Consider the following 42,906-nt stretch of genomic DNA (forward strand, 5'->3'; position numbering starts at 1 on the left):
GTCCCGGCCTGTGGGGTTGGCGTCCTGACCTGTGGGGCAGGTCAGATCCAGGTGGGCATGGCCCGCTCGGCGTAGCGGGCGCCGAAGCCGCCGCTGGGAAGGATAAGTCAAGGCCGCCGCCCGTACCCTCGGTGCCCAATCCGCCGACCTCGACACCGAACAGCACGCCCGCACCGCCCTCGCCGGGCCTGATCGCCACCGGCATAACCGACGGGGTTTGCTGACTCTACTGACGAGTAGTTAGATTCTCTGCCGCGAGATCCCGCCGTACTCGCTTGATCGTGACCGGCGGGCTCCTCTACAGCGCGGGCGCGGTCGTCTACGCCCTCCAGCGCCCCGACCCCTCACCCCGCTGGTTCGGTTACCACGAGGTCTTCCACGCCTTGACCGTGGCAGCGTTCACCGCTCACTGACCGCCATCTCCCTCGCCGCCTACTGACCAGGAGGAGGTTTTCTTCCAGGACAGGACCGACCCTGGTCCGGGCACGGTTGTCGGGGCTGTCTCGGCCATGGCGGCAGCCCTCCTTCCGAGGCGGGTACCGGTCTTCACCATCGCATTGCCGCATGGGGCGGCGAGGGGGCCGACAGGGGCGGGACGGGGACCGACCGGCCCATGCGCCGAAGGAGCTGTCGGAGGCAGTCTGGTGATGTCCCCCACAGGACGAGAGACAGGCACCATAGAGAGACGAGGCGCCCCGACCACCAGGTGCGATACAGGAACGTACGATAGTTGCGTGAATGTATCAAGTCTGGATTACAGTGGTCTAGACGTCGCCCGACTGTCTTGACCGCCACCGCAGGAGTTCATGTGCCCCCACGTCAGTTCGACGGCAGTCGCGTACGCGCTGTCCGACGGGGCAGGGATCTCAGCCAGAAGCAGCTGGGCGAGCTGGTGGGCGTCAGCGGCCCGGCCGTTGCGCGGTGGGAGAATGGCCAGGAGTTCCCCAAGGGCGAGAAGCTCCCCGCGATTGCCGCAGCGCTCGACCAGCCACTCGATGTCCTTTTCCCCCACGACGGCCCACCGGATTTGCAGCTCCTACGCTGCGACGCCGGCCTCAGCAAGGCTCAGGCCGCCGAGATCATCAACGCGAGCCGCGTGCCACTGAGCAACGCCGAATCCGGCCGACGCAGGCTCAGCGATGCCTACGTGCCGCCACTCGCAAAGGCCTACGGGGTAACCGAAGACGAGCTGCGGGCAGCGCAGGACCGCTCGTTCGGGCTTCGCGGTACGTCCTCGGATGACGAGCAGACGTCTGCGCCCCGTACGATCGGGGAAAAGATCAACTACCTCCTGCAGCACGGGTATGTCGGCCAAGAGCCTCCGACTGACGAGGAAATCGCACGGGCCGTCAACGAGCATGCGGGCGCGGCTACCGTCACAGCCGACGATATCGTCGCGCTCCGTACGGGTGTCACAACCGACGCTTCCGACGTAGTGCGTGCCGGGCTAGCCCATGCCCTCCAGGTCGACGCCGCTCTCTTCCAGGACGACGCCGAGGTCAACCCTGCGGCCCGCGATTTCCTGGAAGCGATCCAATTTCTCGGCTCGATTCACCGAGGGCAGATCCTCGGCTTGGCCGCCCGCGGTAATCAAACGGGCCTGTCTGCGGAAATGATGGCCAAGATCAACGAGCTTGTTGGAGAGCTGAAGCACAAGCTGCCAGACGTGGGCGGGTAGTAACGCCGCCTGCCAGCAGGTTCGATGGGCTCGTGAGCAGCAGGTCAGCGTCGGCGCCAACAGGCGGTTCCCGAAGGCCGGGCTCCGCCGCCTATTCGCTCTGCGGGCTCGGCGCCTGGTGTCGAGGGCCGGCTGCGCGCAGACCAGGCAGGGTTCCGGAGCTATTCCAATAGCCGGGCTGGTGCCAACAGCAAAAACGGGACTACGAGGTCGCCCCCGATATGGGTGCAACGTCGTAATCCCGTTGTTGTTCGTGAAAGCGGGTATGCCAACGCCCGTGACGGGCGCGTGCTCGTTCTCGCCTGTTCGGCGTGCACTGCTGCCGCATGCGCTCGTCGGGGCGGTCGGAGACCGAAGTCCCAGGCGAGATTGCTGCCCACGGGCGCGAGCTGACGACACTGGCGGATCTGTCTGCCGGCGGCAGCGCCCGAGTGCAACTGGTCGGCTGCACTCGGGGCGACTCGCTACGGAGCTGCGGTAAGGTCCACGCCGAGCAGGTCCGAGAGGTCGGCCACCGTCTGCTTGGGGTCCTTGTTGTGTACCCCTGCGAAGCCCAGCTGCTCTGCCGCCTGGACGTACCCTTCCGTGTCGTCGACAAAGACGCACTGCTCGGCGGGCAGGTCCATGAGCTTGAGCGCGGCTTCGAAGAGCTCTGCGTCAGGCTTACGCATCTGGTAGTGCTCGGAGATCACTACGGCGTCGTACAGCTTCTCGAGCTCATAGCCGTTGTACAGGTCCCAAGGAGCCAGCCCCACGGAGTTGGACAGGATGCCCACCTTGATCCCGGCTCGCCTCGCCGCAGCGGCCGCGTTGATCAGCAGCGGCTCAGGACGCAGGCCACCGAAGATCCGGCCCATCAGGTTGTCAGAAGAGACGCCCAGCTTCTTGCCCGCGATCTCGTTCCACTCGGTCTGGCTCACCGCTCCGCGCTCGAGATCGCTGGTGATCCGCACGCCCTCTTCGTCCTGGTACAGCGCGGAGATGCACGCACCCTGGGGAAGCCCTTCACGCTGCTCGAAGGCGAGCACCACCGGCAGCAGTGGAGTGGTGAGCACGCCTCCGAAATCGAGGATGAGGCCGGTGCGGTTGGACATGCGGGAACTCCATTGCTGAGACTTTGGACGCCTTCCAGACCGGACAGCGTCGCGGACCCGGCTACGTGTGGCGACGGCAGCATCTGTGCGTCGCAGGCCAGGGTGCACTTACGGGGCGGAGCAAGACCTATCAGTCCGCGGAACCCACGGTACCAGCCGTGTTCACACAGCCGTTCGTGCTTAATGTCACTAACCGGCCCGCCATTCAAGATCGCTATGCCGCATAGAGCCGTGACCCGGGCAAGGCGCTCTGAACCGAGAACTCGGCCTTCATGTCAATCAAGAGTTATTGGGTAGGTCCGATTTCTGCCTCTGCGGACTGCTCGAGAAGCGTTCGAGCCTGAGTCGTGGTTATGTGCGAGTAGACCGTACTCACTCGCGTTAGCCAGGCCGCTTCGCTATCGGTATCAACGAACGGCTTCGCTTTTAGGGGGCCGACGGCGTACCGACTGGCTTGTGTGGTATCAGCAGCTTGGAGCGCGGCCTTGATCCAGTACGCTTCCGCAGCCGGCTCGGGGTCGGCGTGTGAGGCAGTCATGTCCTCTGCGGTGAACAACAATTCTTTCGGGGCGTAATATCGCAGCTTTTCGCAGGCGTCGGCAATATCCTGGGTCCAGCGGTCCAGGCGAACGTCGCTGGGGACGCGCATGTGGATGAGTTCTGCTATACGCGATCCAGGCGGGTACAGGCTCGTCCCCGGAAAGGCTTCCACCAGGTCAAACCAGAGCGGATAGATTTTGTATAGGGTGCACCACGTCTTCCAGCGGGCAGCGGCCGCGCGGGTAGTGGGAATGCTCGCGCCTACCGCGACAATCAGGAACAGCAGGTTCATCCATACTGCTGTGGCGTCTACAAGAAGCTCCACCGTGGAGGAACTTAGGGGGAACATCACCGCTCCCCAGAGGATGGCGACACGGGCCACTGTGTGGACCAGGCCCATCCACATCGAGACCCCCATCAAGCCCAGCCCAACGCGCATGCTGGTGTTCTCAGCCTGTCGCGCTGCTCTTGTCCATTGGTAGCCGCAAACCGCAGTCGTGATGAATGGGAAGAAGTAGAAAACGGTCATGTAGACCGCAGCGCCCCATTCCCCAGCATGATCAATTAGAAAACTGTGACTCGGTGTGGTGCGGTCCAGCACGGTGAAGAATAGGATCGTGAGCAGGGTCACGCCTATTGCGCCTGCTTTATAGGATGCGCGGGCGATCCAGCGCGAGACCGCGACGTGCCGGGGTGCGACGGTCTCCGAGCTCTTCCCGTAGCTGGTTGCGACGTAAGTCAAGGCTGCGATGATGGCGGCAGTGCTGGCGAAGTGTCGGAGCAGGGCACTCAGGTCGACCACGGGGATTCGATCCACCGCACGCATCGCTGCTGGCGTGTAGAGCCATAGCGCTACGGCGAATCCGGCGTAGCCACCCCAGAGGGCCCGGCGATGAGCATCGGCGTACCGAACTGCCGGGAATCGCCATACGGCGATGACGGTCATCGCTACCGCAGTCAGGTATTTGAAGAAATCGAACACGTAACCAGTACATATCTACGGGCTGGCTGGATACTCACCAACCCGGAAGGCCGGCTGACCACAGCCGCGATTGACGGTAGGCGGACTGCGTGGTGGCTAAATCACAAAGCCGGAAACTCCGTCTTGGTGAACGCCGGTCACTCGCGGTTAGACTCGGCGCCGCGGTGGAGCAACGGGATGAGAAAGTGAGGATTCAAGGAGGCTGACCATGTCATCTCCCCCGATCGGCTGACGGCGTGCCAACCGCTTTATCAGCGATGCCGAAAGTTCGGCCCGTTTTTCCTCGGGGCTATCGAAATTCACGCGCCCTTGGACCAGAGTCGTTGGGAAACGCCGAAGAACTTCCTCGCGGATGTGTTCAGGTACGTATCGCTCAATCTCGGCAGCCGTCAGGTTAGTTCCGTGGTCCAGCCACTCATGCGCGAGCTCATGGAGGATGATGTGCTCGGTCTGGCAGCGACTTGAACGGCGGCGGTAGAGAATGATCGTGAACTCCGGTGCTTTGACCCGAAGGCCACATGCGGTGCCCAGGCCCCCATCAGGATCATCCATTGGCACCAGGCGAATCTGGCGACTCAGCGCATGTTCCATATTCCGCACCAGCGCCTCGACGCTGAACGGAACGGGGATAGGGAGATCGGCGAGCAGCCTCTCGCATTCCTTCACGAGAGCGCGCCGTGAAGGGTCCCGACGCCAACGCATAGTCACTCCAATGAAGGACCACTGGGGTGTCCACTGCCGGTCTCCCCGATCCCGATATCTGCTTGTGGGACGCTAGTGGCCGGAGGCTCGCACTTGAGGTGTGCGGTGGCCGGGCGGCGCATCTAGTCGACGGGCTGATCTTACTAGGAGGAAAGCGCGGGCCGCACAGACCTGGCGTGTTATGAAGGTCACCAAAGCGCAGTAGATGCATCATCGCGGTGTCAAGATCGAAAATTCGGACCGGGCTTGATCCAATTTGACAGACATCGGAGATCGTGGGCTCTGGCCTCGCAAGAATGATCTCCATCATGGAGAGCCCACATCCCTTGTTTACGCTGGCGTTCAGGCCGATATATCCGAGCTATGCAGGGGTGGTGACCGCGCGGCTGGTCCGATCGCCAAGGCGTCGACGTCACTGAGACTGCGGTGCGGGACTGACTGCAGTAGGTGGAAATCGACGCAGGCGAGCGGCGGTTCGCTGGACGCCTACTCATGGGGGCGATTGGCCGGGTTCGTTGGTGGTTTGGGCAGCGCGGTGAGGAACCGCATCCAGCGGACCACCGTCTTCCACGTCGACCATGCCGACGACTGGGTGCCCAGCCCGCCAGCCGGGCCCACCCGCCAGGCCATCGCCTGCGCGATCGGCACCTGCCAGCCAGGTAAGGGGAGGTCGGCGCAGTCGAAGGTCTCGTGGCGGTTGTCGTCGGTGTGGACACGGACGACAAGTCCGTGCAGGCCCGGGCTCTCTGGCTCGGCGGCCGGGTCGTACGGCACCTGGGGGAGGGCGGAGCGGCGTCCCTTGCGGGTGCTGCCTCGACCACTGCTCTTCACCGGCGCCCCCTCGGCACCGCGACGCCCGCGGGCGGCCGTTCTTCACCCAGCACGCTGAGGGGGGCGCGGGGTGTTCCCAGTCGTCGGGCACCAGCGCCATGCGGGTTCCATCTCCAGCTCCTCCAGGGCGTGGAGGTAAATGACCGTGGTCAGCAGGCTCGCGTGTCCCAACCGGCGGCGTACCCAGTCGACGGGGTCGCCGAAGACGCGGACGTAGTGGCGGCGCTGCTCGACGTTCATCTCGCCGAGGGCCGCAAGGTGGCCGCGCTGAAGCTGTTCCAAGGTCAGTACTGCGAAGGTGTGGCGCAACAGATCGGCGTGAGCGGCCAGGTTCCAGCTGCGGGCACGCACCGGTGTGTGGCGGGCGCGCAGGCGGGCCGGTGCCCAGCCGCCGGCCATCGCCAGACCGGCGGGCAGCAGAGTGAGGGAGAAGACGCTCAGGCCGATCCACTGCCAGAACATCGTCGTCGGGTTCCTGTCGGGTGCGGGGACGGGTGGGGGTGGGGTGGTGTTACCGGCGGCCGGCCGCGGTCATGGCGATACCACGCCGGGGCCGGGCAGGAAGTACATCGCCACCCCGGCCAGGGTCAGGGGCGCGCCGATGGCGGCCAGCACTGTCCCGATCTGTCGTTCCGACACGGACTGCTCCTTGCTCGGGTGAATCGAGGCGGCCGGGGTGTCGCGGCCGGTGACGAAGGCGGCGAGTGCCCCGGCGAGCAGGGCCCATGCCGCCGCCCAGCCGAAGCGGGCACCGCCGATCAAGACCGTGGCCGCAGCGACCGTCGCACCGGACGCTATGGCCCGCGGGTTCGTGGCGAACGCCCACTGTCGCCGGGCGCTGCCCGGGTGCCGGAGCTCGGTGATGGCGGTGCGGATGACCAGGGCGGCGATGACGATCACGGGCGCCAGCAGTGAGGCATCGCCGTCGGCCATCAGATGTGCTGCCCGTCCGTACGAGCGGCGGTGCCTTCGGGATCGGCCGTGTCGTTCTGGTAGATGTCGGGGATGCCGTCGTTGTCGGCGTCGATGTTCTCCGCCTTGTACAGGCGCCGGTAGACGGTGTTGCGCCTGCGCAGCAGGACGGCGGCGAGGATCGCGGCGAACAGGGAGGCGACGAAGACGGCGGCCTTGACGTGCTCACCGGTCTGGCCGCCGGGGAAGGCGAGTTCCCCGATCAGCAGGGCGACGGTGAAGCCGATCCCGGCCAGCACTGACAGGCCCAGGACATCGGCCCAGGCGAGGTCGGGGTTGAGCTGGGCGCGGGTGAAGCGGACGGCCAGGTAGGTACCGGCGAAGATCCCCACCGTCTTGCCCGCGACCAGGCCGATCACCACGCCGAGAGGTTCGGGGCTGGTGAACACCGCGCCCAAGGCCGGGCCGGAGATGCTCACCCCGGCGCCGAACAGCGCGAACATCGGAACCGCGATGCCGGCGGACACGGGGTGGACCAAGTGGGAGACTCGCGACGCCGGTGAGGCCTCCTCGCCCTGGTCGCGGGTGGTGCGCAGGATCAGGCCCATCGCGACGCCGGCGACGGTGGCGTGGACGCCGCCGTTGTACATCAGCGCCCAGATCGCCGCCGCGAGCGGCACGTACCACCACCAGCCGCGTACCCGCAGCCGCTGGAGCAGGTAGAAGAGGACCAGGCCCGCGAAGGCTCCGGCAAGTGCCCACAGGTTCAGGTCGGAGGTGAAGAACACCGCGATGATCAGGATCGCGCCCAGGTCGTCGACGACGGCGAGGGTCAGGAGAAGGCGCGCAGCGCGGCTGGCAGGTGTGTGGACAGCACCGCGAGGACGGCGAGGGCGAAGGCGATGTCGGTGGCCATGGGGACCGCCCAGCCCGCGCTGCTGCTGCCGCCGCCCGCCGCGGTGGTGGCCAGGTAGAGGGCGGCGGGTACGGCCATCCCGCACAACGCGGCGATGACAGGCAGCGCGGCGGTGGCCGGGGTGCGCAGTTCACCGATGACCAGCTCACGCTTCAGCTCGATCCCGGCCACGAGGAAGAACACGGCGAGCAGCCCGTCGGCCGTCCAATGTCCTACCGACAGGTCCAGGCCGAGGGCCGGTATCCCGAAGTGGAAGTCGCGTACGGAGGCGTAGGCCGCGCTCCACGGGCTGTTGGACCAGATCAGCGCGACGACGGCTGCGCCGAGGAGGACCAGGCCGCCGACGGTCTCGGTACGCAGGGCGCGGGTGACTGCCTGCCGTTCGGGCAGGGACAACAAACCGAGGAAGGGGGAGCGGGTGCCGGCCATGGCAGTGGGCCTCCGGGTGTGTCAGCGACGAGAGGGCACACTGCCCCCAGGACGCCGACCAGACTTCCCGGCACACCGCGCGCCAGTTCTTGACGCGTTCTTTACACCGTATCCACCAGGCGGGCCGCTGTCTGCCCCGCACCCCTGCGCACCACCACATCGGTGTCAGGTCGCGATCATCCTTGACGAGAGGCGCGCCGGCGGCACTGCCCTCTACACCATGCCGGGTGAGCGGCCGGAGCTGGTCGCCGCCGGAGCCCTGATCCTGACGGCCGTCGCCGCCTGGTGAGATCTGCATGTGCTTGTCGTCCACGGCCGCGGTGCTGGCCCTTCTCATCGTGGCGGCCGCGTGCAGGGCAAGGAGCGCGGGCGGGAGTTGCGCGAGGACCGCCAGCGTGGCGACCTGCCCGGTGGTGGCATCCAGTTGGACCACGGCCAAGACCGGCAGGGCCATCGAGCTGACCGCCCGTCTCGCCACGCTCGCGGCCTGTCCGGCCAGGTACCGTCGGAAGTCGCGGTGGTGCCACAGCGAGGCCGGTGGCGCCGGCATCTGCGTCACGACGCCTCTTCCACATCGGCGGGCGCGGTCTCCACGTGCGGGCCGGCGGTGGTGCCGGGGTGGTAGCCGCTGGCCTGCAGGGTGAACATCGCGGCGTAGTCGCCGCCCAGAGCCATGAGCTCGGTGTGAGATCCGGACTCGACGATGCGGCCGCGGTCGAAGACCAGGATCCGGTCGCAGTCGACGACGCTGGCGAGCCGGTGGGAGATCAGCACCGTGATCTGGTCCTTGCGTAGCCGGCCGCGCAGCACGGCCTCGTACACGGCGTGCTCGGACGGCGGGTCCATGCTCGCCGTCGGCTCGTCCAGAAGCACCAGCACCGCCTCCTGGTACAAGCCCCGGGCCACGGCCACCTTCGCCCACTCTCCACCGGAGAGCTGCCGTCCCTTCTTGAACCGCTTCGACAGCACCGCCTGCCACTGGCCGGGCAGCGCGGCGATAACCTTGTCGGCCCCAGCGGCCCGAGCGGCGGCGATGGCCCGCTCCGGGTCGACCTCGGTGAGCGTGCCCGCTCCAGCGGTGATGTTCGCCAGGGCGCTGAACGGGAACCGGACCGGGTCCTGCAGCACACAGGCGACCTTCTCGTGCACGGACTGGGCGTCCATCTCGCGCACGTCGACGCCGTCCCAGCTCACGCAGCCCTGCTGCGCCTCGTACAGGCCCGCCAGGAGCTTGGCGCACGTCGACTTCCCCGACCCGTTGAGGCCGACGAACGCGACCGTTTCTCCGGCACGGAGTGTGAAGGAGACGCCGTTCAGGGCAGGTGTGTCCTTGCCTGGGTAGCTGAAGTGGACGCCGTGGACCATGATTTCCTGCACCTGGTCCGGCGCACGGACAGCGGAGCTTCGGGGCAGGAGGCGGCGGCTTCGTTCCTGGACGGCGAGGAGGTCGTCGACCCACAGGGCGTGCTCGTAGACGAGGTGGCCGACCTCGACGAGCTGGGTAAGGGAGGACCGGCCCGCCTGGATGGCCAGGACGGCGCCGGCCCCGGCGGCCAAGGGCAGCCAGTCGGCGATCAGCATGGCGGCCAGTGCTGCGTACGTAATGCCGGTCCCGATCCCGCCGACTGCACGGCCTACGAGGTTGAGCACGGCGGAGCTCACGCCGAGGCGGGTGTCCTCCTCGGCGATCTTGGTCGTCAGGCGGCGGTGCTCGTCGAGCAGCGCGCCCTGGGCCGTGTCGGAGCGGAGCTCTGCGGCGGCGTCCACGTCGAGCAGCAGCCAGGAGAAGACCCGGACGCGGCGCTGCAGCGTGTTCCACCGCTTGAAGGACCGGAACCGGGCCCGGGCGCTGTGTACGGCGGCCGCTCCCACAGGCAGGACGGACAGCAGCAGAAGGGGGAGAAGGGCGGGGTGGAGGACGCCGAGTACGCCGGCGGTACCGATGAGCCCGAGGGCTGCGGAGGCGAGGGAGACGACCTGTCCGACGATCATCCGTGCGTAGAAGAGCCCGCGGTCGTTGGCGCGGTGGACCTCGTCGTGCCAGTCGGGGTCCTCGACCGCTTCGAGGCACACGTGCGCGGTGAGGTGCAGGAATTCGCATTCGAGGGCGGTGCGGATCTTGGGTGTAACGCGTGCCTGGGCTACCGCGACGGCCGCTTCCAGCAGGGCCCGGGCGACGAGGAAGCCCGCCACGAGGAGGATCTGGGGGATGGCGGCACGCACGCGGTCGGGTGTGGGGCCCTCCGAGAACAGGTGCTGGAGGACTTTGACCGAGGCGATCAGCCCGAAGGCCGCCATGGCCGCCGAGGCCAACTGGCAGACGACGGCAGCGAGGGTCGACCGGCGGTCCGCCTTCCAGGCAAGTCGGCCGATGAGAGCGGTGATCTTGGGCAGCCGGGCGAGCACCTGACGCACGGTGGCGCTCGCAGCGGCGCCGTCATGAACGGACCAGTACGCCTCTTCCAGCCCGTCGGTGATGTCACCGTCCTCCGCCCCGGCAGGGACCGTTGTCGGAGGCAGTGGTAAGGGGGCGGAGCGTGGGCCGGGCACTGCGTGGGCTGCGCCATCGGTGGGCTCGCTCATGCCGCCCACCTCGCATCCAGTCGTGTCGAGAGGCGTACGCCGACGCGAGACCGCTGCGCACCGCAGAGGCGGAAGGGGCGGGACGGCTGAGGCCACTGTTCGAATCCGACAGGGCAATGGGCGGGGGCGGGCGCGGCGTTCACAATGTCCTCCATCTGGGTGGCAGGTTGGCACTGGTGCTCTAAGAACGCCCGGACTCCGGGGCCGTAGCGGCCCCGGAAGGGCGAATATCTCGAACGGGAATACGAGATTGGCGTGCGGGGCAGCTCCCGCCTGCCTGGTCGCTTTTGAACTCACACGTTCGAGTGGATGCTGACGCGCGGCACCCGATCAGGGGCTTGCGCGGTCCGCCCGCAGAACTCGGCCAGGGGCGGAGTGGGGTGCGTGGTGGCTGAGCAGGTCCAGGCCCTGCTGGAAGACGGTGGGGGTCTCCGAGAGGTTGACCCGCAGGAGTTGGCCGCCCGGATACAGCGAGTCCCAGGCTGCCGAGGTACCGCCGTGGACGACGGTCGGGTTGAGCCGCAGTCCCGCTCGTCCGCACCGCACTACCCAAGGGAGGAAGCCTTCCTGTGGGGTGCGGAGTTCGACGAACGCGGAGTAGCCCGCAGCCGGCTCCAGGCCGGTGATGCGCCGCAACGGCGATCTCGGGCATTCGAGCGCGTGAGCGTTGTGCCGGAAGCGTTCGCTCATGACGGTCAGGTGGTCGCGGACGCGGCGGTAGGTCTCCTCGTCGGGGAGCGCGGGCAGACCTGCTCGGTGGACGCTGTCCTGAGCGATCTGAACGATCTTGGCCGTCTGTTCGGCGGGGGCATCCACCACGGTGAGGAGGGAGGCGTATAAGAGCATGACGACTTCGCCGACGGGGTCACCGCTCATGGCCATCCGCTCGAACCGGTCGCGGGCCAGGTGCTGCAAGAGTGCTCTGTTCCTGGTGACGATGACTGCCGCGCGCAGGCCGGGCAGGGAGAGGTCCTTCGAAGCGGTGAGGATCAGAGCGGCCTTGCTCAGGTCGATGTCGTGGACGCGGTCGCGGAGTATCGCTGCTGGCTGCGGCCCATCGGCCCCGATCTGGAAGGGGACGTCGAGGAGGGTGAAGTCCGGCTCGGCTCGATCGGGCAGGGTGTGGCGGGCGCCGGTGACGCCGTTGGGGAGGACTTCTACGAGGCAGGTGCGGGGGGCCGGGGCCGTGCCGGTGGGATGGATCGTGCCGTCGTGCCGGTAGTAGCCGGTCACAGGGGCTCCCCAGCGCACAGCGCACTGGTCGAAGGCGTAGTAGTTCGGCAGCGGCAGGACGAGGCCGTGATCGGCCTCGGCGAGGTGCGCGATGCTGAGGCTGATGGCCTCGGTGCCGCCACGGGTGAAGAAGACGTCCGATGAGTCCAGCCTCGTGTTCAGGTGGCTGCCGAGGAGTTCGGCCATCGCCGTCCGAGCGCCTGCCGGCCGCCGGGCGGCGTACGCGGAGAGGGTTCCGTCGCGGATGAAGCGGTCCAACAGGGTGGAGAGGTAGCGGGCGAGGGCCGGGGAGGGCGGGAAGCGGTTGCAGCCCTCCCCGAGCTCGATAGCCCTCTCGGCGTCCGGGTCGGCGCCGTCGCGAAGGGAGCCGAAGGCGGTGAGGCAGTCGGCCTGCGCGGGGGCCTGGATGGTGTCGTGCACGGTGGCTCCGGTGCGCCATGGGCCGGGGCGCTGCCGGGCTTCCGCGGTGCGGACGTCGGCGAGATTACCGGATTGGAAGCGCTCCGGGGGTGGTTGTGCGCAGCGGGGGGACCTCGTGCAGAGCCGGACGCCGCCCGTTCCGGACAGGCTCGGGGGTCAGGAGAATGCGGGCGGCGGCGTCGAGGTCGGGTGTGTCGGTGTGCTGGTTGCGGCGTACCCAGATGGCGTCGATGCCAGCGCGTCGGGCCCCGTCGGCGTCGGCCTGGGGGTTGTCGCCGATCATGACGAGCCGGTGTGCCGGGCCTGCGGCCGCTTGGACGAGACGGAATGCCTGGGGGTGGGGCTTCTCGTATCCACTGGCGGCGGAGTTGATGACCGCCCGGAACCGGGTGTCGACGCCGAGGGCTGACAGGAGGGCGGGGAGTTCGGGGACGTGGTTGGAGAGGAGTACGTGCTTCCAGCCATGCGCGGTGAGCTGGTCGAGGACGCGCAGAGTCTGCGGGTAGAGGCTCCACGCCGCGGGGTCGGTGTAGGCGGCGCGAGTCGCCGCCGCGGCGGTCTGCGGGCGGGGTATGCCGAGGCGGGTGAGGGCTTCGGCGACGACGGTGGTGATGTGGTCCCACCAGGCGTCGGGGTCGCTCAGGTGCGGATGGGGGTCCTCGGCCGTGTGCCAGGGGAAGCCGGTGGCGAGAGCTTCGAACATCTCGGGGAAGGCCCAGCGGTGGCCGGGCTGCTGGACGTCCAGGACCTCCAGGAGGCACTCGGCCCAGGTTCCGTACCGGCGGTGGCCGAGCGTTCCGTCAAAGTCCCATATCGCGATCTTGCCCCCAGTCACCACAGGTCCAGCGCGTCCAGGACGTGCGCGGCCTTGGGCAGCGGCGCGGCGGGATCCGCGGTGAGGAGGTTGTCGGGGAGTCCGGTCTTCGTGTCGAGTTTGATCATTTCGCGCCAGCGCAGGGCCCTCGGCCACTGTTCTGTCCAGGTCGGGCGCAGCTCGTCGGCCGGGATGTTCTCAAGCCGGCGTCCGTCGGTCAGGAGACGGGCGGCGGTCTTGACGCCGATGCCGCGGATGCCGGGGATGTTGTCGGCGGGGTCGCCCATCAGCGCGCGGAAGTCCGGCCACTGCTCGGCGCGGACTCCGTAGCGGGGGAGGATGTGCTCATCGGCGGTGTAGCGGCGCTCCATGGCGAGACCGGTGTTCAACAGGCGCACGCTGGGGTCGGCCAGGAGCTGGATGTAGTCCTTGTCGGTGGTCATGATGTCGACCGCGCGGCCGTCGGTGCGGGCGGCGGTCGCCAGGGTGGCGATGACGTCGTCCGCCTCGCAGCCGTCCTGCTCAATCCACCGGATGCCGCTGTGGTCGAGGGCGTCCTTGACCAGGGAGAGGGACTCGATCAGGCCGGGCTCCGGGGCGGACCGCTGGGCCTTGTAGTCGATGTCCTGTCCGGCGCGGGCCTGGGAGCCGTCCTCGGAGTCGAAGACCACGAAGATCTCGAAACCGTCGGCGTGCTGGGCCTGGGCTTTGCGCAGGAGCGCGGCGAAGCCGAAGATGCCGGTGCGGTCGATGGTCTTGTCGCTGCTGGTGATGCGGGAGGCGAAACCGAACCATGCGCGGTGGAGGAGGTAGTGGCCGTCGACGAGCAGCAGGGGTGCGGTCATGGCGTGGCCTCCAGGGGGTGATGCGTGCTGGTGGGTGCCTTTGACCGCGGCGTACGGGCATCCGTTGCCGGATGACCAAGGAGTGTAGCCACCGGGGTGGCGCGTGGCTGCCAGAACGTGGCCAGCAGCGTCGCGAGGTGTTCAGCCGAGTTGCGTTCCGCGAGGACCTTGCGGTGAGCTGCGGTACGCAGTCGGGCGCGTTCGTCGCTGGTCAGGGCGAGCGCCCGGCGCAGGCCGGCGGTCAGGGCGCCGGGGGCGGGGTCGTAGAGCAGGCCGTTGTGGCCGTCGGTGATCTGTTCGGGGAAGCCGTCGATGTTCGGGGCCAGGACGACGGCTCCGGCGTGCTGGGCCCACAGGGCGGTTTCGAAGACGACGTTGGCCAGGGTCTCGCCGCGGCTGGGTACGGCCATGGCGTAGGTGTCGGGCCAGGCGGCCAGCGCGCGGGGGATGTCGCGGTCGTAGCGGCCGATGATGGTGGCGCTGAGCCCGAGCTCGGCGCTGCGGTCGCGATAGGAGTCCAGGAGGGTGGCGCGTTCGTCGTCGGTCGGGACGGCGACCATCGCGAGGTGGACGTCGTCGCGCAGAGGGGCGAGTTGCTCGATGAGGCGGTCGAGGCCCTTGGTGTGGTCGGTGCGGCCGATCGCGGCGACGACCGGGCAGCCCGCAGGGATGCCGAGCCCGCGCACGATGCGTTCAGCTTCCGTTCTAGTCGGCGGGGTGAGGTCGGTGGCGGTGAGGTGGAGCCCGGACGGCCAGGCCCGGAGCTTGGCCGGATCGAGTCTGTACTGGTCCTGGAGGTGGCGGGTGAGGAAGTCGCCGATGTCCGCGACCCAGGCGCGGGAGTGGAGGTTGGCGGCGGCGATGGCCTCGTCCTCCCAGGCGATGCGGCCAGGGTCGGGGCGGGGGCGTTCGGTGATGCGGGCGGTGGAGAACAGGGCCAGCAGCACCTCCACTCCCGGGTGGGCGCCGGTGTGGTGGGCAAGACCTGCGAAGGGGGTGTCGACGGCGATGGCCAGCACCTTCTCGTGCCGGCCGGCCAGGTGTCCGGCGGCGCGGGCGGCTTCGCCGGACAGGCGTCGCCAGGTGTCCGGGTGCCAGGAGGGGCGGCGGGTGTCGTGGGACAGCGTGATCACCTCGCCGCCGAGCCCTTCGATGACGCGGCGGGCGTAGAGGAGGTCAGCCTCGTTGTAGCCCCAGGTGGCCGGGCCCGGCTCGGGGACAGCGAGGTAGGGCGTGAAGGCGCCCGCGTGCGCGCTCAGGCGGTGGTGGTGACGGGCGAGGGTGGCTAGGAAGGTCTTGGTCTGGCGGCCGATGCCGTTGGTGTTGTTTGCGATGCCGTTCACGGCGCAGTACAGCAGCGCCTTGGTCATAGGCACGGAGCGTCTCCTTGCGTGTCAGCCGGCGGCGTAGAGGTCTTCCGGGTTCGGGCGCCAGACCTTCGACTTAGCCGGTGCCGGCTTCATCCCGTGTGCGGTGAGCAGGCCGGTCAGGTGCCGGTAGGCGGTTTCCGCCTCGGGCGCGGTGGCGGCGAACAGGGTGTAGTTGTCCGTCATCCGCACGGCGGTCCACCCGGCCAGCTGCCGGTCGATGGGGGTCATCCGAAGGTTGGTCAGCATCGGGCTCAGGCCGCTGCCCGGCGCGAGCGGGTCAGGCAGCGCGGTCAGGATGCGGCGCAGAAGGGCGAGCACGCTCCCGTCGTGGACGAAGCGGGCGACGGAGGTGATCGCGTCCTCCAGGGCGAAGCCGCGGCTGGCGGCGGCGACGTCGATGTCGGCGACCCAGGTGAGGCCGGCGCTCAGGTGGCGCGCGGCGGCCGCGACCGCGAGGGGCCGTCCGGCCCGTCGGTGCCAGCCGAACATCCACGGCGGGTAGGCGTCCCGCTCCAGGACGGGCTCGACGGCGTTGCGCAGCGACCGGTGGACGATCCGGTCGGTGACCGTGGGGATAGTGATGGTGTGCCGTTTGCCCCAGGCGTCGAACTCCTCGGTGCGCAGCTGGCCGGGCTGCCAGGTTCCGTTGGCCAGCGCCGCGGACAGCGTCGTGATGCGGTCGGACATGCCCTGGCGGAAGGTCTTCCAGGTCATGCCGTCGGCACCGGGAGAGCCTGTGCGGCCCATACACTGGCGGGCGGCTCGCTTCAGCGCCCGCTCGCCGACGGCCTGCCGCATCAGCGAGTGCGCGGCCGTACGCCCGGTCACCTGATCATCCCGGTGGCGGCCAGGAACGTCTGGGCGACGGACGCCGGCGTGTGGGTGTCGACCTGGCGCGGTCCGTTGTGGGAGGCCGCGTGGTAGGCGGTCCGGTCGCCGAGCAGGCTCGTGAGAGCCGCCCACAAGACTTCGGGCCCGTCGTCCAGGGCGGTCATCCGCCCGGCCGGCCCAGTGAGGGCGGGCAGGTGCCCGAGCCCGTAGCCGACCACCGGCGTGCCCACGGACAGGGCCTCCGCGGCGACGTTCCCGAACGTCTCCGGGCTGGTCGAAGAGACGACCGTGGCGGCTGCTCCCGCGAGGAAACCCGGAACCTTCGGCCAGGGCAAGGCCGGGAGGATCTCGACGCCGGGGAGGTCAGCGGCCAGGGCCCGGCACTCGGTGACCACCTCGTTCTGCATGCCCGGCCAGTACTCGAATCCGGCCTCGGCCAGCACGATCTGCAGCGGCCTGCCCAGCCCGGCCGGGTACGCCTTCAAGAGCTCGGCGACACCCTTGTGCGGCTCGGCCCGGACTACGAGCCGGACCGGACCGCGCTTGCGCAGCGCTTCACGCTCGGCCGACGTCGGCGGCGTGACCGTGTGCATGAGGGCGTTGGGGACCACGGCCCAGCCGCTGGAGTCCACGCCCTCGCGAGCCAGTTCCTCGACCATGAAGTCGCTGACCGTCAGGACCCGGCCCGGTCGGTGTTCCAGGCTCCGATAGAGCGGGGCGTCGGTGCGGGGGACGTGCACCATCAGCGCGGTCGCCATCCCGGCCGGGGCCGGGCTGAGGTAGCCCAGCCCCCACACCGCGTCCACCCAGCACGCCAGATCCACCTCGTGTCCCGCCAGGAGCCGGCGGACCTCCTGCTCCACAGGTACGGGATCGGAGAGGAGTTCGGTGAGGTTATCCTCCAGCGCGGGGCGGGGCAGGGTCAGACTGTTCAGGCGGAGCAGGTCCTGACCGTCGTCGGGGGTGGCCGGTCCGGCGGCGATGATCAGGGCGCGGTGGCCGAGTTCGCGCAGGCCGACGGCGAGGGCGGCGATGCTGCGCTCGATCCCGGCCGGCTCGTCGGGGTTGTGGGTGAGCAGGACGAAGGCGATGTTCACTCGGTGGCTCCACTGATCGGCGGGGTGGGGGCGGTCTCACGGACGGGCCGCAGCCCGATGCCTGGCGAGGTGATGCCGGTCGGGACATCGTTGGCGTGGGCGCACTCGGCGTACTGGGCCAGGGAGTTGTAGGAGCCGCCCCGCAGCAGGGCGACGCGGTCGCGGCGCCACGGCGCCGTCGTCCACTCCCACACGTTGCCGCCCACGTCCCAGACGCCGTCCGGTGTGCGGCCTACCGTGTGGGCCCGGACCGGTGCGGGGCGGCCGGGACCAAGACCCCGCAGGTTGGCGTGCCCGTGTCCGGGGACCTGGTCGCCCCAGGGGAAGCGACGCACTCCGCCCGAGGCCATCCACTCCCATTCGGCGGACGTCGGGATCCTTGCCCCGAGCCGTTGTGCGAGCTGGGCGGCTTGAGGCAGCGTCAGGCCGGTGATCGGCATCCCGGCCACGGCGAGGGGCGTCGAGGCCCACCACAGCGTGGCCGCCTCCTGGGCGGGATGCCACTCCCCGGCGGGAACGGGCCCACCGGATATCCGTATCCACTCCACCGGATCGACGCCAGCCGCTACCGTGGAGGCGTCCCGGGCAGCAGGCACGTTCCCCGGAGGAAGAACCGGTCCGCTCACCAGCACACGCGGGCTTGCCTCCGGCGAAAGACGGCCCTGTCCGGGCGCTCGCCCGCTCACCGGGCCCCGGCGGCTGCGAGGAGCTGACTGCCGAGGGTACCGCCGTCGGCGAACGCGCCACTGAGGTTGTGGCTCAGGGTGCGGGCCTGGTCCTGGCGGACACCCCGCATGCTCATGCACAGGTGCGCGCCGTCGGCGACCACCCCGACGTCGGCCGATCCGGTCGCCTTGGCCACGTCCGCGGCGACGCCGTCGACGATCCGCTCCTGGAGCTGGAGACGATGCGCGTGGGCGGAGACGATCCGGGCGAACTTCGACAGGCCGATCACGCTGCCGCAGGGCCGGTACCCGATCGTCAACTCCAGCCTCATGGGCAGCAGATGATGCTCGCACAGGCTCCAGGCGACGATGCCTCGCACGATGACCACCCGGTCGCTGCCGGCGGCCAGTTCCTCCTCGAAGACGGTGTCCGTGCGGCCGGGGTCGTGGTCGAGGAATTCCGTCCACCAGCGGGCGACCCGCTCCGGGGTGCCCTGCAGCCCCTCGCGCTCGGGGTCCTCGCCCACCGCCTCAAGCAGCTGCCAGCAGAGGTCGGCGACCCGGGCGCCATCTACTCGCGGGCGCGGCAAGGGGTTGTCCAGGCTCGTCATGAGGCGCAGACCTTCGTCTCGGTCCGTGCACCGGCACGGAGAACGGAAAGGGCGTTCCGGCCCTCGTGCAGCAGCAGGTCCAAGGCACTCAGGCCCGGACTCCAGCCCGGCGCGCTGCCGTAGGGCCGATGGGAGTACGTGGCGACCTCGACCGTGATGGCGTGCTGGGCCAGCTGGCCGTGGTTGAGGTAGGCCAGCGCACCGGTCCCCACCCGCAGGCGCGTCGCGCCCCGCTCTCGGCAGAGGTCGATCAGCATGTCGGTCTGCCGTCCGGCTGGGGGCAGATCGCTGGTGCGGACCATCGGCAGGGGTAGCCCGAACGCGTCGAGCATCAGCCGCAACAGCTCCTCGTTCAGGGGCGCAAGGTGTGTCCACGGCGTGAGGTAGAGAGCTTCGAGAGCATCCCGGTGCTCGGCCCAGTGCGGGGCGCGCCCGTACGTCTGGGCGAGGCTGCGCCAGTGCCGCCCGGCCCAGGCGCCGTCGGCGATCCGGGTGTCGATGATGCTCTGGCCGAAGTGGCGTCGCACCGGCACGGTGAGCCTGACCGGACCCGCGGTGCCGCGGATGTAGTTGCGGTTCTGCCAGCCTCGTTCGGTGAACTGCACGTGGTCCAGCAGTACCAGTTCGTCCGCGTCGGCCAGCCGTGAGAAGTAGCCGGGCCAGGGCAGGTAGGCCGGCTGGTGTGCGACCAATACGTTGCCCATCAGCAGGCCATCCGGTAGGCCACGAACGCCTCCGCCCGCTCGGCGCCGCACGCCGCCCCGGTCGCGGAGTCGATCGCCCGGATCCGCTCCAGGGACCGCGGGTGGTCGCCGTCGCGCAGCTCGCGGGCGTAGCACTCCAGCGCCTTGTCCTTCACCGCTGCGGTGCTGGTGACGTCGACCCACACGGTGGGGCGCGGGAGCTGCGGGCTCCAGGCGTGGTCTTCGGGGCCGTGGAAGCCGAGGACCATCCGGGGCCAGTGGCGTAACGCTCCGCTGGGCCGCGCCGCCGCGTAGGCGGCCTGATGGACGACCTGGTGGTCCTGGTGGATGGCCCCCGCCGCCGGGATGAGGAGCGCGGCCGGTTCCAGCGCGGCCAGGGACAGGTCCGGGCCGGCCTCGATGAGGCGGACCAGTTCCGCAACGTGACCGGCGAGGTCGCCGGCCGGGTGGTCGTCGCTCCAGGCGATGTGCCGGCCGCTGACGCCGAGGACGTCACAGGCCGCGTTGAACTCCTTGTGCCGCAGGCGGCTGTCGGTGGGCGTTCCCCACCGGGGCTGGGTCAGGCACGCCACGGCAAGGACGTGTACAGCGATGCCGGCGGCGGTGAGGCGGGCGATGGAGCCCCCGGCACCGAGGGTCTCGTCGTCGGGGTGCGGGGCGACGGCCAGAACGCGGTCGCCGGGGTTCAGGCCGAGCATGGGCCTGCCTCCTCTTGATCCGTAGAAGGGGAACGGGCGTAGGGAGTGCCGGTCAGGCACGGGTCCGCGGCGCCCTGGTATGGCTTCGCAGACTGGTGAGCGGGGGAAGAGCTTCCAGACGGCCGGATTCCGGCTCGGGCTCCCACGGGAAGTGCACCCAGTCGGCGACGTCCCAGCCCCAGCTGTCGAGCGGGTAGGCGGAGCCCTCGTTGCGGCAGAGCACGGCCGTACGGACACCGGCCGGGCTCACTGTGGTGGTGAGCATGTCCAAGACGGTGTGCAGGGTCGCTCCCGAGCCGCAGATGTCGTCGACGACCAGCAGCGGGGATGCGGCGGGCAGTGTGGCGAGCGCATCCTCGTTGTGCTCGTGGTCGAGGAAGATCCGGCCGGTGGCGGCCTGCTGGATGCCCTCGGGCGCGTTGTGGCGGGCCCGGACGACGACGGCCGGGACACCGAGCTGCTCGGCGACGATCTCGGCGAGGCGGACACCTCCGCGGGCGATTCCGAGAACGGCTGCCGGTGCGCGCTCGGCTTCCTGGTCCGCGATCAGGCATGCTGCAGCGAGGAAGTCGTCGCGGGTGAGCTGCCAGACGCGGCGGTTCTCGAAGACACGGGTGGTCACGGCCAGCTCCAGGAGTCGAGGACGGCGTGGATGTCGGCGTGGCGGTCCATCGGGTCGGTGATCAGGTGTGTCCTCGTCACCGGGACCGGGCCCAGCACCTGGGCGTACGGGGGTTCCATCAGCAGCAGGGCCTCGGAGGCGGGGAACCGGGCCAGATGGCGGCGCAGGATCTGGGGCGCCGTCCCGGCCAGGACGCGCGCCGTCTCCTCGGTCATGGGTTGCTCGTACGTGGTGACGGGCGCGTCGGCGGTGACCAGCCCGTACAGGGCCGACAGCACCAGGACGCGGCTGCGCAGCCCGCTGCGCTCGGTGACCCTGTCGCGGATGAGCGGGACGACCCACCCCTCGTACAGGTCGAGCGCGGGCAGGGGAGCGGCGGTCACACGCTTCTCCTTGCAGCACGCCACGACCACCAGCCCGTCGGGAACGGCGTGCTCAGCGGCCACGTTCGTCACCCCACATCAGCACGTGCAGGCGGGTCCCGAGCCGGTAGCCCCGCTCGCGTACCGCGCCTTCCAGGGTGCGCATCCCCGCGAGGATCACCTCCGGGTCCGTTCCCTCCGGCATCACCGAGATGTCGGTCAGGGCGTAGGCCGCCTCCAACACGGCAATCTCGGCCACCTCGGAGGGCTCGGAGACAACGAACTTGAAGCGGGCCCGGCCGGTGGCGACGAAGGCCCGCAGAACGCCGGGGACGAGCCGTCGCGACTCCGGCATGCCCGCTCCGAACCGGGACAGCTTCGGGGACACGTTGAAGTACGGCCCGGCCGCCACCAAGGCATCGGCCGGGGCGATGGTTCCGTTGGTCTCGATCTCCACCGTCCGGCCGGCCGACCGCAGCCCTTTGACCAGCTCGGTCAGGCCAGCCATCTGGATCAGCGGCTCGCCGCCGGTGATGACCATGAGGTCCTCGGGCTGGTCCAGAGCCCACGCCAGCAGCTCCTCGACGCTCTCGTAGTGGGCCTCTTTGCGCAGGTCGTACCGAGTGGTGTCCCAGCTGTAGGGGGTGTCGCACGGCGAGCAGATGAGATTGCACAGGGCGAGACGGATGAAGCATGCGGGCACCCCGGTGCTGGGCCCCTCGCCCTGGACCGTGCTGCCGAACTTCTCCGAGACCCGGATCCGTAACCCGGCGTGCTCCAGCGTGCTCACGCCGTGCCTCCCACGTACTCGGCCCAGCTGGTCTCCGTCTCCGAGACCCGCACACACGTGCCACCCCAGCCGGTGCCTCCCATGGCCCGGTCCGCCAGCCACTGCGAGAAGTGCCGGGCGAGGTTCTCCGAGGTCGGGTTCAACCCGGGAATCACCTCGTTCAGGACCTTGGCGTGCACGGCGTTGCGCAGGTGATTGCGCAGCAGCACGGGCACGTCCCCGAGCCGGGGGACGGCGGAGACGGGCACGCTGAGCATGTAGGAGTGGCCGTGCAGACGCCCGCACGGATGACCGTCGCGCAGTCCGCGCAGCTGGTGCGATGCCTCGAAGGCGACGAACGCGGACGACGGGGGAGCCTGCAGCCTCCCGGTCCGGACACGGACCTCTTCCAGCACGGACGCGATGTCGGGCGGTAGGTTCTCGCGCGCCCACCCGAGGACGCGGCTGGCGATCCCCTCGTTGGAGACGTCCTTCACGCAGTCGTTGAGGATCTGGTGGTCCAGAGCCCCGTCGATGTACCGCTTGAGGGGGGCCAGGTCGCCGAAGTCGGCGACGAAACCTTCCGGGCTGAGCACCGGGGAGGACAGCACGGCTTCCGCGGTGAACGAGTGCCCGTCGTAGCCTCCGTCGTCGAGCCGTCGCGTGGCCTCGAAGCGGAAGCTCTTCCCGATCCGGAAGAGAGGCAGGGTGCCGCTCATCGGACGGCGCCCTTCGGCGCCGGCATGTAGAGGGTGGGGTCGGCCACCCCGGCCTCGTTGAACGCCTCTCGGCGCTCCACGCAGGTCCCACAGGCGCCGCAGTGCATCTCGCCGCCCTCGTAGCACGACCAGGTCAGCTCGAACGGCACACCCAGGCGGGCGCCCTCGCGCACGATGTCGGCCTTGGTGAGTTCCAGGAAGGGGGCGACGAGCTGGAAGTCGGCGTCGATGTGCCCGTCGTTCCCGGCCTTCATGGATGCCTCGATGAGGGTGAAGAACTCCGGCCGGCAGTCCGGGTAGATCGCGTGGTCCCCGGAGTGCGCGCCGAACGCCACGGCGTCCGCCCCTGCCGCGACCGCGGCGCCGGCCGCGATCTCCAGCATGATCGCGTTTCGGTTCGGGACGACCGTGCTGCGCATGGTCTCGGCGCGGTAGTGGCCGTGCGGCACCTTGATGGCGGGGTCGGTCAGGGCGGATTCGCCCAGGATCCGGCCCAGCGACGTCAGGTCGACGATGTCGTGGGACACGCCGAGCTGATCGGCCAGGTTCGCCGCGTGGGCCAGTTCCTTGACATGGCGCTGCCCGTAGTTGAACGAGAGCAGGCTCACGGTGACGCCCTCGTCGCGGAGCTTGTAGGCAGTGACGGCGCTGTCCAGGCCGCCGGAGAAGATGAGTACCGCGTGACGCGGTACGGAAGTTCGAGGCATGAGCGTGCCCTTCCGAGGTCCCCCGAACCGTGTCCGGGGCAGTGGATTTTGCGGACCTGGGGTCTGCCGGCGGGGAGGAATCCGCCAGCGATGCGAGCGGGGTCGGACTACGTCCGCCACCGCCTGGTAACAGTCAGCCCGAAGGGGGCAGGATGAGGCATCGGTGAGCCGCGCTCACTCACGCAGTCCGCGAACTCACCTACAGGGGGCTCCACATGCCAGGCCAGGGGGAACCGTCGTTTGCAGCCGAGCTGACCCACTTTCGTGAGGTTCGGGGCCTGTCCAAGGCCGATCTGGCCCGCCGCTTGACTATCTCGCCGTCGTACGTGAGCCATCTGGAGTCCAGGCGGGAACGCGGCTCCTCTGATCTCGCCCGGCGCCTCGACAAGGAACTCGACGCGGGCGGAAAAATCTGGAAGGCATGGCAAGACGACGACGGCGGCACTCAGCCCACTCTGGAGGCAGCCGAGACCACGCCGTCCGCCGGCATCCTCGTCCTGGAAGACACCGCGGCCTTGCGTTACAACGGCTCCGTCTATCACCTGACGATGCACCGCCGGCTGCGCAACACGGGCACGGAGCCGATCACCCGCTACCTCGTCCGCATCGCCGTCGACCGCTACCCGGGCGAACCAGAACGCTCCAACGCCCTGTACCGGGCCCATCCCCTGACCTGGGAAGAACTCCAGCTGGAAGCGCACTGCGGCGACGAACAGATGGGGCGCGTGGTCAAGCACGACCGCGACGCCTTCAAAGAGGTCTGGCTCGAGTTCGCAAACGCGCGCACCCGCTTCCCCCTCTACCCAGGCCAGGAAGCCGGGATCACCTACAGCTATTCGGTCACCGCTGACAAATGGGGCCCCTGGTTCCAACGAGCCGTCCGGCTGCCCACCCGTGAGCTCACCGTCAGCTTGTCCTTCCCCACTGCACTGCAGCCGACCGTCTGGGGCACCGAGACCTCCCTCAGTGCCAACTTCGCGCCGCTGCGCACACCACCCACCCAAGCCGTCGACGCAGACCACACGGTCTACACCTGGACGACCCTCGACCCGCCCCTCCACGCCCGGTACCGGATGGAATGGCGACTGAAGACCGCACACCCTCAAGAGAGCGAGCCCGTGAACACCCCCACCCCCAGCGCCCTCATGGCCGCCGCCGGCATCGTCCAGGAAGGCGACATCCTCCTCCAGACCGTGGCTCGACCCTTCGACCTCCCCGCCGAGGCTGACGAGGCACGCCACGTCGTACGTCAACTCGACGCCGCGATCTCTCGCGTCAAGGAACTCCATGACTTCGGCAAGGGCATGGGCATCGCCGCCCCGCAGATCGGCATCGACCGCGCCGCCGCCGTCATCGTCCCACCCGGCGACGGATCCGCCCCGATCGTGTTGCTCAACCCCACCATCGCGGAGTCCTCGGCAGAGACCGACCGGCAGTACGAAGGATGCCTGTCGTTCTTCGACGTACGGGGCCTCGTCCCCCGGCCGCTCCACATCGTCATCGCCCACACGGACATCGACGGAACCCCTCGGCTCACCCGGTTCGACCACGGACTGGCGCGTCTGGTCCTGCACGAGGTGGACCACCTCGACGGCCAGCTCTACCGCTCCCGCATGGAGGAAGGCGTCCAACCGATCCCTGTTGAGGAGTACCGCGGAACCGGGCAGAACTGGACCTATTGAGAGCGTTCTTCGGCAGGCTCCAGGAAGCACCTGCCAGCTCAGCTCTGCAGGTCGGGGAGTCACGGAAGCCTCCGGCCGTCGGTTGTCGGCATGTCCGCGAGGTAGCGGGGGGCGGCGGGGTAGGCGTTGCGTGCACCGTCCTGCCACACCGTCGCGATACGGGCAGCGCTCGGCCTGCTCAGCCACTCCCGGGCTTCCGCGGGAAGCAGCACCGTGTCCGGGAGGCCCGCGGATCCTGTGTGGTTCACGAGACGGCCTTCGCGAGGGCCACCGGGACGTAGTGGCCCGGACCGTAGGCTCCGCGTTCGTCGAAGCGGAGGGTTCCCTCGGACGTGAGGAACCGGAGCGCGCGCTGTACGTGGTGCGGGAGCAGTCCGAACTCTTCGCCCAGCAGCCCAGTAGGCAGAGCCTGCCCCGGCTGGTAGTGGCCGGCGCGGATCCGGTCGCGGACGGCACCGTGAAGGGCGCGGTCGCGGGGGTGCGGTTCCCGCGTACGGAGCCGGACCGGCAGGCTGCCGGTGTGCAGCGCGATCTCGCCCAAGCCGTCCAGCCGCAGCAGCCCCTGGTGCACGTGCTTCTCTGGCAGCCCCAAGTCCAGCGCCAGCTGCTTGATGCTCGGAAGGGCGGCGCCCGGTGGGTACGCGGTGGTGATGTGCTGGTGCACGATGACGCAGGCCCGGTCCAGGACCCGCATGCTCTCAGGCCTCGTCGCAGCGGAGGCGTCGGCGGTCATGCCGAGGCCGCCGGATATGTGGCAGGGGCAGGCCCTGTGGACCACTGCCCGGCCCGCCCCGCCGGCACGGGGGAGTACGCGGACGCACGCGCTGCGGCCCGTGCCGAAGTCACGCCGGACGAAGCCTGCTCCAGGGCCTCGTCCGCGACCTCCTCCGTCATCCAGGCCAGTCGGCGCAGGAGGCCGATGTCCTGGGTGTCGAGGCGCAGCCGGTCGCGGACCTCGCGCAGGAGGACGCATGCCCGCGACCGTGTCTCCTCGGTGAGCCCGGTTTGGATGTGGCGGGAGGCGCGGTCCGTCAGTGAGCCGAGGTCCACAGCCAGGCTGGCGGTCAGCGGGCGGACGTCGGGCGACTCCACGGCGTCGTCGAGGACGCGGTTGAGGACATTCCAGAGGCCGCTGTCTTCGCTGGTGATGTCCTCGTGCCGGGAGATCGCGAGGGCGCGCAGAAGACGCCAGGTCACCGGCTCCGCCTCGGGCGGTGTGCGAGGTACATCGGCGGGCACCGTGCCCGGCCATGAAGGCGGAGAGGGTAAGCAGGCCTGCGGTGTGGGGATCGGAAGCGACGGACCCACGAAAGCTCCTTGGACAGGGAATTGGATGTCGGGTATGAGCGCCGAGCGGGGGAGACTCCGGCTACCAGGGGAGGCGCGGGGCGCGGTGCGAGGTCTCGTACGGGCGCACGGTCTCGTGCCGGGTCGTGACCACCTGCGGGGCGTGGCCGCGGAGGATCACCCGCTTCACGGCGCTGTCGAAGCCTCGGGAGAACATGTTGGTGATCTCGTACGCCGTGCCGTCGACGATCAGCCAGTCGCCGACCCGGATCTCGCGGGGGGAGGCCTCCCATACGTCACCCGGCGGCGCATTGCGTACCGTCCGTGTGAACAAGGGGTCGTGTGCCGGCTCCGGCTCGTAGTCCTCGAGTCCGGTCCAGTAGGCGTCAACTTCGTAGTCGGGCAGCGTCACGAGTGATCGGTCCTAGCGAGTGCGGGCGGGCGAGTGCTGCTGCCGGGAGCCGCGCAGGCAGGCTGTCCGGCGATCAACAGGTTGAGATGCGGCTTGAGCTCGGGCGGGAGCTGGAGCAGGTGTCGGCCGCCTTCCTGGCGGACCTCCTGCCAGCCCCACGTCCCTGTGATGTGCGCCGCCAGCCGGTCATCCGGGATGCTGCAGCGCAGCCATACCGGTGGCTGAGGATTGCGGGCGAAGTGGTCGGCGAGCCAGAGCGAGACCAGGCGTCCCGCCTGCCGGTGGTCCGGGTCGGTATAGAGCAGGAACAGGCTGACGCTGCGCTCCCGCCGCTCGGAGGCGCTCCAACCGGGACCCGGCGATGTGGGGTCCAGCTCCCACATCGCCACGAGTCCCTCGTCCTCGAACAGGCCGTACAGCGCCGGGGGGTCCCCGGTGCGCAGGGGCAGGATCAGGGCGTAGTCCCTTTCCTGGTCGACCGGCCGCCCGCAGTCGGCCTCGCGCGCCCAGCGCCGGGCCAGCAAGCTGCCTGCTCGCGGAAAGTCGGCGGGGGCCAGCGCCCGCACGCAGTAGGGAGCGGTCACCTCGTCGCCTCCCGGCCCGCGCCGCCAGCGGCCGCTTCCCGTGCCAGAGCGTCCTGGCCACTCCGCGGTGCAGGCGGATGGGGTGCGCGAGCGACGAAGGCGTACGAGCCGTACAGCGGTGCTCGGCCGCCAACGGCGTGGAGCCCTCCCAGAGGAACAGCGGTGATGCCGGGGGTGTCCACGTCCCAGCTGTGGACCAGGGCGAGCAACTGCTGCAGGCTCCGGGGCCGGTAGAGGATGCCCGCCTTCCGGTAGAGCCCGGCGAGGGCGGGGGTGGACTCGGGGTGGCTGTCGGCGGCCGCGTGGACGACGGACAGTACGCTGCCTGCAGGCAGCCAGTTCCGCAGAGTCTCCAGCAGGTGCTGGGCCTTCCCGTCGCTGATCCAGGGCAGGGCCTCGTGCAGCAGCACGGCGATCGGTCGTGCGCGGTCCAGACGCGCGATGGCCGGTTGGTCGAGCAGGTGAGCTGTCCGGGTGATGTCGGCGTGGAGGTCCTGCTCCCGAGGAGTCTCCGAGATCCAGGTTCGGACGTGAGCCTGAACCATCGGGTCTCGGTCGACGTAGACGACGGTGGACTCCGGTCGGTGGCGCTGGGCCGCGTCGCGCGTGTTGCGTCCGTGGCGCTGCGGCAGTCCGCAGCCCAGGTCAAGGAACTGGGTGATTCCCTGTGCGGCGAGGCGCGCGACGGTCTCCTGGCCGTGGTTGCGGGCCGCAGCCGCGGCGCGGTCCAGCCAGGGCGCTGCCGTGAGCAGGAGCCGGCCCAGAGCGCGGTCGGCCGAGTAGTTGTCCGTGCCGCCGGTGATGAAGTCGCACACCCGCGCCACGGACGGTGTGGACAGGTCGAGCTTCGGTAACTCGGGCTCGCACTCCGATGTGGGCGTGTGTACCGAGGAGGCCTGCACAGGCAGGTCGGCCGACGGTACATGGTCCGGCAGGAAGGGCTCCACGGCCACGGTCTCGCTCGGTCCGGTGGTGTCGTGGTTCGTCAGCAGGTAGGCGCTGACGACCTTCCCCTTCCCATCGGGTCTGGGGGAGGCACTCCAGTAGGCGGACAACTGCGTGACGATGGACAGTCCGCGGCCGTCCTCCGCCAGGGCGCCGGAGAGGGTGACCCTCGGGAGCGGGGGTGAAGGATCGGGGTCTGCGACCTGGGTGATCAACGCTTCCCCGGGGACCAGGGTGAGAGCGACCATGCATCCGCTCGCTGAGGAGTCCGGCGTGGCGTGAGTGACGGCATTGGTGACCAGCTCACTGCAGACCAGCGTGGCGGAGCCCTCCAGGTCTGGACGGCCCCACCGGGCCAGCTGGTCCGCGACGAAGTCCCGTGCCGTCTTTACGGATTCGGGGCGGCTGGGCAGCGTCATACAGGCCGAGAGGGCGGTGGGGGAGGCCAATGCCTCGAGCAGGTCGCCGCGCGTGATCTGGTGGGAGTTCATCGCTTCACCTCATTCCTCGTACGCGGTCGTGGACGCTCCTGCGGAGCGTTCTTGTGGAGGAAGCCGATGGCCGAACTGCGGCCAGGAACGTGGCCCTTGGGGCTACCGTTACGCTCAGCGAACCGCGATTCACCCGGCGTGGGTATCCCAAGGAGGGCGCGGTACCGCGTAAAGCGCGTAAAGATCGTTTCGTGGACGGGAGCTTCCGGTGCCGCGTGAGCGCAACACCTTGCTGGAGGGTGTGCTGCACCAACTGAGCTGGTCGCAGGCCACCACCGCCCGGCACCTGCAGCGCGTGGCAGCCGAGGTCGGTGCCGACGAACTGAATGCGGTGTCGGCCTCGCACGTCAACCAGTGGGTCCGCGGATCGCACCCGGCGCCGCCGGCGACCCGTATCTTGTGCGAAGCGCTGTCGCGAGGGCTGAACAGCCGAGGGATCCACCGGGTCGTCACGGCTGCCGACATCGGGCTCAAGGACCCCGACGAGCAGGCAGGTTCGGCTCCACGGGACAGCGACCCAATCGCACAGCTTGTCGATCTCGGGGGGACCGACTTGGATCTGGAGCGCCGCCGCACCCTCAAGGGTGCAGCCTTCTCCCTCGCGGGGATGTTCCTGCCGTCTGATCGCTGGTGGCAGGACACGGTTACTACAGCTCGGGCACGGAAGCCGTCGGCCGGATGGCAGGTCGGCCCGGACGACGTGGCCGCAGTCCGGGAAATGACACAACTGCTCTCCCAGCGCGAACAGCGCCGCGGTGGCGCAGACGGCCGGTCCGCCCTCGTCGCCTATCTCCGCACCGACGTCGCCAGTTACCTCGACGGCCGATTCCCCGACCAGCACACGCGGCAGGAGATGTTCACCGCCGCCGGTGAACTGGCATACCTAGCAGGCTGGACGGCGTTCGACTCCTCCGAGCACGCGCTCGCCCAGAAGTGGCTCGACGTGGCCCTGCGGCTGTCGGCTGAAGCCGACGACGCGCCTCTGGCAGGCCACATCCTCCGCGCCCAGGCCCACCAGACCCTCGACCTCGGCCACCCCGCCCAGGCACTCCGACTGGCCGAGACCTCCGTCGCCCACCGCCGATACACGGATGCGAGCCCGCGCGAACGCTCTCTCCTCGGGGTCGTTCACGCACGCAGCCTGGCGGCTGCCGGCCACAAGCAGCAGGCCATTGCCGCCCTGCTGCGCGCTGAGGACGACTTGCGCCAAGCTGAGCGCGGAGACGACGAGCCCGCCCGGGTTTTCTTCTTCTCCGAGGCATCCCTCGCCCACGAGACGGCCCGCACCCTGCAGGTCCTCGGAGACCTCCGTGGAGCCGAGCGCGAGTTTGAGCGCAGCGTCCGCACCCGCCGAGCCCAGCCCTTCGCCCGCACCCACGCGGTCACCCTCGGCCTCCTGGGCGCGGTGCAGATACAGCGGGGAGCTGCCGACGCGGCCTGTGCCACCTGGTCCCAGGCCCTGGACACCATGCAGGGAGTCCAGTCCGGCCGGGCCCTGGACACCGTGATCCAGATGCGCCGGTCCCTGTCTCCCTACCGCGGCCGCGGAGGTACGGCGCTGGCGCAACTGGACGACCGGGCCCGGGCAGTGATCGGCCGGGTACGCTGACCGCGCCATCACAGCATTGGCCCGCACCGGGGCGGCCCCCGGGTCGGGCTGGAGTCGCAGGGGAGGATTGTGTGAAGGACCCGATCACTCTGGAAGCCATCGCCCATGTCGTCGGCGGTCACGAGAAGCCCGCCGACGACTACCAGGGCGGAGTCGAATCGATCATCCGCCTCCGCGCGGACTTGCCGCTGGACACCTTGCAGGGCCTCGACGAGTTCTCCCACCTGGTCGTCACCTGGCGCTTCCACCTGGGCTCCGACGCCGACCTCCACCTTGGAGCCCGCAGCCCTCGGAACAACCCGGACTGGGAGCCCACCGGCACCTTCGTGCACCGAAACCACAGACGCCCCAACCGCATGGCGACGTCGTTTCCCCGGCTCCTCAAGGTCGACGGCAGGGACCTGCACGTCACCGACCTCGATGCCGTAAACGGAACCCCCATCTACGACCTCGGACCGTACTTTGAGCAGATGGGGCCCCGCGGCCCCGTGACCGCCCCGGCCTGGCCGGCAGTGATGCTGGAGAACTACTGGGAACCCGCTGCCAAACGACCTGAGTAGCACCTGACACCGGGGTGGGTTGAAGGGGCTACGCACGGGTGTGGGGACCAGTGCCAGGTACATGTACCGGGGCGGTGTAATGCGAGGCGCGCAGGCTGAGCTGCGGGCCAGTTATCCAGCGCGCTGGATGGTGCCCACGTTGGCTCCGGGTTCGGGGCCGGCTGTCAGAGTGAGGTGCCAGCCGTCTGCCGTCCGACGATGATCGGAGACATACAGGGCGGGCAGCGTGCGCTGAACCCGCCCGATCGGGACCTTCTGACCGAAGATCTCGATTTCGTAGTTCGGGTGATTCTGGCGAAGCCGGATTGGGCGCTGTGTCGTGAGCAGGCCCCGGATGAACTCGGTGTCATCCGCCTGAATCGTCGCCGAGGAGACCACTTCGTCGACCGATCCACCTACGAGCAGCGTGTGGGCCTCGCCTATCGCGAGCAGGTCCTCTTTGCTCGGGTCCATGGGGACCACCAAGGTGGTCACTGCCAAGTGCTCGATCGCGACGAGCTGCTCGAGAACTCGCAGAACTGGTACAGCACCGTCCTCGCGCGGGGTGATGCGGAAGGGCGCGGGGTCGTTCACGGGGTGCCCTGCGAGCGTCATCTGTAGACACGCGCCTGGCCCCGCATGAGAAGCGAAGCGGACGACGTCCAGCCACTGTGCAGGGCGTAGGGCTGCGGGGACCTTCATGTCGATCTTGAGTGAAGATTCCCGCGTCGTGCGATCCATCCGGAGCTGGCAGGTGACAGCCCCCGTCGGATCGGTCCCCGTGAGCGTGCCTCCGTGAGTGCCGGAACGGATGGACGTCATGTGCAGCCCGAGCGCAGCCAGACGCCTACCTGCCGGGTCCGTAACGATCAGCTGGGCTGGCAGGTCCCGGGGCTCGGGGTTCGCCTCGATCCGGACGCGGTCGGATCCCTGAGGCGGCAGGAGTGAGGCGGGGCCGGACAACTGCACGAAACGCGCGGGCAGGTCGATGGCATCCCCATAGCGTCGGCACCGCTCGAAGTCAGAGGCTGCACGTTCGCCCTCCGGGGTGTCGGGATCGGTGACGCTGAGCGCGATGTGGAGGGGCTGGTCGCGATCCGCTCCCGGGTACGCGGGCAGCACTTCGATACCGGTGTGCGATCCCGGGCCAGCGGTGATGCGGAAGGTGTAATGCGGGTCCAGCTCGGACAGGCGGCCACACAGCTGCTGTAGCCGACCGGCCGCGTCAGCGGCGGTATTGATGGGGGAGATGTTGTTCCGCGCGATCTCTTGAAGCAGATGCCCCAGCTCCGCGTGATGGTCCGCGAAGTAGAACCGGCGCACCGCCGGGCGCTCGACGAGCCGGGCCTTGATCCAGGTAGCGCCACGCCAGGAGAGCGGGAACGCGAATCGGTCCTGGAGGCTGGCGAACCACCTCTCCTCGGCAGGGTTGAGGTCGATCGGCACAACGACGTCCCAGCTAACGGGGTTCAGCAGCGCCGCCCGGCCCAGGGAGCTTTCGACCTTGCTCCGGCGCCCCTTCGTCATGCGGCCGGTGAAGGACTTCATCTCGAAGACGTGGAGCCCCTGGGCGTCCGTGAGCTGGGCGTCCCTGCCGCCGTCGCCACCCGATCCATCGACACGCAGCAGCTCGGGGTGCATGCAGCTGAGCAGGACGGCGATGGCCTGTTCGTAGGCCCCCGGATCACTCGGCCACTGCACGTCGCCCATGCCTGTCACCCTCCACGCCGCTACGAGCCGATCTGGATGACCTCTGACAGTAGCGTGGGCCGCTGACACAGCTCCCGGAGCTGTGAACGGCCTACTGGTCGAACGGCGGACCGGCGGGGATCGGCTTGTGCAGCGTGGCCGTGCTCACGGATCTGGGGACCACTTGGGGACCACACGGGACGCGCGATGCTGCGCTCGGGGTCAAGGTCGCGTGGTAGTCGCAGCCACGTCGGAACGGCATGGCTGGACGCGACGGACCTGCCGGGGCTGCCGGGCCTGCCTCTGGGAATCATCCCAGCCCGCGCTCGCCTCTGGGTCCGCCAAGGAGTCGGCTTTTCGATCTTCGGCGGCAGCAGGGTCGAGGTCGAGGGACACCGGGGCTGAGACGATGACTGATCAGAGACAAGTAGGCGGCCTTCACAAGGAGTTCGGGCTCCTCCAGCCTCCGCCGTCTACGACCAAGCTGCCCGAGACCTGATCACGTCCGCATTGGCGATAGCCCCAGACCCGGAGGGCCCGCGCCTGCTGTGGCCTACCGCCAGGGTGCCTGGGCGCGCTGGTGCTGTCGTTGTGCGGAGACGGCGTCTGCGCGTGCCATGGACAGGAGGTGGGGGAGCCGCCCGGCTGCGTTGGTATTCCACCAGCAGTGGGCCTCGGGCGAGAACGCGGCCTTGGGGACGTTGTCGATGGCCTCTTGGTAGACGGCTGGTGAGTCGTGCCACTCGGTATCGTCGACCATCCGCAGGGAGCGGCGCGAGAGACCGTCGAGGAGGGTGAAGAGCCGGGGGAGGGCGGTCAGGCGGTGTCGGCTGTGGCCGGTGTCGCGGACACCGCCTGGGTATTGGGCCCAGAGGAGGTATTGGGCCGGCCAGGGCAGGTCGATCGCCTCGCGACCGTCGTAAGCCACGACCACCGGATCGGTCATGGAAGCAGCGATGCCGGTCACCAATCCTCTTCCCGTATCGTGCAGTTGATCGACCAGCTTGGTCACCCACGGTTCATCCTGTAGATCGCGCTTGATTTCGCGCTCCAAGGTGTCGTGGGCACGGGCCCATCGTGCCGCGATGGGAGAAGAGTGATCGTGCTGCTCGTCAGGGGCGAGATGCATGAGGGCCTTGAGCCACCTCTCGCACCACCGGTCGAATCCGTACTGGTAGTCATATCGTGCCGTGCCCGCAGAGGGATCCTTCAGCTCCTGTGCGGTCAGGGATTCCTCGCAGATCTCTTCCCAGGTCTCCTGCCAGGGGAGCCGGAACTTCCCAGGCCGGCGGCGACGGAAGTCGGAGTCGAGCAGCGCGCCCGTCCCGATCAGGAGCAGCTCTTCCTCGGCCTTCCCGCCGCGGTAAGCGTCGGCATGGCGTTCAGCCAACCGATCCCGGGCGCTGCTCAGTGCCGCGAGCGGCTTACGCAGCAGACGGTGGGCGTCCTTCGGGTCGCCCGATCCCGGTCCGTGCATTCCAAATGCGAGCACGTGACAGTACGCCTCTAGGTCGTGCCGCGCCTCAAGCCGACCGGCCAGCGTGCCTAGTTCTTCCACGTGAGATCAGACGACGGGCCTGCGCGTAGTAGTCGGGAAACGGGTTGGGGCAACGCCGACAGCCTCCGGGCTCCGGAACGTCGGCCATGCTGCCGCGGTCGGGTACGCGCAGGCTGACGCCGGCCCGCTGTGGAGGCACTCGGAACGCCCCGCACGCCGCAGACAGGTGGAGCACCGAGCCGGTCGCTCCTTGCCACAGCGGTACGTCCATGCCAGCCAGAGGGCCGAGTGGAACGTCGCGTGCCGTGGGAAGAAGGGGTACCTCGTCGGGTGCTGCAACGTTCGCGGACACGCTCGTGAGCTCCTGCCTTGGGATGCCGAATGTGTGCCGTACCAGCCTGTCGTACGCCCGAGGGCTACGGCGGGACTTTCGCCGATCGAGTGAGGGGAGGACTGCACACCGATTACCAGCCAGCCTGCGCCGCCTGTTGCATGACCGTGTCCGTTGGCGACCAGGATCGGCATCGGTGGCACCGCGGTGCCTGCACGACACATCATGTGAGCCGCGAGCGCGGCGCCGGCAGTCGTGGTTTCAGGCTGCCAGACCGAGGTCCAAGACCCTGGCTGCCTGCGTGAGCGTCCCGGGCATGAGATGGCGGTAGATCTTGAACGTGATGTCGATGCTCTTGTGCCCCATCCATTCGGCGACGTCGGTGATGGGGATGCCGTGACTGAGGCAGTTCGAGGCGAAGAAGTGGCGGAGGCTGTAGATGACCACACCGTCAGGGATGGCGAGTTCCTGCGCCTTCTTGAGCCGCTGCCATTGGTTTTGCAGGAGATACGGCTGGAACGGTCGGGTGGTGTCCTCGGGGTGCCGAAGGAGGTAGCCATCGGTCGTGCCGTGCTTGTCGGCGTACCACTCGATGGCGTCCTTGATGCGCGAAGGAAGCGGGACATCGCGGTACTCGCCGGGCTTTCGGTGTTTGAGCGGACCGTACGTCTTGGTCGTCTGGTTGACCTGTTCAGTGACCCTGTAGACGTCATCGGCCACGATGTTGCGGATGTTGACCGCGGCGGCCTCGCCGTTGCGCATGCCGCAGCCGCTCATCAGGCCGACGAGCAGTTGGAAGGAGTCGTCGCCGGCGGAGCGAATCGCTGCAAGCTGGCTCGGAGCCGGGATGATGCTACGACTCGGCGTGTACTGCGGAGGCTTGACACCTCGTAGCGGGTTCTCGTCGAAGATGCCCAGACGATGCGCATCAAGCAGGATGGAAGCGAGCTTGTCGAACGCGTTCGATTGTGTCGCCACGCCGATGCCGGCAGTCTCCATATTGCGTACGAAGTCCTCGACCACCTTGTGGTCGAAGGTGTTCATACGTCGGCTTCTGAGGGTTGGCAGGAGGTGGTTCTCTAGCAAGGAGTCGACCTGCCTGGCTGAAGACTCGGCCAGATGACGCTGCCCTGATCGCCACTCGGCAACGTACTCGCTGAATGGCATGCGTCCATATCTCTCGATGCGCTCGGCTTTCGCCTGGCTATGGGGTTTGCTTCTCTTTGTGTCGTAGACCTCGGTGAGCCTTCCGATGGCCTTCTCTTGAGTCCCGAATCCAGATTCCTGAATCTGGCGTCCGGATGGTCCTCGGAATCGAATCTTGTAGTCATGCGGACACTTCGACCACCTGGCCTGTGGGTGATCGCACGACTTGAAGAACGTTCCCATCCCGCGAGCCAGGTTCCTCGATGCCACCTTTTGATCTACCTCCGTTGTGAGGGTGCGCTTCCAGCAGCGGGTTTGGTTACGCCGCACGGCGCAACTTCTGCTGCTCGATCCATGTCTGGACCTCGGAGGCCTTGAATTGGATCTTCGCGTTGCGGCCTGTGCCGAACTTGTAGGGCGTCAGGCCCGATCGCGCGGCCTCTCGGTAGACCCAGACCAGCGACATGTTGAGGTGCTCTGCAAGTTCCTTCGTGGTCATGAACTGCGCTGGCATGGTGCCCCTTCCGTCGGCTAGGACTTCGTGAGATCCATGGTGCGGAGAATCCCCGGTTTGGCTGACCGGGGATCATCGGCTATGTACGAAGGATCAGCCGTCGGATTGCAGTAGCGTCGTCTGGCTGAACGGGGTGTCCAAGCAGTTGGCGGGAGACTTGGTTGCTCCCCTGAACCGTTCTGCACCTGCGCCGTGAGCTCTCGGCGGTCGGTGCGTGCGTCACGCGGCCAGACCGGTGTTGAGGAGTCTGGCGGCTGTGCTGATCGAGCCGGGCATGAGATGTCGGTAGATCTTGAAGGTGATGTCGATGTTGTTGTGGCCCATCCACTCGGCGACGTCGGTGATGGGGATGTTGTGCCTGAGGCAGTTCGAGGCGAAGAAGTGGCGGAGACCGTAGATGACCATGCCATCGGGTATCTCGAGCTCCCCCCGTCTCTTGAGCCGCTGCCACTGGTTCTGCAGGAGGTACGGCTGGAAGGGCCGGCCGGAATCCTGTGGGTGACGCAGGAGGTAGCCGTCGGTGGTGCCGTGCTTGTCGGCGTACCACTCGATGGCGTCCTTGGTCCGCTGGGGAAGCGGGACGTCGCGGTACTCGCCGACCTTGCGATGCTTGAGGCGGTCGTACGTCTTAGTCGTCTGGTTGACCTGCTCGGTGACCCGGTAGACGTCATCGGCCACGATGTTGTGGATGTTGACCGCGGCGGCCTCGCCGTTACGCATGCCGCAGCCGCTCATGAGATCCACTACGAGCCGGAAGGGTTCGTCTCCCGCTCCGCGCAGGGCCTGGAGCTGGGCAGGGGAGGGGATGACGGCACGCTTGGGGTCGTACTGCGGCGGCTTGACGCCCAGGAGTGGGTTGTCGTCGAAGAGCCCCAACCGATGTGCGTCGAGGAGTATCGATTTCAGCTTGTCGTAGGCGTTCGACTGGGCTGCGAGGCCCACGCCGTTGCGCTCCATCGTCCGGATGAAGCCATCCACCACCTTGTGGTCGAACGTGCTCATCCGACGGGTCGCAAGGGCCGGGAAGATGTGGTGCTGGAGGAGCGAGTCAAGGTGGCTGAGCGACGCTGCAGCCAGGTGACGCTGGCCGGCCTTCCACTCGGCGGTGTACTCCCGGAACCGCATCTGACCGTACTTCTCGATACGCTCGCTCTTCGCATGCCTCTTCGGGGCGGCCTTCTTCGCTTTGTAGACACTGGTCAGCCGCTCGATGGCCGCGTCCCGCGTCAGGAAGCCCGACTCCTCGACCTGGTTACCGCCGGAGCCCCGGTAGCGGACCTTGTAGAAGTGCGGGCACTTCGACCAACGGGACGGCGCATGCTCGCAGTCCTTGTAGAAGCTGCCCATACCGCGTGCCAGTGTCGTGGCTGCCATAGGCCCGGACCCCTCGGATACCGATGCTGACGGTTTGCTGACCTTCAGCTATCCGAGGCCCAATTGACCTGCGAAAACGTTGTTGTGCCGCGCTTTGTTCTGGAACTGGATCGGACGGTCCCAAGAGGATATCGCGGGCTTCCGCGAGGACTGGATGAACGGGAGTCGCTACGGCGAGGTGAAGGGCTACGAAGGCGCTCCGATTCCAGCTCCGGAACTTCCCCCAATTCGGTTGAAGCCCAGGGGAAGGGTGCGCTGAACAGCGCTGACGTAATCCAGCCTGCGGGCTGCACAAAGCGGCTCGCGTGAATGCTGAACGGGCCGGGTTGTCCTTCAGGCGAGTGACTCGTCGTCGGTGACGCGTTCGGCGCTATGACCCGACAGGCTCGGCACCCGCCTGGAGTGGGTCCCCGTCTCCGAGGAGCCCGTTGAGGGGAGGTCCCGCAGCGTAGCCCCGTGCCCCACTCGAGCCATTCAGCGCCGAGTTCCGGCGTTGCCTGTGCCCTTGCCTGTCTTCGTGTCCGTGCGCCGGCGTTCGCGCTTGCCCACGTCCGGTCGCGAAGTACTCAGGAGGACGGAAGCCGTTGGGGAACGGGTGGACTGGATCGAGGCCGGCGATCGGTCCCCCATACGGTTTCGGCCCACGCAGCCCGGCCGCTGTGGTGAGGTACTGGCCGAGCGTCCTTGACCGCCTGTTTCATTCGGCGATCTCTGTCCGTTCCCACCACTCGTAGACCGCCAGTGGTCCCTCCGGGCCGTCCTGGTACCGCGACGTGTTCTTGAAATGCTCGTACCCGCCGCGGTGTGGAATCTTCAGGTCCTGTCCGGGATCGGAGATCGAAACGAGCCGCTCGGGCAGATCGTCCGGGCCGCCCTCAAGTACTGCCTTGGTCGCCATGCGTCCAGTCTTCCCAATCGCAGGCCCGCTCGCATTGCGAGGTCGGCACCCGCGTCGCTCAGCATCACCGGCAGCGCCCCGCCCCGACGCGGTGACGGAGCAGGGCCGGCTTGTGGGCGCGGGGTACGCAATATGGTTGAGGGGCCGACCGAACGGCAGGGAGCGGGCAGGGTCACATGCCCCAGCGCCGAGCATCGGTCTGGAACCTGGTCCTCACCTGGGAGCGGAGGGATCGGGCCACGTCCAGGTCGAAGGGCTCGGTGCTGGGGGTGAGCATCGCCGCGGCGGCTGCGGCCACCCCCAGCGCGGAGGCGCTGACGGGATCCTCTCCGGCGGCCAGCTCTGTGATGAGGGCGGCGACCATGCTGTCACCCGCCCCGGCGTCGCTCAGGGGCTCGCCGGGCAGCGGCGGCGCGTGGAGCTCGGTGTGGCCGTGGCCGGTCGAGCACAGCGCGCCCAGTTCTCCGAGGGTGGTGACGGCGATCTCGGCGGCCCCCGTGGTGAGCAGGTGCTCGTTGAGGGCCCGGGCGTCGTCGAAGCCGCGGACCGGCCGGCCGGTCAGGCTCTCGGCCTCTGTGCGGTTGCACCTGAACAGGAACACGCCCTGCGCGAGTGCTCCGCGAAGCGCCGGCCCGGAGGTGTCCAGGACCATTCGGGATCCGGCTTCCCTGATGCGGCGGGCGGCGACCGCGTAGAAGTCGTCGGGCAGGCCGCCGGGCAGGCTGCCGCTGGCCACGACGTACGGGCAGTTGCCGACGGCCTGCACCAGTGCATCCAGGGCTCGCCGTCCCTCGTGGTCGTGCAGGTGCGGGCCGGGCGGCACGATGTGGTAGCCGCGGTTGGATTCGGCCTCGAACAGCACGAGTGCTTCGCGGGTGTCATCGTCGATGTCGACGGCGACGTGGTCGACGCCCTCTTCGTCCAGCAGCCGGTTCAGGCGCAGGCCGACCTCGCCTCCGGCGGTGTGGACGGCGGTGGCTCGTCCTCCGAGCCGCACGACATGACGGGCGACGTTGATGCCTCCGCCCCCGGCGGTCACCGACCTGACCCGGGCACGGTTCTTGCCGGTGACCTCCAGGTGCCCGACCTCCCAGCAGAGATCGACCGCAGGATTCATCGTCAAGGTGAGGATCGACGGCTTGGACGCGCTCTCCGATCCCCCTGCGCCGTCGGTACCCCTGGCTGTGGTGGGTTCCGGCGTCGCGGCCGTCCTCATCGCGGTACCCAGGCGATCGCGCTGACCCTTTCCCGGCGAGCCGCCCTCTGGGCACGGCCCCGCGGGCCTGGCGATGCCCGCTGTTCTCTCGCACATATTCACGGAGGCCGTTTCCCGCCACGTGCCGTGACTGCTTGCGCCTTGGGAACGGTGACCGTGAGCGCACCGTCGGCCGGACCCGTACCGACGTCGTCGCTCGTCACCGCCGAGGCGAGCACGGCCTGGTACCCGCATCGGCTGGAGCGCCGGGTGCCGCGCCCGTGGCGCGCAGAACTGGTGCGTGCGCCGAGGAACGCGTCCGGCTCCACCGGGCCACCGGTCCGGCGCCGCGCGGGAAGCGTCATCGCATTCACCTCCGTGGACAGCGACACGTCCGGCCCGACTTCCATACTGAAACAGCCTGACGTCACCTGCATGCCGGGCCACGGCTGGGGCTGTTCCTCGGCACGCCGGGGCAGGAACGTGCGGCCTTGGCCATCTCGTCGTCCAGCTCGGACGGAGCCAGCGTGACATCGGCCTTCCTGGAACGCTTTTGCACTGGAGAACGAACGGTCGAGGCGGGACGCAGGCCGACGCCTGCCCGTCGCGGAGGAACGCGGGACTGCCTTTGGGCGGTACATCCAGGCAGATGAACCGCGAAAGACGTGCCCCAACCGTTCCCTCCGAAGCGGTCAACAGCGGCGAGATGGGTGTACGGGCGGAAGGGAGGATCGTGATTCTCCCGGCTCGCCTCTGGCGAGGAACTACTGTCGCGATGAGAACTCGGTGGTCAGGCGTGCTCGTCCGACGGCTGTTGGTCAGGCTGGGCCGACCAGCTTGCCGGCTCGTCGTCGCCTGAGTCCTCGTCGCGCTCCGCGTCGGCGGCTGTGGCGTGGATCTTGCCCGACGCGTGGTGGACCGGTGCGTATACGGCGTAGAGCTGCAGGGTCTCGTCACCGATGTTGGTGACGTTGTGCCAAGTGCCGGCGGGTACGAAGATCGCCCAACCGTCCTCGACCTCCTGGTCGAAGTCGAGTCGATCCTTCGCGCGGCCCATCTGGACGCGACCCCGGCCTGCGTCGAGTCGTAGGAATTGGTCAGTCTCCGGGTGTGCTTCCAAGCCGATGTCCTCACCCACCGGGATCGACATGAGGGTCAACTGAAGATACTTCCCGGACCAGGCGACGGCGCGATAGTTCGTGTTCTCAAGCGTCGCCTTCTCAAGGTCGAAGCTTTGAGGTTCCGGCCCGATGTCCTTGATGGTCATCTTCTCTCCCGGTCAACGAAGGCGGTCCGCGGTCGCGGTCTTGGTCAGCGCACGTCGACATTCTCAGAGCCCTGGGCGTTTCTGGCCCCAAGTACGCGAGCTGCTACCGCACAAGCAACCGGGTGTGACCCGTTACCGCATTCCGCGTACTCCAGCACAATCCGCGACTCCTGAATCAGAGCCTGCGTCGTTGCACGACAACGGACCCAGGCCCCCCGGCACAGCCTGCTTAAGGCATCGATTATCGGGTCCTCGGGCTGGTGTGGAACAGGACTCCTACCCGCCAGGATGACACTTTGCGTGATGTTTCGCGCCATTGGTGTCACCTGGTGTGGTGGGCGAGTGACACCGGGGTGCGGGTGGCCGGGTCGGCGTGCACGCCGTGCGCGCACCACCCACGATTGGGTGACCTCCGGTCCGAGCGGAACGCCCCCGCCTACCTCTACTCGGCGTCCGAGCTGCTCGACCGAGCTGCGGATCTCCTCGCGGAATCGGCGACACTCGTGCGCGACAACGAGCGCCGCCGGCGCGTGTTCGGCACCCGGATTCACCGTGCTGCGGTCCGGGTGAGGCGGGTTCCTCATGGGGTTGCCGCCGCAAAGGACGCCAGTCGCCCCAGCGCGACCTCCGCTTCCGTCCCCATGGGCCGGGCGCGGATGTCACCTCCGGTGCGGCGCCCGTGCGGCCCGCGAGGCCGGGGCCATGGCGGAGTGTCGGTGCCTCGCGCGTCTTCCGGATGAGTGTCAGGCGAGAGCCAGGAAGAGCTTTTCGAGTTCTTCCTCGGTCATGGGCGCCTGGCTCTCATCGGCGTTGCTCATGCACTGGCGCATGCCGCTGGCGACGATTTTGAATCCGGCACGGTCGAGTGCCTTGGAGACGGCGGCGAGCTGGGTCACGACGTCCTTGCAGTCTCGCCCGGCTTCGATCATGGCGATGACACCGGCGAGCTGCCCCTGGGCGCGGCGCAGTCGGTTGAGGACTGAGCTGACCGCGTTGTCGTCGACCTTCACCGAGTACCTCCTGATGGATGGGCTGTCCGTACCCATGGTACCCCAGGGGGTATTCATCTCCGGGGTCAGTGATCGAGGAGGGCTGCCAGTGTGGCCTCGAGGTCGCCATGCCGCGGACGGTTGTGGGGGAGTTTGGCGAGGGCGGCTGCCATGCCGCAGGTGTTGGCGAGGGCGGAGAAGGCCAGTCCGCCGGCGACGGCGGCGGAGATGAGCTGGAAGGCGGGGTGGAGCAGGCCGAGTCCGAGGCCCGCGAGGACAAGAGCGCCGGCGGTCAGGCGGACCTGGCGTTCCATGCCCCACGCAGTGCGCGAGCCTTGCTCGGGGCGGTGGAGGTCATGGCCCGCGGCGGCCCAGGCGCCGGTGCCCCCGGCAAGGGTCGCGGTGTCGATGCCGTGCTCGGCGAGCGTCTTGCGTGCGCTGTCGGAGCGGGCTCCGGAGGCGCAGACCACGAGGATGTCGCCGCGGTCGGCGGCGTGGTGGATGGCGGGGAGGGCACGTGCGATCTGATCGAGGGGGACGTTCAGGGCGCCGGGCAGGTGACCTGTGGCGTATTCGCCGGGCGTGCGGACGTCGAGGACGGTGAGCTCGTGCAGGCGGGTGAGGGCCTGTTCGGAGCTGAGGGCGTGGGGGGTGCTCATGGGGGACTGTCTCTCCTGCTGGGTGTTGGCGGCGTCCGGGTGCGGATACCGGGCGAGCTGTGGGAGGTGGCCGTAGGGGCGGCGGACCCGCTGTCAGCGGATCGCGTCGGTGAGCATGAAGGCCGCAAGGGCCAGCAGCACGACAGTGAAGATGCGTTGCAGGGCGGGGCCCTTGATCGCGGCGGACAGGCGCTTTCCGTCCCAGGCGGCGAGGATCGCCGCCCCGGTGAAGGGCGCGACGACTGCCCAGTCCAGAGGCCCCGCGCCGCCGGTACGGACGGTGAGAGCGGCGAGCGAGTTGACGGTGATGACGAGCAGGCTGGTCCCGATGGCCGCCCGCATCCTCAACCCCAGCACTCCGACCAGAGCGGGGACGGCGAGGAATCCGCCGCCGACCCCCAGGAATCCGGTGACCGCCCCCAGGCTCGCGCCGGCTCCGGCGGCCCGGACCGGGCGGACCGGGCGGACCTCGTTCTCGGGTGCGGGGGACTTGAGCATGCGCAGGGCCGCGAGACCTGCGACGGCTGCGAACGCGGCCGTGAGCAACTCCCCGGGCAGTCGTGCGGCGAGGGCGGCTGCCGCCATGGCGGGAGGGATGCCGGCGGCCGCGAAGAGGGCGCCGGTTCTCCAGCGGACGTTGCCGGAGGTGGCGTGGGTGTAGAG

At 68.7% G+C, this 42,906-nt stretch carries 44 protein-coding genes and 3 pseudogenes; 6 read left to right on the forward strand and 41 right to left on the reverse strand.

Going from position 1 to position 42,906, the window contains the following annotated elements; translation table 11 throughout:
* Window positions 1-275: 275 nt before the first annotated feature.
* Window positions 276-439, forward strand: a pseudogene (locus ACWGIU_RS00330) (hemolysin III family protein); the annotation flags it as partial.
* Window positions 440-808: 369 nt separating this feature from the next.
* A complete protein-coding gene (locus ACWGIU_RS00335; protein WP_453701464.1) occupies window positions 809-1,678 on the forward strand; it encodes a helix-turn-helix domain-containing protein in 870 nt (289 codons plus the stop codon).
* A 464-nt stretch (window positions 1,679-2,142) separates the two neighbouring features.
* Here ACWGIU_RS00335 and ACWGIU_RS00340 read toward each other — a convergent pair whose 3' ends face one another.
* From ACWGIU_RS00340 to queC, 23 genes and pseudogenes are all read right to left on the reverse strand, one after another.
* A complete protein-coding gene (locus tag ACWGIU_RS00340) occupies window positions 2,143-2,772 on the reverse strand; it encodes an HAD-IA family hydrolase (protein ID WP_453701465.1) in 630 nt (209 codons plus the stop codon).
* 286 nt (window positions 2,773-3,058) lie between these two features.
* Complete coding sequence (locus tag ACWGIU_RS00345; RefSeq protein WP_453701466.1) at window positions 3,059-4,294, reverse strand: MAB_1171c family putative transporter; 1,236 nt, start codon at window positions 4,292-4,294, stop codon at window positions 3,059-3,061.
* Window positions 4,295-4,441: 147 nt separating this feature from the next.
* Window positions 4,442-4,960 carry a hypothetical protein gene (locus tag ACWGIU_RS00350; protein WP_374777073.1) on the reverse strand — a complete coding sequence of 173 codons (519 nt, stop codon included), beginning with the start codon at window positions 4,958-4,960 and terminating at the stop codon, window positions 4,442-4,444.
* A gap of 522 nt (window positions 4,961-5,482) precedes the next feature.
* Window positions 5,483-5,827: a hypothetical protein gene (locus tag ACWGIU_RS00355; RefSeq protein WP_453701467.1), complete on the reverse strand. Its 345-nt coding sequence runs from the start codon at window positions 5,825-5,827 to the stop codon at window positions 5,483-5,485.
* 42 nt (window positions 5,828-5,869) lie between these two features.
* Window positions 5,870-6,289: a hypothetical protein gene (locus ACWGIU_RS00360; RefSeq protein WP_453701468.1), complete on the reverse strand. Its 420-nt coding sequence runs from the start codon at window positions 6,287-6,289 to the stop codon at window positions 5,870-5,872.
* A gap of 69 nt (window positions 6,290-6,358) precedes the next feature.
* Window positions 6,359-6,760: a hypothetical protein gene (locus ACWGIU_RS00365; RefSeq protein ID WP_453701469.1), complete on the reverse strand. Its 402-nt coding sequence runs from the start codon at window positions 6,758-6,760 to the stop codon at window positions 6,359-6,361.
* Window positions 6,760-8,084 (reverse strand): annotated as a pseudogene (nhaA, locus tag ACWGIU_RS00370) (Na+/H+ antiporter NhaA). The gene ACWGIU_RS00365 and the pseudogene nhaA overlap by 1 nt, the downstream one beginning before the upstream one ends.
* 555 nt (window positions 8,085-8,639) lie before the next feature.
* Window positions 8,640-10,667: an ATP-binding cassette domain-containing protein gene (locus ACWGIU_RS00375; RefSeq protein ID WP_453701470.1), complete on the reverse strand. Its 2,028-nt coding sequence runs from the start codon at window positions 10,665-10,667 to the stop codon at window positions 8,640-8,642.
* A 330-nt stretch (window positions 10,668-10,997) separates the two neighbouring features.
* The gene (locus ACWGIU_RS00380) at window positions 10,998-12,320 is read right to left on the reverse strand and encodes an aminotransferase class I/II-fold pyridoxal phosphate-dependent enzyme (RefSeq protein ID WP_453701471.1); all 1,323 of its coding nucleotides are present in this window, start codon (window positions 12,318-12,320) and stop codon (window positions 10,998-11,000) included.
* A gap of 64 nt (window positions 12,321-12,384) precedes the next feature.
* Window positions 12,385-13,155 (reverse strand): HAD family hydrolase, encoded by a 771-nt coding sequence (locus ACWGIU_RS00385; RefSeq protein WP_453701472.1) that lies wholly within the window; start codon window positions 13,153-13,155, stop codon window positions 12,385-12,387.
* Complete coding sequence (locus ACWGIU_RS00390; protein ID WP_453701473.1) at window positions 13,152-13,979, reverse strand: 5'-3' exonuclease; 828 nt, start codon at window positions 13,977-13,979, stop codon at window positions 13,152-13,154. The genes ACWGIU_RS00385 and ACWGIU_RS00390 overlap by 4 nt, the downstream gene beginning before the upstream one ends.
* Window positions 13,976-15,349, reverse strand: coding sequence for a glycosyltransferase family 4 protein (locus ACWGIU_RS00395; RefSeq protein ID WP_453701506.1), 1,374 nt, complete (start codon window positions 15,347-15,349; stop codon window positions 13,976-13,978). Before ACWGIU_RS00395 ends, ACWGIU_RS00390 begins: the two co-directional genes overlap by 4 nt.
* A 24-nt stretch (window positions 15,350-15,373) precedes the next feature.
* Window positions 15,374-16,177, reverse strand: a complete 804-nt coding sequence (locus ACWGIU_RS00400; protein WP_453701474.1) for a reverse transcriptase domain-containing protein — start codon at window positions 16,175-16,177, stop codon at window positions 15,374-15,376.
* Window positions 16,174-17,277: a glycosyltransferase family 4 protein gene (locus ACWGIU_RS00405; protein ID WP_453701475.1), complete on the reverse strand. Its 1,104-nt coding sequence runs from the start codon at window positions 17,275-17,277 to the stop codon at window positions 16,174-16,176. The genes ACWGIU_RS00400 and ACWGIU_RS00405 overlap by 4 nt, the downstream gene beginning before the upstream one ends.
* The gene (locus ACWGIU_RS00410; protein WP_453701476.1) at window positions 17,274-17,825 is read right to left on the reverse strand and encodes a formylglycine-generating enzyme family protein; all 552 of its coding nucleotides are present in this window, start codon (window positions 17,823-17,825) and stop codon (window positions 17,274-17,276) included. The genes ACWGIU_RS00405 and ACWGIU_RS00410 overlap by 4 nt, the downstream gene beginning before the upstream one ends.
* A 134-nt stretch (window positions 17,826-17,959) precedes the next feature.
* Window positions 17,960-18,553: a GTP cyclohydrolase I gene (gene folE, locus ACWGIU_RS00415; RefSeq protein ID WP_453701477.1), complete on the reverse strand. Its 594-nt coding sequence runs from the start codon at window positions 18,551-18,553 to the stop codon at window positions 17,960-17,962.
* Window positions 18,550-19,257: a WbqC family protein gene (locus ACWGIU_RS00420; protein ID WP_453701478.1), complete on the reverse strand. Its 708-nt coding sequence runs from the start codon at window positions 19,255-19,257 to the stop codon at window positions 18,550-18,552. Before ACWGIU_RS00420 ends, folE begins: the two co-directional genes overlap by 4 nt.
* Window positions 19,257-19,955, reverse strand: a complete 699-nt coding sequence (locus ACWGIU_RS00425) for a PIG-L deacetylase family protein (protein ID WP_453701479.1) — start codon at window positions 19,953-19,955, stop codon at window positions 19,257-19,259. Before ACWGIU_RS00425 ends, ACWGIU_RS00420 begins: the two co-directional genes overlap by 1 nt.
* A gap of 52 nt (window positions 19,956-20,007) precedes the next feature.
* On the reverse strand, window positions 20,008-20,577 hold the full coding sequence (locus ACWGIU_RS00430; RefSeq protein ID WP_453701480.1) for a phosphoribosyltransferase: 570 nt from the start codon (window positions 20,575-20,577) through the stop codon (window positions 20,008-20,010).
* Window positions 20,574-21,023, reverse strand: coding sequence for a DUF6884 domain-containing protein (locus ACWGIU_RS00435; protein ID WP_453701481.1), 450 nt, complete (start codon window positions 21,021-21,023; stop codon window positions 20,574-20,576). Before ACWGIU_RS00435 ends, ACWGIU_RS00430 begins: the two co-directional genes overlap by 4 nt.
* A complete protein-coding gene (locus tag ACWGIU_RS00440; protein ID WP_453701482.1) occupies window positions 21,013-21,729 on the reverse strand; it encodes a 7-carboxy-7-deazaguanine synthase QueE in 717 nt (238 codons plus the stop codon). Before ACWGIU_RS00440 ends, ACWGIU_RS00435 begins: the two co-directional genes overlap by 11 nt.
* On the reverse strand, window positions 21,726-22,427 hold the full coding sequence (locus ACWGIU_RS00445) for a 6-carboxytetrahydropterin synthase (protein ID WP_453701483.1): 702 nt from the start codon (window positions 22,425-22,427) through the stop codon (window positions 21,726-21,728). The genes ACWGIU_RS00440 and ACWGIU_RS00445 overlap by 4 nt, the downstream gene beginning before the upstream one ends.
* Window positions 22,424-23,134 (reverse strand): 7-cyano-7-deazaguanine synthase QueC, encoded by a 711-nt coding sequence (queC, locus tag ACWGIU_RS00450; protein WP_453701484.1) that lies wholly within the window; start codon window positions 23,132-23,134, stop codon window positions 22,424-22,426. The genes ACWGIU_RS00445 and queC overlap by 4 nt, the downstream gene beginning before the upstream one ends.
* 215 nt (window positions 23,135-23,349) lie before the next feature.
* Between queC and ACWGIU_RS00455 the strand changes: the two genes are divergently transcribed.
* Complete coding sequence (locus ACWGIU_RS00455) at window positions 23,350-24,816, forward strand: peptide deformylase (protein WP_453701485.1); 1,467 nt, start codon at window positions 23,350-23,352, stop codon at window positions 24,814-24,816.
* Between the two features lie 59 nt (window positions 24,817-24,875).
* On the opposite strand, the gene ACWGIU_RS00460 is transcribed toward ACWGIU_RS00455, so the two are convergent.
* The 6 genes from ACWGIU_RS00460 to ACWGIU_RS00485 all read right to left on the reverse strand — a co-directional run bounded on the left by ACWGIU_RS00460 (window position 24,876) and on the right by ACWGIU_RS00485 (window position 28,535).
* Window positions 24,876-25,064 (reverse strand): hypothetical protein, encoded by a 189-nt coding sequence (locus ACWGIU_RS00460; RefSeq protein ID WP_453701486.1) that lies wholly within the window; start codon window positions 25,062-25,064, stop codon window positions 24,876-24,878.
* Window positions 25,061-25,510 (reverse strand): GntR family transcriptional regulator, encoded by a 450-nt coding sequence (locus ACWGIU_RS00465; RefSeq protein WP_453701487.1) that lies wholly within the window; start codon window positions 25,508-25,510, stop codon window positions 25,061-25,063. Before ACWGIU_RS00465 ends, ACWGIU_RS00460 begins: the two co-directional genes overlap by 4 nt.
* A gap of 35 nt (window positions 25,511-25,545) precedes the next feature.
* On the reverse strand, window positions 25,546-26,013 hold the full coding sequence (locus tag ACWGIU_RS00470; protein ID WP_453701488.1) for a hypothetical protein: 468 nt from the start codon (window positions 26,011-26,013) through the stop codon (window positions 25,546-25,548).
* Between the two features lie 172 nt (window positions 26,014-26,185).
* On the reverse strand, window positions 26,186-26,515 hold the full coding sequence (locus ACWGIU_RS00475; RefSeq protein WP_453701489.1) for a hypothetical protein: 330 nt from the start codon (window positions 26,513-26,515) through the stop codon (window positions 26,186-26,188).
* A complete protein-coding gene (locus tag ACWGIU_RS00480; protein WP_453701490.1) occupies window positions 26,512-27,099 on the reverse strand; it encodes a hypothetical protein in 588 nt (195 codons plus the stop codon). The genes ACWGIU_RS00475 and ACWGIU_RS00480 overlap by 4 nt, the downstream gene beginning before the upstream one ends.
* The gene (locus ACWGIU_RS00485) at window positions 27,096-28,535 is read right to left on the reverse strand and encodes an SAM-dependent methyltransferase (protein WP_453701491.1); all 1,440 of its coding nucleotides are present in this window, start codon (window positions 28,533-28,535) and stop codon (window positions 27,096-27,098) included. Before ACWGIU_RS00485 ends, ACWGIU_RS00480 begins: the two co-directional genes overlap by 4 nt.
* A gap of 208 nt (window positions 28,536-28,743) precedes the next feature.
* On the opposite strand from ACWGIU_RS00485, the gene ACWGIU_RS00490 reads away from it, so the two are divergent.
* The gene (locus ACWGIU_RS00490; protein WP_453701492.1) at window positions 28,744-30,144 is read left to right on the forward strand and encodes a Tat pathway signal protein; all 1,401 of its coding nucleotides are present in this window, start codon (window positions 28,744-28,746) and stop codon (window positions 30,142-30,144) included.
* A 71-nt stretch (window positions 30,145-30,215) separates the two neighbouring features.
* Window positions 30,216-30,704: a TrmO family methyltransferase domain-containing protein gene (locus ACWGIU_RS00495; RefSeq protein ID WP_453701493.1), complete on the forward strand. Its 489-nt coding sequence runs from the start codon at window positions 30,216-30,218 to the stop codon at window positions 30,702-30,704.
* A gap of 111 nt (window positions 30,705-30,815) precedes the next feature.
* Here ACWGIU_RS00495 and ACWGIU_RS00500 read toward each other — a convergent pair whose 3' ends face one another.
* From ACWGIU_RS00500 to ACWGIU_RS00520, 5 genes are all read right to left on the reverse strand, one after another.
* Window positions 30,816-32,393 carry a hypothetical protein gene (locus ACWGIU_RS00500; RefSeq protein ID WP_453701494.1) on the reverse strand — a complete coding sequence of 526 codons (1,578 nt, stop codon included), beginning with the start codon at window positions 32,391-32,393 and terminating at the stop codon, window positions 30,816-30,818.
* A 532-nt stretch (window positions 32,394-32,925) separates the two neighbouring features.
* Window positions 32,926-33,864 carry a hypothetical protein gene (locus ACWGIU_RS00505; protein WP_453701495.1) on the reverse strand — a complete coding sequence of 313 codons (939 nt, stop codon included), beginning with the start codon at window positions 33,862-33,864 and terminating at the stop codon, window positions 32,926-32,928.
* A gap of 598 nt (window positions 33,865-34,462) precedes the next feature.
* Window positions 34,463-35,245, reverse strand: a complete 783-nt coding sequence (locus tag ACWGIU_RS00510; protein ID WP_453701496.1) for a tyrosine-type recombinase/integrase — start codon at window positions 35,243-35,245, stop codon at window positions 34,463-34,465.
* A gap of 421 nt (window positions 35,246-35,666) precedes the next feature.
* Window positions 35,667-35,846: a helix-turn-helix domain-containing protein gene (locus ACWGIU_RS00515; protein WP_453701497.1), complete on the reverse strand. Its 180-nt coding sequence runs from the start codon at window positions 35,844-35,846 to the stop codon at window positions 35,667-35,669.
* 234 nt (window positions 35,847-36,080) lie between these two features.
* Window positions 36,081-37,235, reverse strand: a complete 1,155-nt coding sequence (locus ACWGIU_RS00520; protein ID WP_453701498.1) for a tyrosine-type recombinase/integrase — start codon at window positions 37,233-37,235, stop codon at window positions 36,081-36,083.
* Window positions 37,236-37,329: 94 nt separating this feature from the next.
* Here ACWGIU_RS00520 and ACWGIU_RS00525 point away from each other — a divergent pair.
* Window positions 37,330-37,494: pseudogene (locus tag ACWGIU_RS00525) on the forward strand (pirin family protein); the annotation flags it as partial.
* A 438-nt stretch (window positions 37,495-37,932) separates the two neighbouring features.
* Here ACWGIU_RS00525 and ACWGIU_RS00530 read toward each other — a convergent pair.
* From ACWGIU_RS00530 to ACWGIU_RS00560, 7 genes are all read right to left on the reverse strand, one after another.
* On the reverse strand, window positions 37,933-38,133 hold the full coding sequence (locus ACWGIU_RS00530) for a DUF5988 family protein (RefSeq protein ID WP_453701499.1): 201 nt from the start codon (window positions 38,131-38,133) through the stop codon (window positions 37,933-37,935).
* A 172-nt stretch (window positions 38,134-38,305) separates the two neighbouring features.
* Window positions 38,306-39,256: a 1-phosphofructokinase family hexose kinase gene (locus ACWGIU_RS00535; RefSeq protein WP_453701500.1), complete on the reverse strand. Its 951-nt coding sequence runs from the start codon at window positions 39,254-39,256 to the stop codon at window positions 38,306-38,308.
* Window positions 39,257-39,447: 191 nt separating this feature from the next.
* Entirely contained in the window at window positions 39,448-39,693 is a 246-nt protein-coding gene (locus ACWGIU_RS00540) for a hypothetical protein (protein ID WP_453701501.1), read from the reverse strand.
* Between the two features lie 425 nt (window positions 39,694-40,118).
* Window positions 40,119-40,595, reverse strand: a complete 477-nt coding sequence (locus ACWGIU_RS00545) for a cupin domain-containing protein (protein WP_453701502.1) — start codon at window positions 40,593-40,595, stop codon at window positions 40,119-40,121.
* A 743-nt stretch (window positions 40,596-41,338) separates the two neighbouring features.
* Entirely contained in the window at window positions 41,339-41,605 is a 267-nt protein-coding gene (locus tag ACWGIU_RS00550; RefSeq protein ID WP_453701503.1) for a metal-sensitive transcriptional regulator, read from the reverse strand.
* 65 nt (window positions 41,606-41,670) lie between these two features.
* Complete coding sequence (locus ACWGIU_RS00555; protein WP_453701504.1) at window positions 41,671-42,243, reverse strand: rhodanese-like domain-containing protein; 573 nt, start codon at window positions 42,241-42,243, stop codon at window positions 41,671-41,673.
* A 93-nt stretch (window positions 42,244-42,336) separates the two neighbouring features.
* Window positions 42,337-42,906: TSUP family transporter (locus ACWGIU_RS00560; protein ID WP_453701505.1), on the reverse strand; the 570-nt coding region annotated here is incomplete at its 5' end.

Source organism: Streptomyces sp. NPDC054840, assembly GCF_053611065.1.

What these genes read in the sequence shown, in the direction of transcription:
- ACWGIU_RS00340 (WP_453701465.1), bottom strand. Translation starts at nt 2,772, where the DNA reads ATGTCCAACCGCACCGGCCTCATCCTCGATTTCGGAGGCGTGCTCACC.
- ACWGIU_RS00360 (WP_453701468.1), bottom strand. Translation starts at nt 6,289, where the DNA reads ATGTTCTGGCAGTGGATCGGCCTGAGCGTCTTCTCCCTCACTCTGCTG.
- ACWGIU_RS00365 (WP_453701469.1), bottom strand. Translation starts at nt 6,760, where the DNA reads ATGGCCGACGGCGATGCCTCACTGCTGGCGCCCGTGATCGTCATCGCC.
- ACWGIU_RS00375 (WP_453701470.1), bottom strand. Translation starts at nt 10,667, where the DNA reads ATGAGCGAGCCCACCGATGGCGCAGCCCACGCAGTGCCCGGCCCACGC.
- ACWGIU_RS00390 (WP_453701473.1), bottom strand. Translation starts at nt 13,979, where the DNA reads ATGACCGCACCCCTGCTGCTCGTCGACGGCCACTACCTCCTCCACCGC.
- ACWGIU_RS00395 (WP_453701506.1), bottom strand. Translation starts at nt 15,349, where the DNA reads ATGACCAAGGCGCTGCTGTACTGCGCCGTGAACGGCATCGCAAACAAC.
- folE (WP_453701477.1), bottom strand. Translation starts at nt 18,553, where the DNA reads ATGACGAGCCTGGACAACCCCTTGCCGCGCCCGCGAGTAGATGGCGCC.
- ACWGIU_RS00420 (WP_453701478.1), bottom strand. Translation starts at nt 19,257, where the DNA reads ATGGGCAACGTATTGGTCGCACACCAGCCGGCCTACCTGCCCTGGCCC.
- ACWGIU_RS00425 (WP_453701479.1), bottom strand. Translation starts at nt 19,955, where the DNA reads ATGCTCGGCCTGAACCCCGGCGACCGCGTTCTGGCCGTCGCCCCGCAC.
- ACWGIU_RS00445 (WP_453701483.1), bottom strand. Translation starts at nt 22,427, where the DNA reads ATGAGCGGCACCCTGCCTCTCTTCCGGATCGGGAAGAGCTTCCGCTTC.
- queC (WP_453701484.1), bottom strand. Translation starts at nt 23,134, where the DNA reads ATGCCTCGAACTTCCGTACCGCGTCACGCGGTACTCATCTTCTCCGGC.
- ACWGIU_RS00455 (WP_453701485.1), top strand. Translation starts at nt 23,350, where the DNA reads ATGCCAGGCCAGGGGGAACCGTCGTTTGCAGCCGAGCTGACCCACTTT.
- ACWGIU_RS00465 (WP_453701487.1), bottom strand. Translation starts at nt 25,510, where the DNA reads ATGCGGGTCCTGGACCGGGCCTGCGTCATCGTGCACCAGCACATCACC.
- ACWGIU_RS00485 (WP_453701491.1), bottom strand. Translation starts at nt 28,535, where the DNA reads ATGAACTCCCACCAGATCACGCGCGGCGACCTGCTCGAGGCATTGGCC.
- ACWGIU_RS00500 (WP_453701494.1), bottom strand. Translation starts at nt 32,393, where the DNA reads ATGGGCGACGTGCAGTGGCCGAGTGATCCGGGGGCCTACGAACAGGCC.
- ACWGIU_RS00510 (WP_453701496.1), bottom strand. Translation starts at nt 35,245, where the DNA reads ATGAACACCTTCGACCACAAGGTGGTCGAGGACTTCGTACGCAATATG.
- ACWGIU_RS00515 (WP_453701497.1), bottom strand. Translation starts at nt 35,846, where the DNA reads ATGACCACGAAGGAACTTGCAGAGCACCTCAACATGTCGCTGGTCTGG.
- ACWGIU_RS00520 (WP_453701498.1), bottom strand. Translation starts at nt 37,235, where the DNA reads ATGGCAGCCACGACACTGGCACGCGGTATGGGCAGCTTCTACAAGGAC.
- ACWGIU_RS00530 (WP_453701499.1), bottom strand. Translation starts at nt 38,133, where the DNA reads ATGGCGACCAAGGCAGTACTTGAGGGCGGCCCGGACGATCTGCCCGAG.
- ACWGIU_RS00540 (WP_453701501.1), bottom strand. Translation starts at nt 39,693, where the DNA reads ATGACGCTTCCCGCGCGGCGCCGGACCGGTGGCCCGGTGGAGCCGGAC.
- ACWGIU_RS00545 (WP_453701502.1), bottom strand. Translation starts at nt 40,595, where the DNA reads ATGACCATCAAGGACATCGGGCCGGAACCTCAAAGCTTCGACCTTGAG.
- ACWGIU_RS00555 (WP_453701504.1), bottom strand. Translation starts at nt 42,243, where the DNA reads ATGAGCACCCCCCACGCCCTCAGCTCCGAACAGGCCCTCACCCGCCTG.